Annotated in this window: 55 protein-coding genes and 1 tRNA gene; 14 read left to right on the top strand and 42 right to left on the bottom strand. The window is 37.0% G+C overall.

Annotated elements, in window-relative coordinates:
* Positions 1 to 106: 106 nt before the first annotated feature.
* The 13 genes from ribD to BS85_RS0108775 all read right to left on the bottom strand — a co-directional run bounded on the left by ribD (position 107) and on the right by BS85_RS0108775 (position 11,677).
* Positions 107 to 1,177 (bottom strand): bifunctional diaminohydroxyphosphoribosylaminopyrimidine deaminase/5-amino-6-(5-phosphoribosylamino)uracil reductase RibD, encoded by a 1,071-nt coding sequence (gene ribD, locus BS85_RS0108715; protein WP_026944445.1) that lies wholly within the window; start codon positions 1,175 to 1,177, stop codon positions 107 to 109.
* A 4-nt stretch (positions 1,178 to 1,181) separates the two neighbouring features.
* Entirely contained in the window at positions 1,182 to 1,628 is a 447-nt protein-coding gene (gene rimP / locus BS85_RS0108720; RefSeq protein WP_026944446.1) for a ribosome maturation factor RimP, read from the bottom strand.
* On the bottom strand, positions 1,612 to 1,992 hold the full coding sequence (rbfA, locus tag BS85_RS0108725) for a 30S ribosome-binding factor RbfA (protein WP_026944447.1): 381 nt from the start codon (positions 1,990 to 1,992) through the stop codon (positions 1,612 to 1,614). The genes rimP and rbfA overlap by 17 nt, the downstream gene beginning before the upstream one ends.
* Positions 1,992 to 4,748, bottom strand: a complete 2,757-nt coding sequence (infB, locus tag BS85_RS0108730) for a translation initiation factor IF-2 (RefSeq protein ID WP_026944448.1) — start codon at positions 4,746 to 4,748, stop codon at positions 1,992 to 1,994. The genes rbfA and infB overlap by 1 nt, the downstream gene beginning before the upstream one ends.
* Complete coding sequence (locus BS85_RS0108735; RefSeq protein WP_026944449.1) at positions 4,741 to 4,986, bottom strand: DUF448 domain-containing protein; 246 nt, start codon at positions 4,984 to 4,986, stop codon at positions 4,741 to 4,743. Before BS85_RS0108735 ends, infB begins: the two co-directional genes overlap by 8 nt.
* A 21-nt stretch (positions 4,987 to 5,007) precedes the next feature.
* Positions 5,008 to 5,904, bottom strand: coding sequence for a homoserine kinase (gene thrB, locus BS85_RS0108740; RefSeq protein ID WP_026944450.1), 897 nt, complete (start codon positions 5,902 to 5,904; stop codon positions 5,008 to 5,010).
* Between the two features lie 9 nt (positions 5,905 to 5,913).
* A complete protein-coding gene (locus tag BS85_RS0108745; protein ID WP_245596328.1) occupies positions 5,914 to 6,477 on the bottom strand; it encodes a DUF6115 domain-containing protein in 564 nt (187 codons plus the stop codon).
* Positions 6,464 to 7,012 (bottom strand): hypothetical protein, encoded by a 549-nt coding sequence (locus tag BS85_RS0108750; protein ID WP_026944452.1) that lies wholly within the window; start codon positions 7,010 to 7,012, stop codon positions 6,464 to 6,466. The genes BS85_RS0108745 and BS85_RS0108750 overlap by 14 nt, the downstream gene beginning before the upstream one ends.
* A 2-nt stretch (positions 7,013 to 7,014) precedes the next feature.
* Positions 7,015 to 7,869, bottom strand: a complete 855-nt coding sequence (mqnP, locus tag BS85_RS0108755) for a menaquinone biosynthesis prenyltransferase MqnP (RefSeq protein ID WP_034551557.1) — start codon at positions 7,867 to 7,869, stop codon at positions 7,015 to 7,017.
* Between the two features lie 2 nt (positions 7,870 to 7,871).
* Entirely contained in the window at positions 7,872 to 8,414 is a 543-nt protein-coding gene (locus tag BS85_RS0108760; RefSeq protein ID WP_026944454.1) for a DUF502 domain-containing protein, read from the bottom strand.
* Positions 8,415 to 8,452: 38 nt separating this feature from the next.
* Complete coding sequence (locus tag BS85_RS0108765; RefSeq protein WP_026944455.1) at positions 8,453 to 9,736, bottom strand: ComEC/Rec2 family competence protein; 1,284 nt, start codon at positions 9,734 to 9,736, stop codon at positions 8,453 to 8,455.
* 103 nt (positions 9,737 to 9,839) lie between these two features.
* Positions 9,840 to 10,661, bottom strand: a complete 822-nt coding sequence (locus BS85_RS0108770; RefSeq protein ID WP_026944456.1) for a universal stress protein — start codon at positions 10,659 to 10,661, stop codon at positions 9,840 to 9,842.
* Positions 10,662 to 10,768: 107 nt separating this feature from the next.
* Positions 10,769 to 11,677, bottom strand: a complete 909-nt coding sequence (locus BS85_RS0108775; protein WP_026944457.1) for an AEC family transporter — start codon at positions 11,675 to 11,677, stop codon at positions 10,769 to 10,771.
* 281 nt (positions 11,678 to 11,958) lie between these two features.
* Here BS85_RS0108775 and msrA point away from each other — a divergent pair, with 281 nt between their 5' ends.
* The gene (gene msrA / locus BS85_RS0108780) at positions 11,959 to 12,465 is read left to right on the top strand and encodes a peptide-methionine (S)-S-oxide reductase MsrA (protein WP_026944458.1); all 507 of its coding nucleotides are present in this window, start codon (positions 11,959 to 11,961) and stop codon (positions 12,463 to 12,465) included.
* A gap of 36 nt (positions 12,466 to 12,501) precedes the next feature.
* On the opposite strand, the gene BS85_RS0108785 is transcribed toward msrA, so the two are convergent.
* The 5 genes from BS85_RS0108785 to BS85_RS0108805 all read right to left on the bottom strand — a co-directional run bounded on the left by BS85_RS0108785 (position 12,502) and on the right by BS85_RS0108805 (position 16,362).
* Complete coding sequence (locus BS85_RS0108785) at positions 12,502 to 12,750, bottom strand: hypothetical protein (protein ID WP_026944459.1); 249 nt, start codon at positions 12,748 to 12,750, stop codon at positions 12,502 to 12,504.
* Positions 12,747 to 13,091, bottom strand: coding sequence for a hypothetical protein (locus BS85_RS10935; protein WP_051604765.1), 345 nt, complete (start codon positions 13,089 to 13,091; stop codon positions 12,747 to 12,749). Before BS85_RS10935 ends, BS85_RS0108785 begins: the two co-directional genes overlap by 4 nt.
* 92 nt (positions 13,092 to 13,183) lie before the next feature.
* Positions 13,184 to 14,185, bottom strand: a complete 1,002-nt coding sequence (lpxD, locus tag BS85_RS0108795) for a UDP-3-O-(3-hydroxymyristoyl)glucosamine N-acyltransferase (protein WP_026944460.1) — start codon at positions 14,183 to 14,185, stop codon at positions 13,184 to 13,186.
* A gap of 8 nt (positions 14,186 to 14,193) precedes the next feature.
* Positions 14,194 to 14,667, bottom strand: a complete 474-nt coding sequence (ilvN, locus tag BS85_RS0108800) for an acetolactate synthase small subunit (protein WP_026944461.1) — start codon at positions 14,665 to 14,667, stop codon at positions 14,194 to 14,196.
* A 3-nt stretch (positions 14,668 to 14,670) separates the two neighbouring features.
* Positions 14,671 to 16,362 carry an acetolactate synthase large subunit gene (locus BS85_RS0108805; protein WP_026944462.1) on the bottom strand — a complete coding sequence of 564 codons (1,692 nt, stop codon included), beginning with the start codon at positions 16,360 to 16,362 and terminating at the stop codon, positions 14,671 to 14,673.
* 153 nt (positions 16,363 to 16,515) lie between these two features.
* Between BS85_RS0108805 and BS85_RS0108810 the strand changes: the two genes are divergently transcribed.
* Together BS85_RS0108810 and BS85_RS11115 are read left to right on the top strand one after the other, a co-directional pair.
* The gene (locus BS85_RS0108810; RefSeq protein ID WP_026944463.1) at positions 16,516 to 17,877 is read left to right on the top strand and encodes an NAD(P)/FAD-dependent oxidoreductase; all 1,362 of its coding nucleotides are present in this window, start codon (positions 16,516 to 16,518) and stop codon (positions 17,875 to 17,877) included.
* 10 nt (positions 17,878 to 17,887) lie between these two features.
* Positions 17,888 to 18,046 (top strand): YgaP-like transmembrane domain, encoded by a 159-nt coding sequence (locus tag BS85_RS11115; RefSeq protein WP_084310272.1) that lies wholly within the window; start codon positions 17,888 to 17,890, stop codon positions 18,044 to 18,046.
* 85 nt (positions 18,047 to 18,131) lie between these two features.
* Here the strand turns inward: BS85_RS11115 and BS85_RS0108820 are convergent, their stop codons facing one another.
* Positions 18,132 to 18,959 carry a prephenate dehydrogenase gene (locus BS85_RS0108820; protein ID WP_026944464.1) on the bottom strand — a complete coding sequence of 276 codons (828 nt, stop codon included), beginning with the start codon at positions 18,957 to 18,959 and terminating at the stop codon, positions 18,132 to 18,134.
* 131 nt (positions 18,960 to 19,090) lie between these two features.
* Here BS85_RS0108820 and bamA point away from each other — a divergent pair, with 131 nt between their 5' ends.
* From bamA to BS85_RS0108850, 7 genes are all read left to right on the top strand, one after another.
* On the top strand, positions 19,091 to 21,349 hold the full coding sequence (gene bamA / locus BS85_RS0108825) for an outer membrane protein assembly factor BamA (RefSeq protein WP_034551563.1): 2,259 nt from the start codon (positions 19,091 to 19,093) through the stop codon (positions 21,347 to 21,349).
* A 38-nt stretch (positions 21,350 to 21,387) separates the two neighbouring features.
* Positions 21,388 to 22,491 (top strand): dehypoxanthine futalosine cyclase, encoded by a 1,104-nt coding sequence (locus tag BS85_RS0108830; protein ID WP_051604766.1) that lies wholly within the window; start codon positions 21,388 to 21,390, stop codon positions 22,489 to 22,491.
* A 54-nt stretch (positions 22,492 to 22,545) separates the two neighbouring features.
* Positions 22,546 to 23,790 (top strand): M16 family metallopeptidase, encoded by a 1,245-nt coding sequence (locus tag BS85_RS0108835; RefSeq protein WP_051604767.1) that lies wholly within the window; start codon positions 22,546 to 22,548, stop codon positions 23,788 to 23,790.
* 12 nt (positions 23,791 to 23,802) lie between these two features.
* Positions 23,803 to 25,587, top strand: coding sequence for an ATP-dependent DNA helicase RecG (recG, locus tag BS85_RS0108840; RefSeq protein ID WP_026944468.1), 1,785 nt, complete (start codon positions 23,803 to 23,805; stop codon positions 25,585 to 25,587).
* Between the two features lie 37 nt (positions 25,588 to 25,624).
* Positions 25,625 to 26,389: a radical SAM protein gene (locus BS85_RS10640; RefSeq protein WP_245596329.1), complete on the top strand. Its 765-nt coding sequence runs from the start codon at positions 25,625 to 25,627 to the stop codon at positions 26,387 to 26,389.
* 20 nt (positions 26,390 to 26,409) lie between these two features.
* Positions 26,410 to 26,619, top strand: coding sequence for a hypothetical protein (locus BS85_RS11965; protein ID WP_245596330.1), 210 nt, complete (start codon positions 26,410 to 26,412; stop codon positions 26,617 to 26,619).
* Positions 26,620 to 26,802: 183 nt separating this feature from the next.
* Complete coding sequence (locus tag BS85_RS0108850) at positions 26,803 to 27,381, top strand: Imm42 family immunity protein (protein ID WP_026944469.1); 579 nt, start codon at positions 26,803 to 26,805, stop codon at positions 27,379 to 27,381.
* A gap of 250 nt (positions 27,382 to 27,631) precedes the next feature.
* On the opposite strand, the gene BS85_RS0108855 is transcribed toward BS85_RS0108850, so the two are convergent.
* From BS85_RS0108855 to BS85_RS0108875, 5 genes are read right to left on the bottom strand one after another with little or no spacing between them, the layout of a single operon-like run.
* A complete protein-coding gene (locus tag BS85_RS0108855; protein WP_026944470.1) occupies positions 27,632 to 28,018 on the bottom strand; it encodes a NifB/NifX family molybdenum-iron cluster-binding protein in 387 nt (128 codons plus the stop codon).
* Positions 28,019 to 28,027: 9 nt separating this feature from the next.
* A complete protein-coding gene (locus BS85_RS0108860; RefSeq protein ID WP_026944471.1) occupies positions 28,028 to 29,137 on the bottom strand; it encodes a hypothetical protein in 1,110 nt (369 codons plus the stop codon).
* A 9-nt stretch (positions 29,138 to 29,146) separates the two neighbouring features.
* Positions 29,147 to 31,087, bottom strand: coding sequence for a methionine--tRNA ligase (metG, locus tag BS85_RS0108865; RefSeq protein WP_034551547.1), 1,941 nt, complete (start codon positions 31,085 to 31,087; stop codon positions 29,147 to 29,149).
* Positions 31,065 to 31,427: a hypothetical protein gene (locus BS85_RS10940; protein WP_034551549.1), complete on the bottom strand. Its 363-nt coding sequence runs from the start codon at positions 31,425 to 31,427 to the stop codon at positions 31,065 to 31,067. Before BS85_RS10940 ends, metG begins: the two co-directional genes overlap by 23 nt.
* The gene (locus tag BS85_RS0108875) at positions 31,411 to 32,304 is read right to left on the bottom strand and encodes a class 1 fructose-bisphosphatase (RefSeq protein ID WP_034551551.1); all 894 of its coding nucleotides are present in this window, start codon (positions 32,302 to 32,304) and stop codon (positions 31,411 to 31,413) included. The genes BS85_RS10940 and BS85_RS0108875 overlap by 17 nt, the downstream gene beginning before the upstream one ends.
* Positions 32,305 to 32,440: 136 nt before the next feature.
* On the opposite strand from BS85_RS0108875, the gene rpe reads away from it, so the two are divergent.
* Positions 32,441 to 33,076 carry a ribulose-phosphate 3-epimerase gene (gene rpe, locus BS85_RS0108880; RefSeq protein WP_026944474.1) on the top strand — a complete coding sequence of 212 codons (636 nt, stop codon included), beginning with the start codon at positions 32,441 to 32,443 and terminating at the stop codon, positions 33,074 to 33,076.
* A gap of 50 nt (positions 33,077 to 33,126) precedes the next feature.
* Here rpe and BS85_RS0108885 read toward each other — a convergent pair whose 3' ends face one another.
* The 8 genes from BS85_RS0108885 to BS85_RS10945 form a co-directional block, all read right to left on the bottom strand.
* Positions 33,127 to 33,822 (bottom strand): ABC transporter ATP-binding protein, encoded by a 696-nt coding sequence (locus BS85_RS0108885; RefSeq protein ID WP_026944475.1) that lies wholly within the window; start codon positions 33,820 to 33,822, stop codon positions 33,127 to 33,129.
* Positions 33,809 to 34,585: an ABC transporter ATP-binding protein gene (locus BS85_RS0108890; protein WP_211246911.1), complete on the bottom strand. Its 777-nt coding sequence runs from the start codon at positions 34,583 to 34,585 to the stop codon at positions 33,809 to 33,811. The genes BS85_RS0108885 and BS85_RS0108890 overlap by 14 nt, the downstream gene beginning before the upstream one ends.
* Positions 34,582 to 35,763 carry a branched-chain amino acid ABC transporter permease gene (locus tag BS85_RS0108895; protein WP_026944477.1) on the bottom strand — a complete coding sequence of 394 codons (1,182 nt, stop codon included), beginning with the start codon at positions 35,761 to 35,763 and terminating at the stop codon, positions 34,582 to 34,584. Before BS85_RS0108895 ends, BS85_RS0108890 begins: the two co-directional genes overlap by 4 nt.
* 10 nt (positions 35,764 to 35,773) lie before the next feature.
* A complete protein-coding gene (locus BS85_RS0108900; RefSeq protein ID WP_420537183.1) occupies positions 35,774 to 36,619 on the bottom strand; it encodes a branched-chain amino acid ABC transporter permease in 846 nt (281 codons plus the stop codon).
* Between the two features lie 90 nt (positions 36,620 to 36,709).
* Positions 36,710 to 37,825: an ABC transporter substrate-binding protein gene (locus BS85_RS0108905; protein WP_026944479.1), complete on the bottom strand. Its 1,116-nt coding sequence runs from the start codon at positions 37,823 to 37,825 to the stop codon at positions 36,710 to 36,712.
* 179 nt (positions 37,826 to 38,004) lie between these two features.
* On the bottom strand, positions 38,005 to 38,547 hold the full coding sequence (locus BS85_RS0108910) for a YceI family protein (protein ID WP_026944480.1): 543 nt from the start codon (positions 38,545 to 38,547) through the stop codon (positions 38,005 to 38,007).
* 69 nt (positions 38,548 to 38,616) lie between these two features.
* Positions 38,617 to 38,775 carry a hypothetical protein gene (locus BS85_RS11625; RefSeq protein WP_156938119.1) on the bottom strand — a complete coding sequence of 53 codons (159 nt, stop codon included), beginning with the start codon at positions 38,773 to 38,775 and terminating at the stop codon, positions 38,617 to 38,619.
* Positions 38,772 to 39,299: a hypothetical protein gene (locus BS85_RS10945; protein ID WP_051604768.1), complete on the bottom strand. Its 528-nt coding sequence runs from the start codon at positions 39,297 to 39,299 to the stop codon at positions 38,772 to 38,774. The genes BS85_RS11625 and BS85_RS10945 overlap by 4 nt, the downstream gene beginning before the upstream one ends.
* Positions 39,300 to 39,952: 653 nt before the next feature.
* On the opposite strand from BS85_RS10945, the gene ffh reads away from it, so the two are divergent.
* Both ffh and BS85_RS0108930 read left to right on the top strand, forming a co-directional pair.
* The gene (gene ffh / locus BS85_RS0108925; protein WP_026944482.1) at positions 39,953 to 41,293 is read left to right on the top strand and encodes a signal recognition particle protein; all 1,341 of its coding nucleotides are present in this window, start codon (positions 39,953 to 39,955) and stop codon (positions 41,291 to 41,293) included.
* A gap of 1 nt (position 41,294) precedes the next feature.
* A complete protein-coding gene (locus tag BS85_RS0108930) occupies positions 41,295 to 41,834 on the top strand; it encodes a DUF805 domain-containing protein (protein ID WP_026944483.1) in 540 nt (179 codons plus the stop codon).
* A 102-nt stretch (positions 41,835 to 41,936) separates the two neighbouring features.
* Here BS85_RS0108930 and BS85_RS0108935 read toward each other — a convergent pair whose 3' ends face one another.
* Entirely contained in the window at positions 41,937 to 43,271 is a 1,335-nt protein-coding gene (locus tag BS85_RS0108935; RefSeq protein ID WP_051604770.1) for an aminotransferase class V-fold PLP-dependent enzyme, read from the bottom strand.
* 111 nt (positions 43,272 to 43,382) lie between these two features.
* Here BS85_RS0108935 and BS85_RS0108945 point away from each other — a divergent pair, with 111 nt between their 5' ends.
* On the top strand, positions 43,383 to 44,543 hold the full coding sequence (locus BS85_RS0108945) for a cation:proton antiporter (RefSeq protein ID WP_026944485.1): 1,161 nt from the start codon (positions 43,383 to 43,385) through the stop codon (positions 44,541 to 44,543).
* Positions 44,544 to 44,552: 9 nt separating this feature from the next.
* Here the strand turns inward: BS85_RS0108945 and def are convergent, their stop codons facing one another.
* The 9 genes from def to BS85_RS0108990 all read right to left on the bottom strand — a co-directional run.
* A complete protein-coding gene (gene def / locus BS85_RS0108950) occupies positions 44,553 to 45,059 on the bottom strand; it encodes a peptide deformylase (RefSeq protein WP_026944486.1) in 507 nt (168 codons plus the stop codon).
* A gap of 3 nt (positions 45,060 to 45,062) precedes the next feature.
* Positions 45,063 to 46,175: a GGDEF domain-containing protein gene (locus tag BS85_RS0108955; RefSeq protein ID WP_026944487.1), complete on the bottom strand. Its 1,113-nt coding sequence runs from the start codon at positions 46,173 to 46,175 to the stop codon at positions 45,063 to 45,065.
* Between the two features lie 13 nt (positions 46,176 to 46,188).
* Positions 46,189 to 46,779 (bottom strand): ATP-dependent Clp endopeptidase proteolytic subunit ClpP, encoded by a 591-nt coding sequence (gene clpP, locus BS85_RS0108960; protein ID WP_026944488.1) that lies wholly within the window; start codon positions 46,777 to 46,779, stop codon positions 46,189 to 46,191.
* Positions 46,779 to 48,080 (bottom strand): trigger factor, encoded by a 1,302-nt coding sequence (gene tig / locus BS85_RS0108965; RefSeq protein WP_026944489.1) that lies wholly within the window; start codon positions 48,078 to 48,080, stop codon positions 46,779 to 46,781. Before tig ends, clpP begins: the two co-directional genes overlap by 1 nt.
* A 98-nt stretch (positions 48,081 to 48,178) precedes the next feature.
* Positions 48,179 to 51,892 carry a DNA translocase FtsK gene (locus BS85_RS10655; RefSeq protein WP_425402395.1) on the bottom strand — a complete coding sequence of 1,238 codons (3,714 nt, stop codon included), beginning with the start codon at positions 51,890 to 51,892 and terminating at the stop codon, positions 48,179 to 48,181.
* 55 nt (positions 51,893 to 51,947) lie between these two features.
* Positions 51,948 to 52,046 (bottom strand) — tRNA-Sec (locus BS85_RS11630).
* Positions 52,047 to 52,147: 101 nt separating this feature from the next.
* A complete protein-coding gene (locus BS85_RS0108980; RefSeq protein WP_026944490.1) occupies positions 52,148 to 52,927 on the bottom strand; it encodes a histidinol-phosphatase in 780 nt (259 codons plus the stop codon).
* A gap of 35 nt (positions 52,928 to 52,962) precedes the next feature.
* Positions 52,963 to 53,442, bottom strand: a complete 480-nt coding sequence (locus tag BS85_RS0108985; RefSeq protein WP_026944491.1) for a hypothetical protein — start codon at positions 53,440 to 53,442, stop codon at positions 52,963 to 52,965.
* A gap of 104 nt (positions 53,443 to 53,546) precedes the next feature.
* Positions 53,547 to 54,502, bottom strand: a 956-nt coding sequence (locus tag BS85_RS0108990) for a hypothetical protein (RefSeq protein WP_026944492.1), incomplete at its 5' end; no start/stop codon positions are given.

The following is a 54,502-nucleotide window of genomic DNA, read 5'->3' on the forward strand; positions in this document are numbered from 1 at the left end:
TTACAAGAACAAAGAGGCTAATGGAATCTTTAGAATAGTTGTAAGAGGATTAAACTACTTCTTATCCTCTAAATCTTTGCAAGTTTTTGTGGAGAGGCAATTGATATTATTCTTTTTGCTTTGGCACAAGCCATAGAAACAAATCCTCCCCTATTTGTTCTTGATGAACAAAAGAGAAGGATTGATTGAGCTGCATTGTGAGAGAGAAGTTTGCATTAATGCTAGGGTTTAATATAACAAGAAGAATATCCACAAAGGGGTGCAATGTTGTAAGCAGCCCTGCTCCTCCTTCGCACATTACAAAGCCCTTAAGCCCATTTAGTGTGGAATTTATATCGTGCGCTATTTTAACCTCTCTATCGGGTATATCAAAAAGCGGAGCATTTTTAGCAAGATTTTTATCTGATGTTAAGATGATAATATTGGGAGATTTTTTGGGTTGTAGGGTGGAAAATCTCACATCAAGAGTTGGTTTATCTATTCTTATTGTTTTGCCAGAAGTTAGCAGATAATTAGCTTTTGTGCGATAGTTGTGCATTTGTATTTGGGCGGCTTTAGAGCTGATTTGTCCGCCATTGATGCTTCCATTGAGCCTACACGCATATTTGTAGAGTATAAATTTCCCTTTTGTTTGCAAGGCTTTGAAGGGTAATAGAAGTGTATTTGCCTTTTGATTGATGGAGGTTAAGTTTTCTACTTGCCAAGCCTTAGTTACAGCGATTCCGCTTTGCTCTAATTCTTCCGCTCCACCCTTTGCTGTTTTGTTAATGTCTTGGGCTGCAATCACTACGCGTTTAATTTTTAACAATTTTAAGAGATTTGCACAAGAGGGAGTTTTGCCACATTTTAAACTGCTACAAGGCTCTAAGCTCACATAGATAGTGGAATCGCAAAAGAGGTTCTTGGAGTGCTTTAGTAAATAGTTGTGGATTTGTGTGGAATCTTTTAAAGATAGAATCGCACAATCGCCACTCAAATTTGCATAGGCTTTTTGGAGTGCGAGTATTTCTGCGTGTGGTTTGCCGCATTCTTGGTGGGATTCTAGGCTAAGGATTGCGCCATATTTGTCCAAAATAAGCGCACTAACCGCAGGGTTTGGCAGGGTGATAAGTTGATTTTTCCAAGCATTTTGCAAACAAAGGTTTAGATAAAATTCATCTTTGTGGCTATTTTGCAATCTTTTACCACTCAAAATAAGTCTGTGCTTTTTTAATGGAATCTAGCGGGATTGTCTGATTATTTTCTAACATAAGGGTATTTTCATCAACCTGTAAGAGTTTGCCTCTAAATTCCTTTTTATCTATCGTTTTCACTCTTACAAACTCTCCTATTGCGCTTTGGTAATGGATTGGAGTTTTTAGTGTGCGTTCAATCCCCGGGGAGCTAACTTCTAAAAAGTATTTTTTAGAATCTGGCATTTCAACATCTAACAAGGGTGAAAGGGCAAGGCTAACTTCTTGACAATCCTCAAGAGTAATAGTGTTTCCCTTCTTTGTGTCGGGTTTTGTAATGCAAATACGCAAAATTTGATTTTCATTTTCTTTCACATTGAGAATATCATAGAGCGCAAAGCCTAAACTTTCCACTAATAGTTTAATTTTATTCTCTAAATCAGGAGCAAGTGTCATTGATTTCCCCTTTTTGTTCGCGTTCTTTTTGAATGGTATCAAAGATTTCATCTAACCGGTTTTCTTTTTCTAAAATAGTGTCAAAGTTAAATTCAAAGTCTGGACAGCGAAACCACCCTGTCTCTTCTAGGCAGTATTCCTTAATGATTCTATGCGCTTTTTTGAGTTGTGAGAGAATCTCTAGTTTTTCTTGCTTGGTTGCAAAAGGAGCGTTGAGAAAAACTTTGGCAAAATATTTACCGCGCGAACACTTTACATCTACAACATTTAAGGCATTAAGACGCGTATCGTTGAGATTGGCTAATGCACTTGGCAAAATCTCTTTTAACAAGGATTGTGTGCGAGCAAGCTTAATGTCTTGCATTAAAGTGTCCTTTGCTTTTCCACTTCTTTGTAGGTTTCAAAAACATCGCCTATTTGAATGTCGTTATAATCTTCTAGCATAATTCCGCATTCAAAGCCTTTTGCCACCTCGCGCACATCATCTTTAAACCGCTTTAAAGACGCAATATTGCCATTATGAACAATAACTCCATTGCGAATTAAGCGCACTTTGATTCCCCTTTGAATAACGCCATCTGTTACAAGACACCCTGCAATTGTCCCAACCTTAGCAATATTAAAGGTTTCACGCACTTCGGCTTGTCCTGTATTTTCTTCTTCCAAAACAGGAGAGAGCAAACCGCTTAGAAGTGCTTTAATATCATCAAGCAGTGCATAGATGATAGAATAAGTTTTGATTTGGATTCCTAATTCTTTAGCCTTATTCTTTACGCTCCCTGTTGGTCGGACATTGAATCCTAAAATTACGCAGTTTGCACTTGCCCCTGCTAGAGTTAAATCACTCTCTGTAATTCCTCCAACCCCTTTATGAATGATATTAATTTTTACTTCTTCGTTTTGTAGTTTCTCTAAACTTCCGCGTATAGCTTCTAGGCTACCTTGCGTGTCTGCTTTAATGATTACCGGTAAGTTCTTGAGCTGTCCAAGTGCAACCATATTACTAAGTTCGTCAAAAGAAACTTTGGTGGAATGTGAAAGCTCCTTTTGGCGCAAGTGTGCGGCACGTTTTTGCGCATAATCCCTTGCAATATTGTCGTTTGCTACCGCAAGGAGAATGGAACCAGCAGGGGGCACTTCGTTTAGCCCTGTGATGACCCCAACGCCCGATGGAGGGATACTGCTAATGGATTTACCCATATCATCGCTAATGGCACGGACGCGACCAAATGCGGTATCAGCAATAATGCTATCCCCTATTTTTAAAGTTCCATTTTGAACAATCAATGTTGCTACGGGTCCTTTGCCTTTCTCCAAACTGCTTTCAATCACAACGGCACGAGCAGATTTGTTTGGATTGGCTTTAAGCTCTAAAATTTCCGCTTGCAATAAAATCGTCTCCAATAAATCGTCAATGCCCTCACCTGTTTTTGCTGAAATATGCACAAACTCATACTCCCCACCCCATTCTAGTGGCGTAAATCCAAGCTCTGCTGCCTCTGCTTTGAGTTTATCGGGATTTGCATCGGGTTTGTCAATTTTATTTACTGCAATGATAATGGGAGCATTGGCGGCTTTAGCGTGGTTTAGTGCTTCAATGGTTTGAGGCTTGACACCATCATCTGCTGCAATGACAATAATGGCAATATCGGTTACTTGCGCCCCTCTTGCGCGCATTTCGCTAAATGCCTCGTGTCCGGGCGTATCAATAAAGGTGATTTGTTTGCCATTTTTATTGATTGTGTAAGCTCCAATGTGTTGAGTAATTCCTCCTGCCTCACCCGATGCAATTTTGGTATTTCTAATGTAATCTAGCAAGGAGGTTTTTCCGTGATCTACATGCCCCATAATTGTAACTACGGGAGCTCTTGTGATGGAGTTGCTTTCATTGTCCTCTTTGTCCTCTAATTGCGTGTAGTCTAATTCTTCTGCATTGCTGATGAGTTGGATTTGGATTCCAAATTCTTCAGCTAAGATTTCAATGGCATCTTTTTCTAAGAAATCATTTTTGGTTATCATCATTCCAAGAGAAAAGAGAACTTTAATAACTTCTCCTGTGCTTCTGCCAATTTTTTCTGCAAACTCATAAGCTCGGATTTCTTCAGGAATTTTGACGATGCCACTAATAGTTTCCTGCACCTTTTGCGCTTTAGGGGCTTTTTTGCGATTAGATCTACGTGTGCTACCTTGCTCCATAAAAGGATTATGCCTTTGAGTCTTAATGCGTTCAGTTGTGGCTTTGCGTTCGTTATCTTCTTCTTCTATGTCATGTTCGTCTTGCACACTTAGATCAAACAAAATAATATCTTCTTCTTCGTCATCATGTGAGCTGTAAAATTCTCGGTTGTCTAGCAAATCTATTTTTTGCTGCCCCAAATTTTTGCTTGTGTGCGCACTAGGTTTTTTCTTTTCTTTTTTCTTTTCCTTGTTGTAAGCGGGAGTTTCTTCCAAATTGCCTAGCAAGTCTTGTAATGTACGTGGGGATTCTTTGCGATTTTCTGCTTTAGGTGCTTCCTCGTTCTTTTCGCGCACATCACGTTTTTTGATGATTCTTAATCCTGTTCGTTTGATTGGTAGGTTTTCTTGTGGGATTTGAGGGTGCGCTTTAGACTCATCTATTTTGGTGGATTCTATTTGTTGGCTTTCTGCAATGAATTCTTGAAAGGAATCACTGCTAGGTAAAGTGTCTTGAAATTCTTGAAGGACTTTTTGGACATCTTCTTGTATTGGCAAATCTGATTCTTGGTTGTTTTTAGCAGAATCTTTTTTTATTCTTGATGTTTCTTTGTGGGTTTTTTTTGCTTCTTTGTCTATTGTCTTGGGGGCAGGGGCTTTCTCTTTTTCTTTTGCCTTTTCTTTTTTGGGTGTTTTGTTCTTTGTTTCTTCGGAAGCCTTTTTTGCTTTTGTGCTTTTTTTGCCTTCTTTTAAATTTGTCGTTACAGATTCTACAATGGGATTAACACCAGATACAATATAATCATATAAAATAGCCGCTTGTTCTGTTGTAACGCTGCTTGAAGCGGTTTTGGATTCAAAACCTAATTCTTGGGCTTTTTGTAACACTTCTTTGCTGGTTTTGCCTAGCTCTTTAGCAATCTCACTGATACGGATTTTATCCATATAGAAAAATCTCCTTTAATACAAACTTAATCGTTTCTTTGTGTTTCTTATCCAATTTACAAACTCTTGCTATGCATTCATTTGTTTTTGGTGTCTCTTTGCAACGAGGACAAAGATAAAAGCTCCTGCCTGTGCCACTAAACTTCATCAGCGTAGAATCCTTGTATTGCAAACGGATTAATTGCGCTTGTGGAAAGCGACCCCGACATACGATACACATTCTAATTGGATTAGACATAAAAACTTTAATTATAGCAATCTAAAGCTTAAATTCATCATCAAAAACAACGCCAAGATTGTCAAAATTAAGCGTTAGAATTTTGAGTTTTGGAAACTTTTGACTTAGACTTTTTTGGATTCGCTCACTATCTTCTTTGTAACATAGATTAAAGAAAGTAGAGCCACTTCCAGAGAGTGTGCTCATTAATGCACCACAAGAAAGAGCGCATTTTTGGACTTCAAAGAGCAATGGAATTTGCTTCATACGATAATATTGATGGAATCTATCCATACTTGCTTCTCGCAATAATTCAAAACGTTGCGTGATAAACGCACTCGCTAAGACACTAGCATGAGAGAGGTTAAAGACTGCGTCTTTTTGATGATATTTTTTGGGCAAAGTCTGACGCGATAGATGAGTAGAGATAGATTGATTGGGAATCACAACAATCGCTTGAATAGAATCTGGCAAAGAGGTTTGCACAAAGCGCACTTCGTGCCGATTTGTGAGCATACAAACATTAAAACCCCCCATACAAGCGGGAGTAATGTTGTCTGGGTGTGGCTCATAATGTAGGGCTAGATTTAAAATCTTTTGTTTATCCAATGGAATCCTAGCCACTTTAAAAGCTGCGCTAATTGCTCCAATGATCACTGCAGAGCTGCTTCCTAATCCACGCGAAATCGGAATTGAATTATTAAAAGTGAATTTGAAATGTAAAGTCTCGCCCGTTAGCCTTTTTAATTGCTCATTAAAGATTCTAACAAATACATTGTCTATGCGCAATTTTGGATTTTTTGCCCCCTCTCCGTGAATCTGAATGGAAGTAAGTTTGGAGGGTTTTAAGCTAAAATGGTTATAAAGCCCCAATGCAAGTCCTAAGCTATCAAAACCCGGTCCCAAGTTTGCGCTTGTTGCAGGAACGCGAAACTCCATTGCCACTCCTTATTTTAAGTTGGCAAATTTAAGCGTAAATTCTACTTCGCCTTTGCCAACGCGTAATTCTTTTGCAATGGAATCTATGCTCCAACCATCTTTAAACATTGCAATAATGCGTCCCTCGTCTATATTTGTAGGATTGCTTGGAGTATAGGCAAACTCTTTCAATCTTTCTTCAAGTTGAAATATTTTGTTTTCTAACTCTTCTACATTGGAGAGATTATTTTTGCAATCATTCCATTGCGTTTTTAGGGATTCCATTTCTACTTTAATGGGCATTACTTGTGTATGCAAATTGGAATCTAGTAGATTTTTTATCTCCAAACGCACATCTTGGTAGATTTGCGCCTTAATACTAGTTTTGAAATGTTCTAGCTCGTTTTCTTGTTCTTTGATTCTTTTTTGTAAGCGATACACTTCTTTGTTTAACTCTTCAATGGATTTCTCATAACGTCTTGAGCGTTTGGCATTTTCCCCTTCTTTTAAATACAAATATACAATGAGTAAGATAAAAACTATCGCGATTCCGATTCCACTCCAAAGCAGTAGGTTTGCGTCATTGATCATCATTTACCTTTTTGTTAAGTTTAAGTGAGCGAATTAGCGCACGTTCTTTTCCAGCTACATACCCGTCCCATTCAATTTCATCTCTTGTGTGGATTTGTTCAATCCAAGCTAGTTCTGAATGATAGATAAAGTATATAGGCACAATCCGAGTAGGAAAAGTTGGAAGCTCTATTCTGCCATAGTAGAGAGTATTTTCTGAAAGATTTGCGTTCAAAAGTGCAAAACAGCCGTGCCCAATCGTTTGTACAATAGATTGATTTCCCAATGGCACATAAACTTTGGCAGTTCTCTCCATACGATTTTCTAATGCCTCTATTTTACGATAAATTTCTACTAAAAGCTCCAAAATAATCGCATTTTCGCCCTCTAAATTTCCCTTTTTTGCACGCATTAGGCGTAACCATTCTCCAATGGGGTCTTCATCGTTTTGTGTGAGCTTGTTAAATTCTAGTGCGTAAGATTCTGCATTGGTATGGACTTTATCAAATTCAATTTTTAAGGCAGTGCTAATCAGACGACTTTTAACGAAGTTTTCCATATTTAAGCCATTAAATCTAAAATACAAAATCCTAAAAACGCAATTCCTAGATAGGCATTAATCGTAAAAAATGCACGCGGAATATGGTGAAAATTTTTAGAGACTAAATATTGTTCAAAAGATAGTGCGATGGCTGAAATTGTAAGTCCAACCCACAACCAAAAGCCACGTTCTGATTCCACAATAAACAACGCCCAAAACACGAGCGTTAGCAAATGAAAGGAGCGTGAAATCCACAATGTTTTTGCAATGCCAAATACACTAGGAATGGAATGCAGCCCTTCTCTTTTGTCGTGTTCAATATCTTGTAGAGCATAAAGCAAGTCAAATCCTGCAACCCAAAAAAGCACACCAAGACAGAGATAAATGCTCCATAGTGGAATCTCACCGCTTGCTGCCGCGACACCCGCAATGGGAGCAAGCCCTAAAGAAAGCCCTAAGACAAGGTGCGCTAGACTTGTAAAACGTTTCATCAAGGAATAGCTTGCAAGAATAATTAAAATGGGAATGGAGAGATAAAAACATAAATCATTGATAAGGTATCCCATAAAGATAAAGATTATGGCATTGATAAAAATAAATAATAAAATTGTTTTTGGAGAGATTCTACCATCTACGCTCGGGCGATTCTTAGTGCGGGGATTTGTACTATCAAATTTGCGATCCACATAGCGGTTAAATGCCATAGCAAAATTTCTTGCGCTAACGCTTGCAATAATGCCAAAAATCAACAATTTCCAGCCAAACCAACCATTAGTTGCTACAAGAATAGCAATAAAAATAAAGGGCATAGAAAAAATACTATGCTGAAACATTACAAGTTCGCTTAAATCTTTTAATTTTTGTTGGAATCGCATCACTATTTTACGCCCAAAGAGATAATTTTTTTGAACCCATCACTAACGGATAAATCAGAAAGTTTGATTTGATTTTTTGGCAGCTTTAAGAGGAATCCTGAAGTTGGATTGGGGGTTGTTGGCACAAATACCCAAAAATCATCATTTTCTTCTTTGGTGATGAATCCTATTAACTCCATATTGCCAACATTGACATAAGCGACACCCAAATAACCCTCTTTGTTTTTACCAAGAAAAATACTTAAAACTTCTTTGATTCCGGAATAAACGCTTTTAACCAGTGGAATCTTGCCAATAATCATTTCTGTGATTTTAATAAGTAGAACTTCTTTGTTTCTTTCTACTAGCAATCCGATATAATAAAGCAAAGCAAGGCTTAGAATAAAGATTAAAATTGTGATAAAAAGATTAGCGTTGGTGATTCCAAAAATAGAATAAAATATTTTAGCGCAAAATGTATAAACAAAAGAAAAAATCCAAAAAAGCAACAAAAAAGGTAGAATCGCAAGGAGACCTTTGCTGATTTTTGAGACAATGTTATTCACAATCCAAACCTTAAATTAAATAATCTTTGCATTTTAACCTAAAATCCATAAAAATACAAATAGATTCCATATCCATAATAGACTAGATTAATAAAAAGAAGAATCCAAAACGCGCGAAAGTAAAAAATGGCTAGAAATGTCAGCGCATTGCATAGGATAAACCATAGAATGTTGGGCTTTAATAAAATGGTGCGGGTTTCTAAACTTACCCATTCTAGCAAGACAGAATCCAAGATTCCACCTAAACCAAGCAAGTGGAGTAATAGTTCCAAAGGATAATAAACCACAAAAAGTGGAGTGATGAGAAGAGAAAAAAGCGATAAAGGCGAGAAATAAGGGAAAAAATAATAAATAATAATTCCCATTAGAAAAAAGGTAGAAGCACCCAAAAGCACACCATAAATCAATCGTTTAAAGAAAGTTTGAGGAATCTTAAAATATTTGAAAAACAAAAAAATATACAAAACACCCAAACAGGAAAAATAGAATCCCACAGAAAAAATAAGTTGAGGAAAAAATGCTAGTAATGTCAGGGCGCACCACATTAGAGATTCTATTCGCAAGACATCTAACCCGCGCCATAATAGGAAGAATGTTACGCCGCTCATTGTTACAGCACGCAAGTAAGAGGGTGATTGCGTGAGTAAAAAATAATAAGCAATCAATCCCAAAACAACTAAAAATCCCAAATCAAAAAAAGCATTACGATAAGGGAAAAATCGCTTATGCAATGGCTTATAAAGGAATCCTAAAGCAAAAAACCCCACAGCACTTAGGATTCCGGTATGGAATCCAGAAATGGCAAAAAGATGCGAGATTCCATAACTTTGAGCTAAGTTTCTCCAATCTTTAGGCAAACTATCAGACAAAAAAAGCGTTAAATAATATTCACCCATCAGTTTTGTGTCGTGTTGCTTTAAAATAGCTTCCCTTAAGGGTTTTTTAAAGTCTTGATTTGGCAGCAAAACAAGATGAAAGCTTGGAGCATAGAATCCTCCTAGAAACTCGGTAAAAGAAATTTTGTTTAAGACAACGCGCAGGGATAGAAAGCGATATTTTAAATCTCTCAAATCTTCTTTTGAAGTTGTATAAAAAATTCCAAAATCACTCTTTAATTTCAATACAAAATACTCTTTATTGTTTTTGTTTTTTGTGTATTGTAGCAATACTTGTGCTGTGATTTGTGGGTTGTTTTGGGATTTTAAAGTGTGGAATTGATAGAATTTAAAGCCAAGTGTGCAGCATAAAACTAAGCATAAAAATCCAAGAAAAATAAAACGCTCTTTGAGATTAAAAAACAAAGGCGGAGAGAGGTTTTGCATAGATTGCCTTTGTTTAGCTTGATTCAAGAAAGAAAGACAGAATCGCCCTAGCGCAAAATCAAATTTTGCGACTTTGCAACTCTAAAATAATCAAAAGATCCGATTAAAATTTCCAAATCAACACATCTACATTGGAGTGTTGTAAGACATCTAATGCAAAGAAGCTAACCTTTCCGCTTGTTGGCAATGCAATAAGGGAGACATTTTTGGATTCTGCTACGCTTAAAAGTCTTGTATAAGAGAGGATTCCGCTATCAAGCACCATTTCATTTTTGCCTGATAAGTTGCTTAAAAATTCTTTAGAACATTCTCTTGCGTCCTCTTCTGCGCTTTTATTGAATTTGGAGATTTGCTCATCGTCTGCTCCATAACGACCTAAACGCAACTCAAATGGGCGTGAAATCATATGATAAAACACCAAATTGGCTTCCGGGAAAAACTTTCTTGTTGTCTTGGCAAGTTTTAGGGAGCTATCCGAAAAGTCAGTGGGTGAAAAAATATTGATATAATCCGGAAGTGCTTCATTTTTGGTTATAAGAACAGGAATTTCAGATTTACGAATAATTTTTTTAGTTACTGAACCTAGCAAGACTTCTGTTAAATATTGCGTTTCTCCTGTTGCCCCTACAAGTAATAAGCGGCATTCACGATCTTTAGAGTGTTTATTGATTTCTTTGTGGATTGTGCCTACATAGCAAAATTGTGAGATTTCTACTTCTGGCTTTGGAAAATTATCAGCAATAAACTTAGCAAGTGCTTCTTTGCCTACTTTTTTGTCTTTTTTGGGGTCGTGGAAAATGGAATATTCTACAACATGCACAACATCAAGCGTATATTTATGCTTTTTGGCTAAAAACATTGCTTTTGTAAGTGCAGCTAAACTGCTTTGTGAAAAATCTGTTGCTACGACAATTCTATTTTTCATAATCTGAACCTTTATTTTGTGAGATTGCTTAATATACTGCAATCTTGCTTAAAAAATGATTTAAAGTTGGCTTGGATTCTATTCGCGTCAGTTAAGATTCTATGCTTTTAGAGTAAAATCAAGCATAAAAGTGGAATAGAAACAAAGGAAAATACAATCCCAAAGGCTATTGAGCTTACTGCAAGATTAGAATCTAATTTTGCTTTAATTACCATTGCTCCTGCAAGAGCCATTGTGGGCATTGAGGATTCTATAATTGCGAGAATGCTATTGGGGTTAAATTCTGTATTGAAGAGTTTGAGGATTCCAATAAATAGTAAAGGCGTAACGAGTGTTTTACACAAAATAACAATGGTTGCAGATTTATAGGAGCTTTTGATTGCACCAAAGCCAAGTCCAAGCCCGATGGCAAATAAGGCTACTGCGGTGGTTGCGTTGCCTAATGTGCGGATAGGTCCAAAGATAAAATCGGGCAGCTCAATGACTTTGCATAAAAATCCGAGCGTTAGCGCGATAAAGGGAGGAAAAACTATGATGCGCTTGAGGTTTTGCGAGAAACTTATGGGCTGATTGCCTCCAAAAGATAGAATAAAGGGCGCAAGAAGCGAAAAGGGCAAAGCAGTGGCAAAAGCATCATAAAAAACAACTTTTCCCACAAAACTTGCATCATAGATTCCAACAATTACAGGAATCCCGATAAAAAGCGTGTTACCAAAAGAAGAGAGCAAAAACATACTAAGGAGTGTAGGGCGAGAAAAAGAAGCAAAATATCCAATTAAAACCGCAATTACTCCAGCAGATAAACTACATAAAAGCCCCGTGAGGATTAATAAAGTGAAAGTGAAATCAAGCCTAAGATGATAAATGCCATCAAAAATCAAACAAGGAATTGCAAAGGTAATAGCAAAATCCAAAAGGGTGTGGGATTGCTTTTGTTTCAAAATTCCGACAAGTTTTGCAAAATAGCCACCCATAAGCAAAGCAAAAATTGTCCAAAGTGGATTGAAAACAAACATCGGAATCCTTTAAGGCTTAAAAATTTAAAAATAAAATTATAATTTGCAAAGATTAAGTTTGCATTAATAATTTTATTATTGCAAGAAGCAAATGCAGTGAAAAACGAAGCAACTTTTAATCTTGTAAAAAGTGGATTCCACAATGGAATCGCAAAAACAACTTCACGGGTGAGATTTCATATTATAGATTGCTTCACTTGGTTGCAATGACAAAGTGATTTTATTTTGTATTAATCTTTATTCCGACAATATTATAAGAATGAATACAGCAAAGGAGAGTAATGCAGCAAACAATTTATTTAGCAGGTGGCTGTTTTTGGGGAATGCAGGGCTATTTTGATAGATTGAAGGGTGTAATAGAATCGCAGGTGGGTTATGCAAACTCTCAAGTAGAATCCCCGACTTATGAACAAGTTTGCAGTGGCGCAACAAACGCGACAGAAACGCTCAAGCTTACATTTGATGAGAAAATATTAAGTTTAGAGGAAGTCTTGGCGCGATTCTTTAGTGTGATTGATCCTTTTGCGCTCAATTATCAAGGGAATGATGTTGGCACACAATACCGTAGCGGCATTTATACGCAGGATTCTAAAATGTTAGAGACGATTCAAAAGTTTGTGGAATCTTATCAAAAAAAGTTATCCCAAAGGATTGTTACAGAGGTGGGAGAGTTAAACAACTTCTATGTAGCAGAATCCTATCATCAAAAATATCTTATGAAAAATCCGCAAGGGTATTGCCATATTGACTTGAGTGCTGCATTGCGCCCTTTGTCTTTGGAATTTTAGGGATTTTTAGAGGCGGGGCGATAAAAAGTCTGCAAATTACTTGCAGACTTTTTTAAGGGCTTTGCGAAGCTCTTTGGCTTGCTTTCTAGGAATAACAACCTTCCATTGTGTTGGGGTGGAATCTTGATCTTCTCCCCCTTCTAATTCCACTGCAATAGAGATAGCTTGATATTTTTTATCTTTTTTGCTTGGAATATCAAAGGATTCTACAATGATACTACCATCTTTTGCCAACTCTCCACGCAATGGAATCGTATAGGCTACTTTTTTGATTTTTTGTTTCATTGTGGTTGCTTTTTTGTGCTTTTCGCTTCTTTTTTTGGTGCGCTTGTTTCTTTTGTTGCCTTAGCTTCTTTTGATTTTTTTGTCTCTTTATTTTTGGGTTTTTTAGCAGTTTTTTGCTTTTTGCGCGCTTTTCTTGCATCTTTTAATGCTTGGCGAACCTCTTTAATTTGAGAAAAGGGAATATGAACCTTCCAGCTTTCTTTGCCTTCTCCTAAAGACGCACAGATGCTAATAACCGCTTTGCTTCCCTCTCCATAAGGCTCTTCAATGATGGCAAAATTTAATGTCCCGCCCTCACTCTCTTTTAGTGGAATTGTTTTGTAAATCTCTGTCTCTTTCATCTGAAACCTCCTACACTTAGAATTAATATTTTAGAGATGTTAAATGCTAACCAATAGTAACTAAGAATACACTTAAACATTTTAACTCAAGTTTATTTTTTGAGCATTCTTTTAAGTAAAGCTTGGAGTTTCAGCCAATCTTGAATGGGCAAAAGTGGGTGTCCCGAAAATTTGCCAAATGCGGGTAAGCTCTTACTAATCGCCCCTCTTGCTCCTATTTGTGTAAAATCACCAATATGTAAATGCCCAGCACTGCCGCTTTGCCCACCTAACACAACATTGCGTCCTGTTGTTGTAGAACCAGAGATTCCAGCTTGTGCAACAATGATGGAATATTCTCCAATGTTACAATTATGCCCAATTTGCACCAAATTATCTATTTTTGTCCCTTGTTTGATTCTTGTTTGCCCAAATACTGCGCGATCAATCGTTGTGTTTGCTCCTATTTCTACATCATTTTCAAGCACAACTTTGCCATTATGATGGATTTTAATATGTTTTCCGTCTTTGGTGTGTGCATAGCCAAATCCATCACTGCCAACAACACTATTGGCGTGGATTCGGACATTATTTCCTATTTCGCAATCATTATAAACACACACTCCCGGAAACAACACGCAATTTGCGCCGATTCTAACATTTTCTCCTATGGTTACACCTGACATAATGACGCAATTTGCTCCAATTTTACTGCCATTCCCGATTATTGCATTGGGGGCAATGTTTGAGGATTCATCAATGCTTGGTGATTCTTTGGAGCTAAAAAGTGGCTTAGCAAAGCGTTCCGTGAGATACGCCATAGCAAGATAAGGATTTTCACAAAGGAGTGCAAAGGCTGAATGTGGAATCTTATGTAAATGCGCTTTGCGCACCAAGACGGCTTTTGCTTTGGTTTGTGCAATCTGTTCAAAGTATTGCTCTTTTTCCAAAAATGTAATGGAATCGCATTTTGCATCTTGGGGTGATTCTAAGTTATCAATAGGCACAGAATCAAAGAAGTCTGAGTGCTTTGTCCATTCCGCGCCATTATATTGCATTACGCATTCTAGTGCCTCATTTTTTTTTAGAGTCTCAATGATATTTTTAAGTTCCATATTGAACCTTAATTGCTAGTTTCAATGGCAAAAATTCCGCTACGCGTAATGTCTTTTGGCTTGTGTATTTTAATAGCATTCAAGAGCGTATTAATGCGTGTATGCGTATCGCAAGCGACAAAGATTGCGCATTTATCATTAACTTCTAAAAGCATTCCGTTAAAGGCGTTAAAAATCGTGCTAATTTCGCTTAAATTGCTTTCTAAGCTAAATTTTACAAGCAAAGATTCTTGTTCAATCATTTGTTCATTTTCTAAGACCTTCAAGACGGGAATGAGCTTGTGCAACTGCTTGATGATTTGTTCTAACACCTTGTTGTCGCCTTTGGTGGAAATTGTAATGCGCGAGAGATTGGAATCTAAAATCGGTGCAACGGTAAGGGATTCTATATTGTATCCTCTGCCTGAAAACAATCCACTAATACGAGATAATACGCCGTGTTCATTTAAAACGGTAACTGCAATCGTGCGTCTAATTTCCATTGCCTACTCCTTATAATCCAACATCATATTAAATAGTGCGCCACCCGTTGGCACCATAGGTAAAACATTCTCCATTCTGTCAATGCGGACATCTAAAAGGGCTGGTTTTTGGGAATTGATTGCGTTGTTTAATGCCGCAATAAATTCTTCTTTGGTTTGGCACACATAGCCTACCCCGCCAAAAGATTCTACCAACTTTACAAAGTCTGGTTGTTTTTCCAAATCTGTTTCTGAATAATGTTTGTCGTAAAAAAAGGTTTGCCACTGGCGCACCATACCCAAGTAATTGTTGTTCAAGACAATGTTAATCACAGGGATTCCATAAGCTGCGCAAGTCATTAGTTCTTGAATATTCATTAAAATAGAGCCATCTCCGCTGATATTAATGGAGATTTTTTCTGGGAATGCACATTTTGCTCCCATAGCAGCAGGCAAACCAAACCCCATTGTTCCCAAGCCTCCACTGCTGATGAATTGACGAGGAAAGCTAAAGGGGTAAAATTGTGCTGCCCACATTTGGTGTTGTCCAACATCTGTGCTTATCAAAGCGTTTTCCCCTACGATATCTCCCAATTTTTCAATTACCCATTGGGGTTTGAGCTGTGCAGTGGAATCTTGATAATTGAGAGGGTGTAATTTGTTGTATTGCGCTAAACGTTCCCGCCAAGCTAGGATATTTTGTGTCGTATAATCTTCGCGCAAAAGCGGTAAAAGCTCCTCTAACACACTGCTTATATCGCCTACAATAGGGAAATTTGCATCCACAATTTTGCTAATACTGCTTGGGTCAATGTCTATATGGATAATTTGTGCATATTTGCCAAATTCGCTTAGCTTTCCTGTTACTCTGTCATCAAAACGCGCCCCAAGAGCAATAATAAGGTCAGCTTCACTCATCGCCATATTTGCAACATAGCTACCGTGCATACCCACCATACCTAAGGAATCTGGATTGTTTGAGCTTAAGATTCCAAAAGCCATAAAAGTATTCACGGCAGGAATATGTGTAATTTCACAAATCTCACGCACAAGTTTAGCGGATTTGGACGCAATACAGCCACCTCCCAAATACAATAAAGGCTTTTTAGCCTCTTTTATTGCAAGGGCTATTTTCTTGATTTGTCTCGGGTTACCTTTGTAAGTAGGCTTATAGGTTTGTAGTTTAATTTCTCTAGGATAATTAAACTCGCCAATAGTTGCAGTAATATCTTTTGGAATATCAATATGCACTGGTCCGGGTCGTCCGCTACTTGCGATATAGAATGCTTCTTTTAGGATTCGTGGAAGCTCCTCAATACTTTTGACTAAAAAATTATGCTTTGTGCAAGGGCGTGAAATGCCCACCGCATCAATTTCTTGAAATGCATCTGTTCCAATCAAACTTGTTGGTACTTGTCCGCTAATTACCACGAGAGGTATGGAATCCATATATGCCGTTGCAATACCTGTGATAGTGTTTGTAAAACCCGGTCCGCTTGTAACAATGGCAACCCCTACTTTTCCACTCGCCCTTGCATAGCCATCTGCGGCATGCACCGCAGCTTGTTCGTGTCGCACTAAAATATGTTTAAAAAAATCCTGCTTATAAATTTCATCATAAAGATTCAATGCCGCCCCACCCGGATAACCAAAGACAACTTCTACGCCCTCATTTTTGAGTGCGTGCATTACCATTTCAGAACCATTTAATTGCATAAAAAATCCTAAATTTTAATATTTTTTATTATTTTAGATTTAAAAATCTTTAATAATGCTTTATTTAACAAAATGAATCTTGTAACTTTATCACAGATTGCTAGAGGAGGTTTGCATTATAATTTGCGTCTGTAATGATAAAAGGAGTAAATTATGCAGAAAAATAAAGAGAATTTCAGCAGAAGAGATTTGTTAAAAGTTCTGGGCGTAAGCAGTGTCTCTCTTGGTGGTATTGGATTGACAATGCCGACAAAAGCTCAATCAAAATCTGATAAATCTCCAACGATTGCAATTATTGGAGCGGGTCTTGGAGGTATTTCTTTATCTGCAAAATTGGTAAGTGAATTGCCAAATGCTAAAATTAAGCTTTTTGACGCAGAGGAGATTTTGTATTATCAGCCGGGATTCACGCTGATTGCCGCTGGGCTTTATAGTAAGCAAGATACGCAATACAACAAAAAAGACTTGATTAATGATAAGGTAGAGTGGATTAAAGAAAATGTAAGTGCAGTAGAGCCAAATGCCAATAGGCTAACAACCACAAGCGGACAAGTTTATGTATATGATTATTTGGTGATTGGCACAGGAACAATTAATCAGTTTGAGAAGTATCAAGGATTAACAGAGGAGTTTGTCAATGATCCTAATACGAACGTTACAAGTATTTATACTGCCGATGGTTCTGTAAAAGCGCAAAGTATGATGCAAGAGATTGCCAAAAAGGGGGGAAAAGTTATTTTTGCAGAGCCAAATACACCCTTTAAATGTGGTGGAGCAAATAAGAAAGTTAATTTTCTATTAGAGGATTTGAGTGTAACAAATCGCACAAAAGAAAAGATAGAGATGTGTTTATACACGGGTGGAGGGGCAATGCTTTCAAGTCCAACACACGCAAAAATGATTGAGCAGTTTTTTATTGAACGCAAAATGCCATATTTAATGCGGCATCAACTTGTGGAAGTGGATACGACACGCAATATTGCAATTTTTGAAAAACTGATGCCTTATACAGAAAATGGTGAGCAGAGGGTTGCAAAGGAGCGCATTGAAAAGCCTTATGATTATTTGTTTGTGATTCCACAGATGAAAACTGCTGATTTTATAACAGAAGCAGGTCTTGCAATCACAAAAGGGCATATTGCTGGGAATTGGGTAGATGTAGATTCTTATACTCTGCAACATAAAAAATACCCCAATATTTTTGCAATTGGGGATTGCGCTGGAGTCCCAAAAGGTAAGACAGGTGCAAGTATTCGCAAACAATATCCCGTGATTGCGGAAAATTTGATTGCGCATTTAAACAATCAACCGCTTAAAGCGAAGTTTAGTGGCTATACCGCTTGTCCTTTGCTTACGCGTTATGGTAAGGCGGTAATGGTAGAATTTGATTATGAAGGCACAGCACCAAGTATGCCTTGTTTTGGGGCGACAAGAGAGAGTTGGTTGAATTGGTTTGTAAAAGTGTATTTGATGAAACCAATGGTAATGAGTGGAATGATTAACGCAAGAGCATAAGGAGAAAAAAATGAGTAATTTAGATAAAACAATCCGATTAATCATCGCAATGTTGTTGTATTTTGTGTTTGGCTTTGTATGTCAAAGTTGGTGGTGGCTTCTCTCATTGTTGCCATTGCTTAGTGCGGTATATGGCTATTGCCCGCTTTATAAGTTTCTAAAAAAATAATTTGGATTCTTTAAATTAAAGAATCCAAAATGTAGAAGTGATTGATTTTTAGCTTTCTCATTGATTGCATTAATTTCAATAGATTCTACAAAATCTCATATAACGAATTTGCCTTAGCCATCCATTGCTCTAGCTCGTCCCATTTTTCCTCTTGAATGAGAGACTTTGCAAAGCGCATTTCTTGCTCAAACACATCAATGGATTTGAGCAATTCCTCGCGATTCTGCTTAGAAACATCACTCCACATTCTAGGGGAGCTTTTTGCGATTCTTACCATACTTTTGAAGCCTCCACCAGCAAGAGCTAAAATATCGGTTGGATTCTGTTGGGATAGCACGGTGTTTGCGATGGCGTAGCTAATGATATGCGGTAAATGGCTAATAAATGCTGCGTGGTTGTCGTGGGCTTTGGAATCCATTTTGATAATATTCATATTAAGGGCAATAAAAATCTCTTTTGCCATAGCCACTTGGAGTTCCCCGCTTTGTTCTAAATCTGTTAAAACAACGATATGGTGGGGTAATAATTCCTTAAACGCAGCCTTAGGACCAAAATTTTCTGTCCCACTCATTGGGTGTGCGCAAACGAAGTTTTTGCGGATTTCTTGCGGCACACTTTTAGAAATTAAATGCTTTGTGCTGCCTAAATCAATAATCGTGCAGTGGGGTGCAATGCCAATGAGGCTAGGTAGAATCTGCACGATTGCTTCTACGGGAGTTGCGAGAAAGATTACATCGCAAAGTTTGATTTCCTCTAATGTTACACTCTCATCTACAAGCCCTAAAGAAAGTGCTTGTTGGAGATGTAGAGCGTTATTATCCAATCCTACAATGCGTTTAAACATTCCAATTTCCTTGAGCGCAAGTCCCAATGAGCCACCAATTAAACCAAGTCCGATAATTCCTGCTTGCATAATCTGTCCATTTTTGTAAATTTTTGCAAAATTATATATTTTTTTAGCTTTAGTTGTGTTATTTAATCTACTAAAAGGTATAATCACAAATTTTAATGATACAACAAATTATTCTTGAAGGTTTTTTGATAATGCGTTATTTTTCTAAATCATCTTTACTTGTGGCAGTTTTGCTGACTTCGGTAACAAATATTTTTGCTGCAGATTTGCCAACCATCAAAGAAGTGCGTTATGAGGGGTTGAATTATATTTCGCCTTTAATTGCTAATGAAATTGCTAAAATCCGTTTGAATGAACCGCTTAATGTAAGTGCAATAGATTTGTCTATCCATAACTTTTATGCGCAAGGCTATTTTAAAGATATTTGGGTAACAGAAGAAAATGGAATCTTAACTTATCATTTTGTGGAAAAACCTGTCATTGCAAGTTTGGTTGTCAGTGGTTATGGCGCAGGGAAAGAGCAAAGCGTCCTTGATAAAGAGATTGGGCTTAAAAAGGGTGATGTTTATGATGAGAATAAAATTGCCAATGTGCGCAAAAAAATTGCTGATTTGTTGGAGACACAAGGATATTACGATACGATTGTTGAGGTAAAAACAGAGGAAATTTCTGCTAATGCTTTGAAGGTTACATTGGAGATTAACAAGGGAGAAGAAATTATTATCCAAAAAGCAAATTATTATGGTAGAGAGAATTTAAAAGTTTCGCGTATTGAAGCTGCAACTGCCAATAAAGAAAGAGAGTTTTTGGGTTGGATGTGGGGATTTAATAGTGGTAAATTGCGCGTGAATGAAATTGAAACTGATGGACACAGGATACGCGATTTATATATGCAAAAAGGCTTTTTGGACGCCGAAGTAAGCACTCCTTTTTTGAGGACAGATTTCACCACTTACAAAGCAGATCTTGACTTTTATATTAACGAGGGAGAACTTTATAGAATTTCAGAAATAGAAATAGTGCTAGAAGATGATGTGATAGACATAAAAGAATTGTATGATGCAATTAAAGCAAAAAAAGGCAAAAAGTTTAACATTGAAACAATGCGCAAAGATTCGGAGGCTATTCGCTATAAGGTGGGAGATTTGGGTTATGCTTTTGCAAGGGTAACTCCAGATTTAGACAAAGATAAAGAAAATAGCGAAGTTAGAATCGTATATTATGTGCAACCGGGTAAAAAAGTCTATGTCAATGATGTGTTGATTTCAGGAAACAATAGAACACTTGACCGCGTGATTCGCCGTAATGTCTTATTGGCACCCGGAGATGAGTATGAAATGAGTAAGATTTCTCTTTCTAAAAATGCCATTATGCGGACAGGTGGCTTTGATAGCGTGGAAATTGAAGAAGAGCGTATAGACGAGGAACATATTAATCTGTTGGTAAATGTTAAAGAAGGCAAGACAGGAGAATTTGCCTTTGGAATCGGATATGGAAGCTACGATGGATTAATGGGGAGTGCGTCTATCAAAGATAGAAATATCTTTGGGACAGGATTAACTGCGGGAATTTATTTAGACAAAAGTGAAGTATCCAATTCTTATCGTGTAAATCTTTACAATCCTGCAGTGCTAGATAGTGATTATTCTCTAGCTACGGAAGTTTATCAAATGGAATACGACGATTATGACTATACAGAGATGATGACAGGTTTTAATATCGTGGGTGGGCGTAGAATCTGGGATCAATTGGATTTAACTCTAGGTTATACTTATCAAGAAACAAAGCTTTCCAACTTTGATTCTTATGAATTAGAGCAACTTTATCGCCGTTACTATTATAAAGAGGATAAGTATGTGAAATCTGCAATTATCCCGGGTCTTAGTTACGATAGCACCGACGCTTATTTCTTCCCAAAAAGTGGGGTAAAAGTTACAGGAAGCACAGAGTTTGCGGGTGTTGGAGGAGATGCGGATTTTATCAAATATTATGGAAGCTTTAATCTCTATCAATCCATTGAGGATTGGACGGATTTAGATTTGATTTTTCGTTATCGTGCGCGTGCTGGATATGTGCAAGATGAGGGGTATTTGCCAATCAATGAGAAATTTTATTTAGGTGGTGTCAATAGTGTGCGTGGATTCCAAAGTCGCTCTATTACGCCGCGCGATAAAAATGGGCTTAGAATTGGGGGCAAACAAATGTTTTACAATACCGCAGAGCTTAGCTATGGTATGTTTGAAACCGTGCAAATGCGATTCTTGATGTTTTATGATTATGGAATGATTGGGCAAAAAAACATTAATGATATTAAACGCAGTTCTGTGGGCGTTGGGATTGAGTGGATTTCTCCTATTGGCGCAATCAACTTCCTCTTCCCACGCGCATTAGATGATAAGCCCGGAGACGATACTTCCTCCTTTGAATTTACAATGGGACAGAGATTTTAAGTATGGAATCACACCAAAATTTATCGTCTAATCATACAATGCAAGAAGTCTTTGCTAAAAACTCACAGGAAAGCAGGGCGGTTGTCCAAACGAGACTGCCGCGCGTAAGCGCAGAGGAGATTTTGGATTTAATGCAAAATGCTTCCCTTAAAGAGTTGGGGGAACGCGCCTTTAAAATCAAAAAACAATTACACCCCGATAATATCACAACTTTTGTTGTGGATAGAAATATTAATTACACCAATATTTGTTGGGTGGATTGTAAGTTCTGTGCGTTTAAGCGCAGAATCAATGAGAGCGAGACTTATATTTTAAGCTTTGAGGAGATTGATAAAAAAATTGAGGAATTGCTAGAAATTGGTGGCACACAGATTCTTTTTCAAGGCGGTGTGCATCCAAGCTTAAAAGTGGAGTGGTATGAGGATTTGGTGCGACATATCGCGCAAAAATATCCGCAAATCACGATTCACGGCTTCTCTGCAATTGAGATTCAATACATTGCAAAACTCTCTAAAATCTCCATTGCTGAAGTCTTAGCGCGTCTGCAAAAATGCGGTTTATCCTCCATACCGGGCGCGGGTGCAGAGATTCTAAGCGATAAAGTGCGTGATGTGATTGCGCCTAAGAAATTGGATTCTGATGAGTGGATAGATGTGCATAGAGAAGCGCATAAATTAGGAATCAAAAGCACGGCGACAATGATGTTTGGGAGCGTGGAGAGTGATTGGGATATTATAGAGCATTGGGAGAGAATCCGTAATTTGCAGGATTCAACCAATGGCTTTAGGGCGTTTATTTTGTGGAGTTTTCAACCCGCTTTCACGCCCTTACAAAAGGAATTTCCTAATCTGCATAAAGCTTCCTCAAACCGCTATTTGCGCCTACTTGCGTGTAGTAGAATCTTTTTGGATAATTTTCAAAATATTCAAAGCAGTTGGGTTACGCAAGGTTCGTATATCGGGCAACTTGCGCTACTCTTTGGGGCAAATGATTTAGGTAGCACGATGATGGAAGAAAATGTTGTCGCTGCTGCGGGGGCTAGAAACTCTATGAATCAAGCCGAGATGATTTCTTTAATCCGCGATATTGGCGAGATTCCGGCGAAACGCAATACAGCTTATAGCATTTTGGAGCAATTTTAATTGAGAATTTTTTATCTACTTTTTTGGTTTTTTTGGATTGTGAAAGGAAGTTTAATGGCAATTGAAATGAAAAGTTTGCAAGTGAATGGCGTAGAGATTCCTGTAATTTATGAGAAAAGTGCGCAGTTGCCTTTATTTTATACACAGCTTGTGTTTAAGGGTGCGGGGGGCATTAGCAATGGTAAAGCTCTGGGACTATCGGATATTGTTAGCTCCTTACTCAATGAGGGGACAAAGACGCTAGGCGTTACAAAATTTTCACAAAAGCTAGAGGAAAAAGCCTTAAGTTTAAGCGCAGGAAGTGGCGTTGAGACGCTTAGTTTCACATTAAGCGGAATGAGCGCAATGCAAAAAGAAGGAATTAGGCTTTTAAAAGAGTTGTTAAAGAATCCAAATTTTACACAAAAGGCATTAGACAAAGTAAAAGAAAATTCACTTGTGGCAATTTTAGAAAAAGAAAGCAATTATGATTACCAAGCCAATCGCTTACTTAAATCAATGCTTTTTAAAGGCTCTCCGCTAGAATTTCCGCTAAGTGGGACGCAAGAATCCATCGCAAAAATCACATTACAAGAAGTAGAAAAATTTTATAATGAATTTGTTAATTTAAATTCTTTAATTCTTATTGTGGGAGGAGATGTAGAGTTTGAAGAAGTCGCTAAGGAGCTAAAAGAAGCATTGAAAATCTTACCAAAGGGCAAGAAAATTTCTCTAAAGCCCATTGAGGCAAAAGATACCAAGCAGATAAAGCATTTAAACAAAGAAACACAACAAGCTTATATTTATTTTGGTGCACCTTTGAATGTTAGCAATTTGCAAAAAGAACTCGCGCTTATTAAAGTGGCTTCCTTTGTGCTTGGTGGGGGCGGATTTGGTAGCCGAATGATGGAGGAAGTGCGTGTGAAGCGCGGGTTAGCGTATTCTGCTGTAATGCGCCTAAGTGCAACAAAGACACAAGCCCTAGCGCAAGGCTATTTACAAACAAGTCTTAAAAATGAAAAAGACGCTCAAAAACTCGTGCAAGAAGTTGTGGAAGAGTTTGTTAAAAACGGAATCACAAAGAAAGAACTGCAAGAGGCAAAGCAATATTTACTAGGTAGTGAGCCTTTGCGTAATGAGACGCTTTCCCAACGCTTAAGCACAGCGTTTAGCAATTATTATAATGATTTACCATTGAATTTTAATCAACAGGTTTTAGGGGAAATTTCAAAATTAACTTTGGAGGAAGTGAATTCCTATATTAAAGCGCACAAAGAGATTGCAAAGCTTAGTTTTGCCATTATCACTGTAAAAGATTAACTAGAGTTAAGATTGGATTTTAATAAACTAGGCAAAACTCCTTTTGATGCGATTCTATCTTGTTTGCCAAAGGGCTATACAAATACCTTTTTAAGCGAATCTTTGGAAGTAGAAAATGCAGTTTTAGAAGTTGAGGTAAAAAGTTATAAGCACCTTAAAGCTGCACATATTTTGTGCTTTGTGCCAAAATTTGATTGCGAAATTGAAATGCTTGTCTTTAACGCCAAAAATTATCATAAGAGCATTTTTAAGCCCAATTCCACCTTGATTGTGAGTGGAAAACTGCAAAAAAGTGCGCTGGGGCTTTATACGCTGATTCAGCCAAAGGTTTTGCAAAATACAGGGGAAATTGTATTAAATTTCGGATTTAAAGGGGCAAAAGAAAAGAATTTGCGGGATTTTGGCGCGAGTATTTCTCTAGGATTCTTGCGGGAATTTTATCCCAAAGTGCCTTTGTGGGTTTTGGAATCGCTTGTAGAAATTTATCGCCCTGATATTTCTTTTGTGCAGGAATTTACCAAAAATCACGGGTTTTTTGGTGCATTTTTGGATTCCATTAAATTTATAGAAATTTATGAATATATGCGTCTTTTGCGTCTTAAAAAACTCATTTTCCCAAGCCTCACGCCTTTAAATAGCCCCATAGAATCGTGGATTGCCACCTTGCCTTTTCAATTAACACAGGGGCAAAGTAAGGCGATTGCAGAGATTCAAGAATCCCTAAGGAGTAATCAAGCAACAAGGCGCGTGGTTGTCGGCGATGTGGGCTGTGGCAAAACAATAGTAATTCTTGCAAGTGTGATGATGGCTTATCCTCATCGCAGTGTCCTAATGGCTCCGACTTCTATCCTAGCAAAGCAGCTCTTTAGCGAGGCGCAGAAGTATTTGCCCAAAAGTCTAAAAATCGCACTTTTTACGCAAAACGATAAAAGCGGTGATTTAATACAAAGTAATTTTCTCATCGGCACACACGCACTTTTGTATCAAAATCTAAGCAATTGTGCGCTTGTAATGATTGATGAGCAACACCGCTTTGGCACAGCGCAAAGAAGTGCGCTAGAAAAAATGTTTGTCAAAGATTCTCAAAGGGCGCATATTTTGCAGTTTTCTGCAACCCCGATTCCGCGCACACAGGCGATGATAGAATCCAACTTTTTGGATTTTAGTTTTATTAGGGATTTGCCTTTTAAAAAGGACATCACGACAAAAATCATTGGTAAGAATGACTTTAAGTCTTTGTTAGAGCATATCCGAGTAGAGATTCAACACTGCCGACAAATCCTTATTGTTTATCCTCTGGTGGAGGAGAGTGAAAACTTTAATTACACTTCACTCAAAGAGGGAGAGGAGTTTTGGCAGAAAAATTTTGAGGGCGTATATAGCACACACGGCAAAGATAAGAACAAAGAGCAGGTTTTGGAGGAGTTTCGGGATAGGGGCAATATTCTTCTTGCAACCACGGTGATTGAAGTTGGAATCTCTTTGCCGAGTTTAAGCACGATTGTGATTGTGGGAGCGGAGCGGTTGGGATTGGCGACTTTGCACCAATTACGCGGGAGAGTGAGTCGCAATGGGTTAAAAGGATATTGCTTTTTATTTACTAAACAACAGCAAACCGAGCGACTAATAAGATTCTCCCAAACACAAAATGGTTTTGAAATCGCACAAATGGATTTAGAATATCGCAATAGTGGAGATTTGCTAAGCGGAGAAATGCAAAGTGGTAGGCAATTTGCTTGGGTGGATTTGAGTAAAGATGAGGGAATCATAAAAGAAGCGAAAAATGCACTCCCTTAAAAATATTGTATAATATTATTTTGATTTAGGAGAAGTTATGGAAAAATTAAGTTACCAGCAATTATTGGAAAATCCTTTATTTATCTCGCGCTATATTGAACCAAATATAAATTGGAGACATTCTTATCTAAATGGAAAAAGAGGAATCAAAAGACTATTTACCTATCCTTACGCAGGTTTAATGCGTAAGTTTTTCTTAAGAAGTTATTTTCAAAAGCGTGTGTTGCGCGGAATTGTGGATATTCCTTATGTGGAGATTGTTTTGACGACTAAATGCACTTTGCGTTGTGAGCATTGCTGTAATTTAATGCAATATTTTACTCCAAAGGCACAATATGTAGGCACTTTGGAAAATATTATTGAAAGTTTAGAGCAATTGTGTTCTAAAGTTTCTAGCATTAACCGCCTAAGATTGATTGGGGGAGAACCTTTTTTATTTAAAGATTTGCCACAATTATTAGATTATATAGAATCTCAAAAGAAAATTTTAACCTACGATATTCTAAGCAACGGTAGCATTGACATAAAAGAGCCTATCTTGCAAAGAATGCAAAAATCCAAAAAGATTCGCAAGGTTTCTATTTCAGATTATTCACATGTTCCAAATGTTCGCCTCAAACAAGAAAGTATTTTTAAAAATCTTAAAAAATATCACATTCCTTTTTCTCTTTTAAAAGGAGGCACTTGGCATAAGCTAGAAAGAATCCATAAAAGAGGCAGAAGCAAGGAGCAAATCATTGCAAATTATTTATCTTGCAGGGCTTCTTGTGTTTCTCTCATCGGCGGGGGGGGGGCAAAATAGCTCCTAAAGGGGCAATGTTTGTGTGTGCGGCAGCAAGTTCCCTCTCTGTCTTGAAAGGTTTAGAGGAATTTGAGGGGGATTATATTGATTTAATGGACAAGACGGATAGATTTTTGGAATTTTATGCGCAAGATTTTTACAAATCCTGTGATTATTGTCAGGATTATTCTAAGCCTAGCGAGAAAATCCTTGCAGCAATCCAAACAAGAGAAGTGTTACGAATAGACTAAAGATAAGATCAAAAGAGCATTTGTTTTTTTATCTATCAAATTAAAATAATTTTACTTTTTATAATAAAAGAATCTTAAATCATAACAAGAAAGCGACAAATGAAAAATTGTTTTTAGGAAGTTTATTTGCAGTTGGAAATAACAAATGGTAGCGCATTCAGGTGTTTGTAATTTGATTGATTTTTGGTTCAATATAAAGAAAATATTTTAATCAAAAAAAAGAAAGGTTGGCAACAATTAATTATGATGTTTGGAGAGCCTCATAAATTTGCGATTTTTATAAAAGTTGTGGAAGAGTGGAATGACAAACAATGTATAGCAAATTTTTATAATGGAATTTTATTTTATAGTGTAAATGGAAAACTTTTTCCAAATGAAATTATTACAATGCCTTTAGGACACGAGATTGCCTCTTTAAAATTAAAATTAAACAATATACTTATTGATACGGAATTATTTAATATGGAATTAAAGTCTTTAGTTGAAAAATTAATTTATATTAGATTGATAGAATCTGAAGACACTTATAATAAATATTTTTTTGATATAACACCAAATAGCTCCAATGAATGTGAAAATGATTTTAAAATATTTGCAGTTAGTAATGGCTATCAAGTGAGACTAATAGGAGTAAATAATTATAATTATTGTGATGTTATTAACAATAATTGCAATATTGACAATATAGGAATATATGAGGCATTTATCAGTAAAACTGAATTAGATGATTTGATTTTAAAATTAGATTTAGCAAAGCTTTAAAAAATATATTAAATAGCAATAATTGTCGGCTACTTGAAATGCAAGAAAAACTTGCAGAAAAATAAAAAACAAAATAGGAGAATCGGTAAAGGAACAAAGATCTCTGAAGCTAAGCCGAAGGGAGCCTGAAAAATCCAAAAAAAGTAGAATCCCAATAAAGCCCTTTCGCGCAAGTTTTGGTTTGGCGGTATAGTGCTTTGTGTATAGAATATCAAAGCGGTGAGATTCTATGTGGATTTTTGTTGTTAAGTTAGAGTTTAATGAATTTAAAGGAATCTTGAGCGTTTTGGCAGGTTGAATCCATTTTGCAAATCTTGATTCCCTTTTCATTAAAAACACGCGCAGTATTGGGACAGGCTTTTTTAACAAGCACTACTGCACAATCTTTGATGATTTCACCTAGTATATTGTGTTCTTGTTTGTGCGCAATTTGTTCCTCTGCACTCATTTCCTCATCTTTATGTGAGCAACCCTCGCTTGCATTGGTGTTGCCTCGTGGATTTTCGCGTAACTCTAGTAAATCCATCTTTTTAAACATTCCAGCTCCTTTTTGCTCAAAGACTGCAAAAAGGGGTGTATGTCCTGTGTTGCCAAAGATTTTTAAACTCTCATCATATACGGGGACTGCTATTTTCATTGGATTCCTTTATTTGTTTGTATCTTTTGATTCTATTTCTAAATGTGCGTATTCAAACAAGCTTTGTTCTTGGGCGTTGTTGATGAATCTTTCCTCAAATATTTCCGTCTTTACTCCCAAGATTAATGCAAAATTGTATTTTTCGTGGATTAGCTGCTCAAATAATTCTTGATGAGTTTCAAAGCAGCGCACTTCTGCATAAGGAGCGTAAATTTCTTGATAAATTCGCGGGACAAAGAGCATTAAACGCGCCCATTTGGCATACATTGTAAAATAGGCTAAATATTGTTCGTAAAGTTTTGTGTCCATACAGGCTAGTAAAACCCTATTTGTAGTTCCGGGTTTAGAAATGAAACCTCGCTCGTCTAAATAGAGAGGTTTAAAGCTTGAGATTCCCACTAGATTCTCCATAGCAACTGCCGATGAATACTCCTCGCAGAATCTCAATACGCGTGCAAGGGGTTGAATAAAAAGTTTTGGCAATGGAATCTCATAGTCAAGAGTTTTATAAAATATTTTGATTCCAAAGAGTGAATAGGAATTAATCGCAAAAGGCAAATCCTCGTCATTAAGCCTTTCTTGTGGCAAGAGTTTAATCTCTTGTTGGTTTTTGGGTAAAGCACCTAAGTTGATTTGCGTGTTACAATATAAAATGTAGGCGACATCGCAAGTGAGAATATAATGAATGAGTTTTACAAGTGAGCCACAATAGCAACCTAGATTTTTCTTTGGGATAATGATTTGCGAGGCAATTTGGTATTCATCAGAGTTAAGTAAAAATAAAATTTTATTCCCAACGATTAAATAGTGCCGCATAATTCGGACTAAGGATTGCTCTAAATCCTCTACACTAATCCAAGCTACTTCAGAATCGCTCATTGCAATATTGCCACTAAAAAGAATCCCGAATGCACCTTTTTGCACTGCTTCCACAATTTCTTTTTCGGATTCTTCTGTGGATTTTTTGGAAGTATGCGCTACAAACAAACTTCCCTTTTTGACTTCGCTTACTTCATCGCAGATTTGATTAAAAAAAGAAATACTTGGTTGATTCAACAAAGTTCCAAATGCAATTTCTACTATCTCATTGACGCTAATTTGGATTTCCTTTTTTTTCATAGATTCTCCTTAGCTAATTGGACTTCCATTGTCTTTGAAGTCTTGCGGTGAAATGAGAGCTAATCCTTTGCTGTCTTTTGCCGCTAGAATCATACCTTCGCTTAATTCCCCCATAAGCTTGGCGGGTTTGAGGTTAGCAACGACACAAACCTGTTTGCCTATTAGGCTTTGTGGATTGTAATAGGCTTTGATTCCGGCTAAGATTTGTCGCGTTCTTTTCTCTCCTAAATCTACTTGGAGCTTTAAAAGCTTTTCACTTTTGGGTAACCATTCTGCATTCACAATCGTGCCGATTTTAATTTGTATCTTTTGAAAATCCTCTTTACTAATTGGGTTTGCGATTTCTATCTCTGCTTTGGATTCTTGAGTGTTGTTTTCAAGCAAAACATTTTCTACTTTTGGAAATAATGCCGAAATTGTTTCGCATTGTATTTGTGTGAGTAATTCACCCGCAAGGATAAATTTTTGATAGTTCTGTGATTCTGCTTTTAAGCCAAATACATTGAGGATAGATTCTGCACTTTTAGGCATACAAGGAGAGAGACAAAGGGCAGATTTAATAAGTAGATTTGCAATAAACACAAGCAACTCCGCAACTTCTTCATTTTTGCCCTCTTTAGCCAGTCTCCAAGGCTCTTTTTTGGCTATGATTCCATTTCCCAAACCAAAAAGCGTCCAAAGCTCCTCTAAATAACGATGGATTTGAACTGCGTCCATATAGCCCTCTAGGCTTTTTAAGACCTTATCTACTTGTGAAAGCTCTAAATGATAATGCTCCTTAAAGTGAGTTGAATCTACTTTTAAATGGTTGTTGAAATATTTGGCACTCATACCCAAAAAGCGATTCAACAAGTTACCTAAATCATTGCTTAAATCAGAGTTAATCCTTTCGATGAGGGCTTTTTGTGAAAAATCCCCGTCTTGTCCAAAAGGTACTTCACGCAAAACGAAATATCGGAAGCAATCCAATCCATAAGAATCCACGACTTCTTTTGGATTGACAACATTGCCAATACTCTTGCTCATTTTTTTACCCTCTTTTGTCCACCAGCCGTGTGCTGCAATATGGTGCGGCAAGGGTAAATCCAAACTCATCAAAAATGCAGGCCAATAAATTGCGTGGAATCGCAAAATATCTTTTCCTACGATGTGATAATCTGCCGCCCAAAAATCCATTTTATTTTCTAAAGTATTGCAGAATCCCAATGCGCTAAGATAATTTATCAAAGCATCTAGCCAAACATACATTACATGTTTTGCGTTGTTTGGGTCTTTGTCTATTAAGGCTTGAGGTAATTTAATCCCCCAATCAAAGGTGGTGCGCGTGATAGATAAATCCTCTAGTCCCATTTTGATAAAATTAATAACTTCGTTGCGGCGGAATGTTGGTAAGATAAAATCGGGGTGTTCCTCATAGAATCGCAATAGTCTTTCACTATAAGCACTAAGCCTGAAGAAATAGCTTTCCTCTTTTAGTAAAATAATCTCCTTGCCACAATCGGGGCAACATTTTTCGTTGATAAGTTGGAATTTTGTAAAGAAAGATTCGCAAGAAACACAATAATTTCCCTCATATTCACCTTTGTAAATATCGCCTTTTTCAAACATCTTTAAAAATGCAACTTGGGCAGTTTGAATATGGTAATCGTCTGTTGTGCGGATAAAATGATTGTAGCTGATTCCAAATTCGTCCCAAAGATTTTTGAATTTTTGTGCGATTTCATTGACATATTCTTGGGGATTCTTTCCATTTTTTTTAGCGGATTGTTCAATCTTTTGTCCGTGCTCGTCTGTGCCGGTTAGACAAAAGACATCTTTGCCTTTTAGTCTCGCAAATCGTGCAAGGGTATCCACGATAATGGTCGTATAGGCGTGTCCGATATGCGGAATATCATTTACATAATAAATGGGAGATGTGATATAAAATTTAGAATTCAAAACTGCCTCCATTGCCTTTGTTCATACTCAAATAAACCGCCTTCACATAGGCATTACGCTCTTCACATTCCAAGATTTCTGCACATTTTAGGCAACTTAAAATCCCTTTTTTGTTTTGACAAGCTTGAAGTTCGTTTTGCCTCTGTTTTAAGTTTTCTTGTGTTATCTGTTCAAACCTCTCTTTTTTGGCGCACCCTAGCACATTTTTGCAAAACATACAACTTGCAGTTTGGTTTTGGGTTTGACAATCTTTAATTTCTTTTAATGCAATGTCTATTTCTCCTACTTTAAGTGTTGGAATGCCTATTGGTTGTGGGCTATTTTGTAAATGATTTTCAAGATTTGCTGACAAATTCTATTTCCTCCGTGCTACCAAAAAAGCAAGGTGTAGTATCATGTAAATGTTGTGGTGTAAGCTCCAAAAGACGTTTAGCTTTCTCTTGTGGTTGTGCATTTTCGTTGATACAAATTGCCTTACCCCCTGCTTTTTCAAAAATGAAAGCAAAAGGGAATACCTCAAAAAGCATTCTAAGTTTGCCTTTGGGTGCATCACTCGTGCTAGGATAAGAGAAAATCCCTCCCCCTTTTGCTAAGATATGATGCAAATCTGGCACCATTCCGCCACTATATCTTAAGCGATACCCCTTGTTAAATAAGGATTCCACTTTTTCCTTGTGGGATTTGCTCCAATTCTTTTGTGTGCCACCTGTGGCATTTATTTTGCCTTTAGAGGAGAGCTTTAGGGTTTTTTGTGGTTGAAATTTCTCTCCATTATAGACAAAATACTCTACACCTTCTTTAAAGATAGAAGCAAATCCGATTCCAATTACCATACCATAGAGAATATATGCGCTTGCGATGAGGTTTTGCGGTAAAAATTCCCCTTGATAAATTCCAAAAATACTTCCCACACTAAGGTTTGCGCCCATTAAAGAAGAGCCGTCTAAAGGGTCATAGGCAATGCTATAAATACCCTTTTCGTGTAATTGAATTGCATTTTCTTGCTCTTCGCTACAAATTTGTTTGATAATTTGTAAGTCTTTAAAGCAGTTTTGCAAAATTTCATCTGCTTTAATATCGGCTTCTAGTTGCGTGTCCCCCGTGGTATTTGTGCTTTGTGCGTATTCCCCTAAGCTTTGTTTGAGAGTTTCATAAATGGGCAAACTAGCAGATTGGATTTGTGTTAAAATTAACTCTAAATCACTTATTGAATCTGCATTTGTATTCATTTGTTGCTCCCTTCTTGTCTCAAAAATAACAAAATTTTTGTATTATAGCTTAATTTTGTGGATTTCGTGGCTATTTTAGGGCAATATTTATAGTTTTTTGCTACAATTTTGGCTGATTTTGCTTCAAGGGGATTTGATGCTCGTTGCGCCAAGTATTCTTTCTGCAGATTTTGGAAAGTTGGAATCTGAAATAAAAGCCATTTGTGATGCGGGTTGTGATTTTGTGCATATTGATGTAATGGACGGACATTTTGTGCCAAACCTTACACTAGGACCTGTTGTAGTTCAATCTGTTGCAAAAGTTGCAAATAAACCACTAGATATTCACTTAATGGTGCAAAATAATAGTTTTTTTGTGGAGCTTTTTGCGCCCTTTAAGCCCGAATTTATTTCTTTTCATATTGAAGAAGAAAAACACGCCAATTCTTTAGCGCAAAAAATTCGTGGGCTTGGTATAAAACCCGCAATTGTGTTAAATCCTCATACAAGCTTGGATTCCATAGAATATTTGTTGGAATTTATAGATATGGTGTTGTTAATGAGCGTGAATCCGGGATTTGGTGGGCAGAAATTTATCCCTAATGTGTTGGACAAAATTAAAGCCTTAAAAGACAAGATAGAATTACGCAATCCAAATTGTCTCATTGAAGTAGATGGCGGTGTGTGTGATAAAAATATAGAATCTCTAAAAAACGCTGGTGCAGATATTGTTGTAGCGGGTAGTTATGTCTTTAGCGGAGATTATAAAGAGCGCATAGAGAGTTTGAGATAATTGCAAGATTTATTTCTTGTAAGGGATTAATGGGGTAGATAATGACATTTTTATCCCCCTAAATAAAGTTTTTTGATTTCTTTATCTTCTAAAAGATTTTGTGCGGAATCCTCCCTTACAATTTTGCCATTTTCTAGCACATACGCGCGATTAGCAACTTTAAGTGCAGCAAAGGCGTTTTGCTCTACTAGCAGAATCGTGATTCCATTTTCTCTTAAATTTAAAAGAATCTCAAAAAGCTCTCCCACAACTTTGGGTGCAAGTCCCAAGCTTGGTTCATCAAGCATTAAAAGCTTTGGTTCGCTCATTAAAGCCCTAGCAATAGCTAACATTTGTTGTTCGCCACCACTCATCGTTCCCGCCATTTGCTTCTCGCGTTCTTTTAATCGTGGAAAAAGTTTATACATTTTTTCGCGCATTACTTCAAAGTTCTCATCGTTGTGGTAAGCACCCATTCGGAGATTTTCATCTACACTAAGATTTGTAAAAATTTTTCTCCCTTCTGGCACAAGTGCGATTCCACGCTGAATAATCTTATGTGTAGGGATTGAGGAAATATTTGCCCCAAAGAATCGGACTTTACCCTTTGTTTTGACGCTATGCACGATGCCATTAAGAGTAGAGGTTTTGCCTGCGCCATTGCTTCCAATAAGAGTAATGATTTCGTGCTCTTCAATATGAAAATTAATACCTTTTAATCCGACAATTAAGCCATAATTCACTTGTAAATTTTCAATTTGTAACATAGAAATCCCCCAAATAAGCAGCAATGACTTCTTCGTCGTTGATAGCCTCCTTAGGTGTGCCACTAAAGAGTTTTTTGCCATAATCTAGCACCAAAACCTGTTCGCAAAGTTGATTAACAAAAGGCATATCGTGTTCAATAAGCAATACACTCAAATCAAAATCCTTTTGCATTTTTAGGATAAGCTCACATAATTCCTGCGTCTCCTTAGGATTCATACCGGCAGCAGGTTCATCTAGCAATAACAGCTTTGGGCTGGTTGCTAAGGCTCTTGCAATTTCTACTTTGCGACTATCGCCATAACTCAAAGCATTCGCATTGAGATTCCGCTTATCTGCTATTCCCATATAATCTAAAATCCATTCCGCGTATTCTTTGATTCGTTTTTCCTCTCTAAAATATCTTCCTACACGAAATGCCGCTTCAAAAAAGCCATATTTTGCATTATTATGCAAACCAATTAGCACATTATCTAGCACACTCATAGAAGTAAAAAGTCGGATATTTTGAAAAGTGCGCGCAATCCCTAGATTTACAATTGTATTTGGTTTGTATTTAGAGATATTTTTGCCTAGAAAATGCACTTTTCCACTACTAGGCTTGTAATTTGCGGTGATAATGTTAAACATTGTTGTTTTGCCTGCTCCATTTGGACCAATCAACCCAAAAATTTGCTTGGATTCCACTTGAAAGCTTACATTGTCAATCGCCTTTAAACCGCCAAAGGCAATGCTGACATTCTCAAGCTCTAAAATAGCCATCATTGCCTCCTTTTAAACCATCTCATCTTTGTAGGATTCAAGTCCCAAAGCTCGTTTTTGCCCATAATGCCTTCTCTTGCAAAAAGCATAATAGTAAGCAAAATAAGAGAGAAAAACACCATTCTAAGTCCGGGATATGAACCAAAATCGTTCCCAAAAAATACCAAAGGCTGGTCAAGGAATCTAAGCCACTCACCTCCGCCAATGACTAAAATTGCCCCTAGAATCGCACCTGTGGTGCTTCCCAATCCGCCAAGCACAATAATGATCAAGAGTTGAAATGTTAGCTCAAAGCCAAAGATTTTTGGATCAATTGTTGTGAGCCAAACCGCCATTAATCCACCCCCAATTCCCTCTAAAAATGCGCTTGTGCTAAAGGCGAATGTTTTGATTTTAAAAGTATTCACTCCCATTGCAATCGCCGCATCTTCATCATCACGCACCGCTTTCATTGCGCGTCCATATTTAGAATACACGATTTGTAAAATTAAAATCACAGAAGCAGTAGCAAAAATCCCGCTCCAAAAAAACACTGTGATGTTTGCGCCATTGCTAAAGGCGTGGCTGTAAAGAAAACCAAAAAAATCTTTAAAAGGTAAATCGCTTATGCTAAGATTTAAAAGCAATTTCTCAATTGCGCCAACGATAGAATCGTGATTGTTTGGAATCTCATTTAAACCAATCGCGCCGTTTGTCCATTCTGGATTATTGATAGCTAAGATTTTGATAATAAAGCCAAAACCAAGCGTAACAATGGCTAAATAATCCCCGCGCACACGAAATACAGGAAAAGAAAGCAGAATCGCAATAATAGCTGCTACGATTCCGCTACAAAACAAAGCGGGAAGTAACTCGCTATACATACTTAAGACAAAAGGGTGAGGGTCTGCTAGCTGAAACATACTCCATTTTAAGTCGGAATCCAAGAGCATTAATGCGGTGATATATGCTCCAATTGCAACAAATCCATTGGGTTCTAATGAAAGTTGTCCCGTAACGCCATTGATGAGATTATAGCTTACTGCTAGAATAACAAAAATCAAAATATTGTTAAAGATTCTAAGTGCGTAATCTCCAAGCAAACATTGTGCTGTAAAAATCACACAAATCGCAAAGAAATAAATGATAAAATGGAATCCTAAAGTCGCTGTTGTCGGATTATTTGCATAAAATTTTAACATCTCTTAATCCTTAAAAGCGACTTTTTTCTAAACGCCAATCGCCCATAATGCCAACAGGGCGAAACAATAAAACAAGGATTAAAAACAAAAAGGCAAAAGCATCTTTGTAGCCGCCAAGTTCCGGGAAAAGTGCTATTGCCATTACTTCAGTAAAACCTAAAATAAACCCTCCAAGCACTGCTCCTCCTACACTTCCGATTCCGCCTAATACTGCCGCTGCAAAGGCTTTTAACCCTATGAGAACGCCCATTAAAGGCTCAATGGTAGGATAAGAAATGGCATAAAAGATTCCACCGATTCCGGCTAAAGTGCTACCAATAGCGAAAACAAGCGCAATGATACGATTTACATTAATCCCCATTAGTCGCACCGTGTTAATATCAAACGCACTTGCGCGAATCGCCATTCCTTGTTTTGTGCGATAAAGGAATCGCAACAGCCAACCCAAGAGTAAAAGGGTAACAACGGGAATAACAAGCGTGATGAGTGTGAGACTTGCACCAAAAACATTTAAAGTCTGCGAAAAAAACTCTGGTGCGTTAAAGAATCTAGGTGTTGAACCAAAAAGGACATTAAAGAGATTTTCCAAAAAGAAACTCACTCCAATTGCGGTGATGAGCATAGAGATTCTAGGAGCATTTCTTAAAGGCGTATAGGCTATTTTATCAATCATAATGCCTAAGATTCCACATAAAGCAATCGCAAGAATGGCAGACGCATAAAAAGGCAACTCAAAAGAGCTAGTAGCAAAAAACACCAAAAATGCGCCCACCATCATAATGTCTGCGTGTGCGAAGTTAATGAGTCGCAAACAACCATAAACCATTGTATAGCCAATGGCGATGAGCGCATACATGCTACCCAAGCTCAAACCATTGATACATTGCTGAAAAAAAGTCAAAAAATCCAAGCTTAAACCTTAGGACACATAAAAGATAAATTGCATTTAAGGTTCAATTGTGGTTTTATAAACCAAATTGCCATTTTGCACTTGGTTAATCACAGCACTTCGTATGGATTCTCCATTTTGCAAAGAAAATTTACCGCTTACGCCATTAAAATCTTTAGCATTGCGGATTTTGTCATTAATGCACTCACGATTCTCTGCGCCGCATTCTTCAATCGCAGCAACTGCTAATCCATACGCATCTGCAAGCATAATACTAAAGGAGCTTACAGGTTCATTGTAAGCTTTTTTATAATCTTTGATAAACTGCTCCCCTTTGGGTGTTTGTTTGGAATTTGTGGAATAATAATCTGTTACCATATAGCCTTCACCTGCTTCTTTTGCCACATCAAAGAATATTTTGTTGGATACCAAGCCATCTCCACCGATTGTTGGCACATTTAGCCCAAGTTGTTTTGCTTGGACGGCAATTAGTGCGCCTTCATTATAGTAGATTGGCAAATACAAGACATCGGGATTTTTCGCTTTAATGCTTGAGATTTGTGCTTTAAAGTCTTTTGTTCCTGCCTGTGCATTGGCTTCAATAATGACTTCACCGCCGAGCATTTTGAATTGGTTTCTAAAGGCGCGGGTAAGTCCAATAGAGTAATCGCTACTATTATCAAACAAAATCGCTGCTTTTTTCGCTCCTAAATCTCTAAAGGCTAGGTTTGCTGCAATCAATCCTTGAAAACTATCTGCAAAAGAGACGCGCGAAACAAACTTTTTGCCTTTAGTTACGCGATCATTAGTTGCAACGGGGGCAATGAGTGGCGTTTTGCTATCGTCTGCAATTTTTGTCATTGCTAGAGCATTCGTAGAAATCATTGGTCCTATGACGACACTTACTTTATCGCTAGAAACTAATCTTTGCATAGCATTTGCAGATTCTATCTTATCGCTTTTGTTGTCAATAAAGACAATTTTAATTGTATCGCCATTTTTGGTTTTGCTTTGCGCTTTGTGTGCTAAATCAATCCCTCGTTTGCCTAATTCACCAAAACCGCCAACTGCCCCGCTTACAGGCAAAACTACACCGATTTTTACTTCCCCAGCAAAAAGACTGCTACTTAAGATTCCACACGCTAATGATAAAGCTAAAAATGCCTTGTTCATCAAAGTTCCTTAATGATTAAAATAGAATCTAATCTTGACAATTTTTTGCTTAAAAACGCATTACATTTGACTTTGGGAATATCATTGCCTTTAGATTAGCATTGTTTGGGCGGTTAATGAATGGTTTGTGGGTGTAGTTTGTGTGAGTTTAAGCCCCAAAGGGCTTGAAGTTGAGGAAGTTATTGTGCGTTAGCTTTAAGGCTTAAAGTAATTTTTACTTCATCGCCAACAGAATTGTCTTTAAAAATATTACCCCAAGTAATATCAAAATCACTTCTTAAAATTTTTGTAGTAGCATTAATATCTAAAGCTTTGCCATTTGGTTGGATTGTGGCATCAAGCACGATAGGTTTTGTTGTGGAACGAATCGTTAAATCCCCATAAATTTTGCCTGCTTCAAATTTTGTCATTTTAAAAGTCATATTGGGGTATTTTTTTGCATCAAACATATCCTCTGCTTGTAAATGCGCGTCTCTTTTAGCGTTTGCTGTATCTACTGAAGCAATATCTACAACGCCCTCTAGCACTTTTAGGGATTGAGAAGCAGAATCGTAATCAATCGTTGCGCTAAACTTATTGAATTTACCATCTACTTGTGTGAGTTTGAGATGAGAAACGGAAAAATCTACTTTAGAGTTTGCTGAATCTAGTGCATAAGGAGCTGCAAGTGCTGGGAAACTAAGAGCTGCTACCAAACCAGAAATGAAGAGAAACTTTTTCATCATAAAATCCTTTTATATTGTTGAAATTCACCTTGAAATAATAACCAAAAAAAGTAAATAAAAAATTAATCAATAGCAAATAGTTTGCGCAAATTCTCTTCGCAAAATCCTCATAAAAATTTCACATAAATTTGACATTTTCTCTATAAATACTGCACAAGCAATAGGCAGAATTTCAGCACAATCTGCATAGTCTTTAGCTTGCTCTATGAAGTCTTTGGGAGTCATTCTTGTGCTCCTTTGTTTTTTTCATCACTTTTTATAAATTTATCATTTTCTAAGTAAAAGATATTACCACCTGCTATACCAACCGAATGAGTATCTGTAAGCCTAAACCCTGCTCCCTCATCACCATAGAGTCCATAAGTGGTTATGGTATCATAGATGTAGGTATAGAATGTTATAGGTATTACTTTATTATTTTTATCAATATAATAGCTTGTTACAAATAAACCTTTATGAAGTATGTTATACGCTTCTTCCCCCATATATTCTTTGATTTTTTCCCTATAAGGACTTAAATCTGTTCTTTCATATTCTTGCTTTGAAAGCCCTTTAGCAAAATATTTGCAACCATTGGAAAGGATTTGGGGGTGGGTTTTATCAATAGCTTCCATTTGTTCCCAAAAAGTATCTCCTGTTGTTACCTTCTGCCTCATTTCCTCCCTTTCTTTTTCTCTTTGTTTTATCTCATCTCTTAGTTTTTTATCAAAAACATAGATTCCGCTATATTCCCTTGAAAGCTTAGACACCTCTTTATCTATTTTAGTCGTTAAACTTGTATTATGTAGGAAGGACAACCTACAATAGAGCTATAGAGTAAATCAGTTTCTAATATAAAAGGAATATTCTTATCTTGAATACTTTTACCTAGATTAGATTTTAATTGCACTACTCCTCCGTGCATACACTTTATCTCATTATCTTCTAGTATAGGGTGAAGCATTGCAATGCTTAAAGGTTTTAATTGTTCTTTGTGTTGTTTTTGCTCTCTTTGTATGATAGCTTTATCTTGTTTTTCTTGAGATTCTTTGTTTGTGAGTTCTAGTTTAATATTGAGACTAGAATCTAAGAGAGAATAATTTAAAAGAGTAAGAGTAGAAGCATTTAAAAAGATAAGGAGTGTGCCTAGATTATTTTCTTCATCTTTGGGGGAGAAGTGATAAGTTGGTGTATCTTGTTTAATAGTGTTGTCTTTGTCTAATTCTCCAAAGTAAAGAGGATTGTTTGGAATCTTGAGTGCTTACTAAGTCTTTAGGATTTATTTTATCTAGTTATCTATTTCTTGAGAATCTATCTTTGCGATTCCACAATGTGTTTGTGTCGCGTAAAAGGGCGCAATAAACTTTTAAGCAAATCTAAGATAGAATCGCAGATTTTATCTTTTTAATGCGAGGTTGCGAAGTTGTTTGGTGTTATTACAGAGGGTTTTCAAAGTGCCATTAGCAAAATCCGATTCCAAGACGATGAAAAGGCGTTAAAACGCGCTTTAGAGGAGTTAAAAAAATCACTTTTAAAATCCGATGTGCATTATAAGGTTTTAAAAGAATTGTTAAGCGATGTGGAGCTTAAAACGAAGCAAAGCGGAATCGGAAAGGAAAATTTTTTAAGCGCATTAAAAGAATCGCTCCATACGATTCTAACTGCGCCCGGAAATTATGGATTTATTTTTGCGCCCAAGCCCCCGACAATCGTTTTAATGGCGGGTTTGCAGGGAAGTGGTAAAACAACGACAACAGCAAAACTTGCTCATTATCTCAAAGGCAAACAAAAGAAAGTTTTGCTTGCGGCGTGCGATTTGCAAAGACTAGCTGCAGTGGAGCAGTTGCGACAATTAGCCTTGCAAGTGGAAGTAGATTTTTTTCACTTAGAAGGGAAAACTCCCGTAGAAATTGCGCTAGAAGCCAAAAATAAAGCAATACAAGGGCTTTATGATGTGTTGCTTGTGGATACTGCTGGACGATTAGCGATTGATGAAGCTTTAATGCAGGAATTGCAGGGCATTAAGAATGCGATTACTCCTAATGAAGTCTTTTATGTGGTGGATAGTTTAAGCGGACAAGATGGCGTCAAGAGTGCGGCAACATTCCACGAGCGTATGGATTTAAGTGGCGTGATTCTAAGCAAGTTTGATGGGGATAGCAAGGGCGGAATCGCGCTAAGTATCGCGCATCAGCTTGGGATTCCATTGCGCTTTATCGGTGTGGGGGAGAAAATAGCAGATTTAGAAGTTTTTATTCCTGAACGCATTGTTGGGCGGTTAATGGGCGCGGGAGATATTCACTCTTTAGCCGAAAAAACCGCTGCGGTCATTAGCGAAAAAGAAGCAAAAGATATTTCTAAAAAAATCAAAAAAGGCAAATTTAATTTTAACGACTTCATTGCGCAATTAGACAATATCAAAAAAATCGGTTCTATGCAGTCCATTCTCTCAATGTTGCCGGGCTTGGGGAATATGGCAAGTGCGCTTAAAGATGTGGATTTGGACAATTCTAAAGAGATGAAACAAATCCGCGCAATGGTTTTTTCAATGACGCCAAAGGAGCGTGAGAATCCGGATTTGCTCAATGGTAGCCGCAAGAAGCGCATTGCAATGGGCGCAGGGATTGATGTGAGTGATGTGAATCGCTTTTTGAAACAATTTGAAAATGCCGCAAAAATGGCAAAGAAATTCTCCAATAAAGGTGGAATGGGCGATCTTATGAGCTTGATGAAAGACGCAAGAATGGGACAGCTTAGGAGGTAATTTGGTTTCATTTACGCAAGCGGTTAAGAGCGGGATTTATAATGTTTTTAATATCAAGGGTAGGGCTTCTCGCTCCGAATTTTGGTGGTTTAGTTTATTTTTAGGAATTATTGGTTTTTGCTTAGGTTTTATCTTGGGGTTTATCTCTGGATTTTTTGGATTTTTTGGTATTGATACGCATAATGACATTATGCTTAGTGTATTATGTGTTGTGCTTTGGATTGCAGGTATTTCTATTACCATTAGACGCTTACACGATGTGAATAAATCTGCTTGGTGGGCAATTTTATACTTTATTTGCTATATACTCTTTGAAATTGTTGCATTTATTTGTGTTGATTTTGATAGTATTGACCCTAATAATCCTGATGCGCGGTTGTGGTTCTTGATTCTTTGTAAGTTTGCATTGATAATTTGGGTAATTGTGCTGTTGGTTTTCTGTGTCCTAAGAGGCACACAAGGCGATAATCGTTTCGGAGCTGACCCGCTTGATTTATCGGCGCAAGAGAGCGAAATAAACGAAGCGCACATTACAAAGTAGTTTGCCTATATTTGCAAATCCATACTCTTGCATACTTAAGAGATTCCATCTTGTCATTGCGAGATTCCGTGTTAGCAGAATCTTGGTAATCCATAGAATTGCTTAAAAGGTTCTACCCTTAAGAATTTCTTGCAATGCCACGATTAATTGATTGATTTCCTCTTTTGTGTGCGTGTAATGCACATTTAACCGCACCCAACCCGGTTTTTGAATAAAAAATGTTTCATCTTCTAAACCTAACAAATCGTGTCCATAAGGTCCAGCACAAGCGCAACCTGCACGAGTAAGAATCCCATATTCCTTGGATAATTTCAACGAAACCTCAAAAGATGAGATTCCACAAATATTGAAAGAAAAAATACCCAAAGCGTTATGTGATAAATTACCATAGGTTATTATCTTGGGTTCATTTTCTAAAAATTCTTGTAATGTGCGAATATGAGGAGACTTTACCGCATTAATCCATTCCTGTCCTATTTCCTCTCGTAGCATATAACCAAAACAACTACGCAAAAACTCTAAAATTCCGGGTGTTCCAGCTTCTTCACGCATTTCCTCCTGCGCATAATATTGCGCACTTTTGCGCGAAACATAACCCACAACACCTCCTCCACAAAAAGTTGGTGGCAAAGTTTTATCAATCAAAGCACGAGAGATAATTAGGATTCCACTCCCGCCTACACCACCTAAAAGTTTATGAGGGGAGAGAAAAGCCACATCATAAAAGCTTGGTGGAATATCTAAATAAGGCGAAGTGGTCGCACAATCAAAGCATACGATTCCACCAAAAGAGCGAATGAGATGAGAAATTTCTGCAAAAGGAGCTAAGATTCCGCTTACATTAGAACCCAAAGCAAAAGAACCGATGATTTTACGCCCGATATTTGCGCTTAAAACCTCCTTCAAAGCCTCCAAATCCACCAATCCTTGCGCATTTAATCCTATACGCACAACTTCGCACAAGCCTTCTCTAAAGCTCAACTCGTTGCTATGATGTTCATAAGGTCCGATAATAACAAGCGGGAGGGAAGATTTCTCTTGCAAAGTTTTCAAACCCAAAGCCTGTTTTGTTTTGGGTGGAATATAAATGCCCAATAGTTCTTGAAATTTTTTAATTGCTGCGCTTGAGCCAAAACCGCAAGAGATAAGTGCAAAACTAGAATCTAATCCAAAGATTTGCTTTAACCTCTCTCTTGCTCCCTCGTATAAGGAGCTAATCAACTGCGAATGGGAATTGCTCTGCGAATGCGTGTTGGCATAAAAAGGTAGAATCTCCTGCAATCGCGATTCCACAGACTTTGCAGCTAATCCGCTTGCAGTCCAATCAAAATGATGGAATCCTGTTTGCAAAATACATTCTTTGCGTAAAATATTGCGCTTAAGCTCCCAATCATTTGGCAACTCTCCTAAAAGTGGCGTTAAAAAATCTTGAATCATCGTTTAGGATTCCTAAAATAAATTGTTTTTGCGCTACATTTTACCACAGATTTAGGGCAAATTGCTCTAAAGTAAGCTATACTTTTAACTTTTAATTTTGGAGTTTTTAAAGTGGAAAACATCATCACCTTTGGCATTATTGCAATTTTGATTGTCATTGCACCCTTTCTTAGCTCACTTTTACGCTTACCTCTTGTGGTTACAGAGATTCTGCTTGGCGCATTGGCTTTTCACTTTGGATTATTTTCTCACTCCGAATCCTTAAGCTTTATTGCGCACATTGGATTTTTGTTTTTAATGTTTCTATGTGGCTTGGAAGTGGATTTAAAAACTTTTACAAGACTTGGATTGGATTTTTTGAAATCAGCCTTTCTCTATTTTTCTATTCTTTATGGTGTAGCTTGTATCTATGTATTCAACGCAGGTTTATCTAAATTCTATATTGCGGCTTTGCCTGTGATGAGTTTGGGTATGATTATGGCATTGCTAAAAGAATATCCTAAAAACACGCCTTGGCTACTACTTGCGCTTAATGTCGGAATCTTGGGTGAATTGATTAGTATTATTGTGCTTGTAATCTTGAATGGCGCATATTCTTATGGATTAAATTGGGAGTTATATAAAACGCTACTGGTTTTATTTATTTTTTTGAGTGCTATTGTTGGAATCTTCAAGATAGCAGACATTATGTTTTGGTGGTTTCCAACACTCAAATTTTTTCTCATTCCCAAAAATACGAGCAAAAATCAAGATATTCGCTTTAGCTCTATGCTGTTTTTGATTCTTATTGGTATCACACAAATTTTGGGATTAGAACGTGTGCTAGGAGCTTTTTTAGCCGGAATGATTCTAGCAACTTATTTTCATCACCATAAAGGGTTAGCGGAAAAACTCAATGATTTTGGATTTGGATTTTTCATTCCATTGTTTTTTATTTTCGTTGGTTCTACATTGGATTTGAACCTTATTCTGCAAAATCACCAATTACTTTCGCTTACATTTACGATTATTTTTGCAATGGTTATATTACGTCTGCTTGGAGCTTTTATCGCATATAGAAAATACTTTGGCAATATAAAACGCACTATTTTATTTGCCTTTAGCCATTCTATGCCTTTAACCTTTCTTGTTGCCACCGCCCAACTTGGCTTACAATTTAACGCTATTAATACGCACGAGTATTACGCCTTTATCCTCGCCGCGCTTTTAGAAGGGATATTCTTGACAATTTGCATTAAGCTACTAAACAATTATCAACCTGAATCTGCTTAATCTCTCTTTTTAAAATTTATGCTTTTGCTTCAAGCCTTTTTCGAATTTTTTACGCTTGATAATGGATAGTTTGTCAATAAACAAAACCCCATTTAAATGGTCAATTTCGTGCTGAAAGGCAACTGCTAAATAATCTTTGGCGACAATTTCTTGCTTTTTTCCGAAGCGGTTTTGGTAGGCAACCCTAATCGTGTTAGAGCGTTTAATGTCTTCATAAAACTCTGGAACACTTAAACAGCCCTCACTAAAAACAATTTCTCCATCTTTTTCTATAATTTCTGGATTGATAATCTCTAGCAAATCCTCTTTGTGTTGATTCCCCTCCTCGTCTGGAATGCAAATCAGTAATGCGCGGATAGGCTTAGCCACTTGAATCGCGGAAATACCTACGCCATTTTTAGCTAACATAATTTCATACATTTCATCTAAAAGAGCGTGAAGTTCCGCGTCAAAGGATTCTACCGGCTGCGAAATCTGACGCAAAATAGGATTAGGATAAGTAATAACCTCAAGCATGGATTACTTTTTCTCCTTTCCTTCTCCTGATACAACAAAGGAAACATTCCCATTAGATGCTTTTTTCAAAGCTTCAAGCGCATTCTTAAAGACTTCTTTATTTTTAGAATTTGCATCAATTTCAACGATTCCTGTACAAACGCTAAGAGAGACTTCCTCCTCACCTAAAAAGATATTGCTCATTGCAACCTTTTCAATCAAGCGATTAGCGAATCTTTTTGCAGAATCCCTATCGCTATGGCTAAGTAAAACTCCAAAAATCTCTGAACCACAATAAGCTAGAACATCACTTTTATTGACGACTTTTTGTAAAATTTTGGAAATTGCACGATTGGCAAGCATAATATTCTTTTCTGAATTGATTTGACGCGCAAGACTTTTAGTTATTTGAACTAAAATAAGAGAGGATTTATAATTATCTCTATGGATAGCTTCCAATTCGGATGAGATTCTAATATCCAAAAAATTACGATTATAAAACCCATACTTGCTATCGCAAATGATATTATTTCCTATGCTTTCAATTGCCTGAATGCTTCTATCGTAAGAAGTTTTGATATTCTGAAGTTGTGTTTTAGTGGTTTCGCTTAATTTGTTTAATTCTTTTTCAAAAACTGCAATAATATTTTGTAAGGTAATAGCATTATTAACTGCAGTGATTTCAAGTTCGTGCTTTTTAAGAATATTTTGTAGAATCTGGAGATTATTGTAGGTTGCACCCACTTGTTGCAGGGTATTGCTCATATGATTTTTAGCTTTTAATACCTTGTCTTCCAACAAAGCTTGTCTTTCTGTTGGAGTGAGGTCAGAATCAATCAGTCGCGTTGCATTGTCTTTAAATTCTTGGTTTTTATTCTCAAGTAATTTATCAAAATAAATTCTATAATTGTAAGGAGTAGGTAAGACTCCATCGGCATTCAACGCGTGAATAATTTGTGTGCCATAGTCTTCCAATGTGTTTGCTTCTGTAGCACTTGTATCCACCGAAGTTCCGGGTGTTGAACTAGAATCCAATCCAAACGAGGAAAAAGAAGATGAATTATTTGAGGAAGATTCTTCTATTCCATCTGTTTCAAAACTTTGTAATCCCTCAAACGAATCAAAATCGCTTTGCATTGCTAACCTCCTTTCACTTTAGGCTCTTGCTTAAGACATTATCAATCAGTCCATATTCTTGCGCTTCATAGGCACTTAAATAAAAGTCTCTATCAGTATCTTTGGCAATCTTTTCTAGTGGCTGATTTGTATTTGCTGCTAAAATCTCATTTAAACTAGCCTTTAAGCGCAAAATTTCTTTTGCTTGAATCTCAATCTCGGTAGCTTGTCCCTGCGCTCCCCCTAATGGCTGATGAATCATTATCCGAGAATTAGGTAAAGAATAACGCTTACCCTTTGCTCCACAACTCAATAAGAATGCTCCCATACTTGCTGCTTGTCCAATGCAAATTGTGCTAATATCAGGCTTAACATAATTCATTGTATCATAAATGCTTAATCCGCTCGTAACAACTCCGCCGGGTGAATTAATATATAAATAAATATCTTTTTCTGGATCTTCAGCTTCCAAAAATAAAAGTTGAGCCACGATAGAGGAAGCTACGCCATCATCAATTTGTCCGCTTAATAAAATAATTCTATCTTTCAAGAGCCTAGAGTAAATATCATACGCGCGTTCCCCGCGTCCTGATTTTTCTATAACCGTTGGAACATAATAGCTCATTACGCCCTCTTATCCAACAGCATAGTCAATACTCTATCCTCTAACATAGCCATTTTAACTGCTGGAATCAAGTTATTATTCTTATAGTATTCAAAGACAGCCTTAGGATCTTGGCGCATAGCCATTGCCTCATAATAAATTGTATTAACCACTTCGCTATCTGGAATCTCTACTTTGTTTTGTTTCGCTATGGCGTCAATAATAAAAGTTACACGCACACTTTTTTCTGCGTTTTCTCTTTGCTCTTCGCGTTTGGATTTAAGCTCTTCTGGTTCTTTGGCAAGTTTTTCTTGTTCCTCTTGAGACAAAGACATTAAACTATTTCTAAAGAGTAAATCCATTTCTTGATGGACAATAGACCGAGGTAAATCAAATGAAATATTCTTATTGAGATTTTCAATCAAGATTTCTTTTAGTTCGTTATTGTAAATCTCCTGCTTTTTCTCGCTTTGAAGTTGTGCTTTGATTTTTTCTTTTAATGTTTCTACATTCACATCTTTTTCATCTGGCAAAAGAGTTTTTGCAAAATTATCATCAATCTCAATTTTACCCTTTGTTTGAATCTCTAGCAACTTTACCTTAAATACTGCTGGTTTTCCCGCCAAATGCTTTGCCTGATAATTTTCTGGAAAAGTTACATTAATCTCTTTTTCTTCGCCTTTTTTCATACCAATGAGTTGTTCTTCAAAACCTTCAATAAAAGACTTACTGCCAATTTTCAACAAATAATTTTCCGCTTTCCCTCCCTCAAAAGCTTCACCCTCTATAAAACCTTCAAAATTGATTTTTGCATATTCCCCATCTTTTAGCTTTCGTCTGCCATCTTCAATGCCTACAAGCGGTGCTCTCGCACTTGCAATCTCTTCAAGACGCTTCGCAATATCCTCTTGTGTAACTTCTGGAATCTTAACCTCTGGAATGCAATCCTCAAGATTATCCAATGGGATTGTTGGGGTTAAACTCACCTCTATTTCAATTTCAATTCCCTCGTCCTTTTTGTCAAATTTTGTAATGCGTGGATCTCCAATTAACGCTTGAGGCTCAACCTTTAGTTCTTTTAAAATATCTTTTAAAATATCCTGTACACATTCCCTTTGCGCATCTTCCTCTAATTGTTTGCCATAACGTTGTTTTATCGCACTAGCAGGCACATGTCCCTTGCGAAATCCATCAATTTTTAAATTCTTACTCGCCGCCTTTGTTACCTTGTCTAATTTTTGGTTTAGTGTATCTGCGGGAATAACAGCTTGTGCAGTAGCGTTTGCACTATCAATATTTGTAACTTTTAGACTTGATTTCATTCTTTTTATGCTCCAACTTAAATATTGTGTAATTTTTTATTCTATCAAAACTTGTCTTAAACTACAACCTTAAAAGCAATAAACTCTCAATTAATTACTTAATTACCCAAAATCTCGCGCACACCTTTGGAATTAGGTTCACTTAAAAATCCTCTTACTTGCATTTGCTCTATAATGTTTGCCGCTTTATTGTATCCAATCCCTAGTCTGCGCTGAATATAACTAATGGAAGTTTTACCATCACTTAAAATAATGCGTTTGGCTTCCTCATAAAGTTCATCGGTTTCGCCCTCTACACGCAAACCCAACACTTCATCTTCGCTTGGCATAAAGTTTTCATCATATTGTGGCGGACGCTGCGCCTTAATGAATTCTACAATTTTTTCAATCTCTGTTTCTGTGCTCCAAGGAGCGTGTAAGCGCACAATTCCGCCACCGGGTGGCGTGAAAAGCATATCTCCTCTTCCAAGCAAAGATTCCGCTCCAAAACTATCCAAAATAACTTTAGAATCAATTTTCTGTCCTACTTTATAGCTAATGCGGGAGGGCAGATTGGCTTTGATAAGTCCTGTTACAACATCTACGCTTGGACGTTGCGTAGCAACAATAAGGTGGATTCCGCTTGCGCGAGCCATCTGCGCAAGACGCGAAATAGAAACTTCTGCTTCTTTGCCTCCACTCATCATTAAATCTGCTAATTCATCAATAATGACAACAATATAAGGAAAAGGCTCAAACCCCTCTATCTCTGCTTTTTGGTTATAACCCTCAATATTTTTAATCCTTGCCTCACTCATTAGCGCATATCTTCTTTCCATTTCTTTTACGGTGTTATCTAGTGCGATAATTGCCTTTTTTGGTTGTGTAATTACAGGTGTTAATAAATGTGGAATCTCATTGTAAATGCTAAACTCTAGCATTTTAGGATCAATCATTAATAATTTTAATTGATCCGGAGAGTTTTTGTAAAGCAAAGAAAGAATCATTGCGTTAATCCCCACACTTTTACCGCTACCCGTTGTTCCTGCAATCAGTAAATGTGGGAGTTTCTTGAGGTCTGTTACAAAAGGATTTCCTACAATATCTTTACCAAGTGCAAGGGTTAAAGGTGAAGCGGAATTTAAAAATAAAGAGTGCTCTAAAATTTCTCGTAAATAAATGGTTTCAATTTGATTATTTGGAATCTCAATCCCCACAACATCTTTGCCCGGCACGGGAGCTTGGATACGAATGGTTTTAGCTCGTAATGCCATAGCCAAATCATCTTGTAAAGTTAAAATGCGTGAAACTTTAACATTTGGGCTTGGACGAAATTCAAAAGTCGTAACAATGGGACCAGAATAAGTCCTCACTATATCACCCTCAATCTTAAACATTCGCAACTTGCCCAATAAATCGTTAATCTTTCGGTCAATCTCTCCCTCATCTATCTCTACACGTTCTTCTTGCGGTGCTTGTAAAAACTCCAATTTGGGCAAAATAAAATCTTGTGATTCCAAATTTTGTGAATCTTTATCAATCTCCAATGCATTCAAAAGGCTTTCATTCTCGGGGATAGACTTTACTAATGTGTTGCGCTCTTTGGAATCCAACGATAAAGCAATATTCTCTTGTGTTGCGTGAGGGATTTGCGATTCCATTGCTTTATCATTAGGGATAGAAAGCTGCTTGGTCTCTTCTTGCTTTAATTTAGCAGTATGGGATGCTTCCTTATTCTCTTGCTTGATAAAAGGCACACAGGATTCTACGGCAGTTTGCGGTAGAGAATCGCCTTCTTTGCTGGGCGATTGTGTGCTATGGGCGACTACACTCGCTTTAACTTCTTTAAATAAACTAATCGTTTCTGTGTTAGGAGATTGCGCATCTAGGGAATTTTTTGGAGGAATTGCCTTGCTTAGTGGCAAATCCATTTGCGCTTTATTGACTTCTTTTTTCAAATTGTCATCAAAACTATAACCATAGCTAGGAATTTTATTTGTTGCAAATGGTGGAGGCGTATAATTTAATGGAGTTTGTGTAGTTGGAATCTCTGTAACCACCTCATCAATTTTTTGTGGATTTTCTAATCTTACTACAGATTCTGTTTTCTCTGCTGTTTGCGTGGAATCCGATTCAGCCTCTTTAAAATTTTGCGCTTGTGGCTTTTCGTCCTCCACATTCTTTTGATTGCATTCTTCCCAACTCTCATTAGGAATTTGTTTTTGCACGGCTTGGGATTCCATAAATTCTTGAATAACTTGTTTGACAATCTGATTGATTGTTGCAGGTTCATTCACATTGGATTCCTCTTTGGGGTTGTTTTGGGCAATCTCTTGTGAAATTTGCTGAATTTCTTGGGCTTGAATTGGTCGTGTGCTTTTGATATTGCCATAATAAAAAATCGTGCTAGGCGCATTGTCTTTAGCGCAAGAGGAATCTTGAAGATTGTCTCTATTGATAGAATGTTCTTGCACTAGACAATCGTGAGTGCCAACAGGCTCTTTATCATAATATGCACTAAAAGGCGTGGCAGCATAGAGATTTTTGGGATAAGCTTTAATGGGTTTTGGCTTTGCAGACTCCACCAATGTGGAATCTTGAGAAATGGGGCTATCTTGTGTTGAGGATACATTTTGAGATTCTGCAATAGAATCCCGCAAAGTCATTTCAGGGCTTTGCGGATATGCAATGTGTGCGTTTTTGCACTCCTCTTTTTTGATAAGCTTAATGACTTCTTCTTTGGATTCTTGCTTTTGATAGAGAGGATTTTGTTCAAAATGTTTAAAGGTTTCCAAGTTTGCCATTGATTTCAACTGAAATTGTGTTGCGTCAAAATTTTCTCCCCCTTGCTTCGCTTCTTGTGGGCTTACAATGCGAATCTGTGGCACATTTTGTTCTATGGAAACATTTTCTAGCGGATTATCTTCTCTTGTTGGCAATTCAACATCTTGTCTTAATGCGTCTATTTCGGATTCAAAAGGTTGTTTATCATCGAACCTTTCTTCTTTTTCGTCCCTTAAATCCTCTGCTTCCTCCAACTCTTCCTCTTTATTGTTTTTGAAAGAAAATTGAGTGGGAGGAGGATTGTTTTTGCTTTGCTCAATCAATTCTTCTAGCGTCAAAGCGCGTGGTGCATTAGGAGTTTTTGCAAAAGAAAAGGTGGAAGCATTGGATTCTTGTGTTTCATTTTTACGCACATTCTGCGCTTCTTTCTTTTGCGGAGATTCTTTATTTGTTGTGTCTTGAGAAGATTTTTTTTGAACTTGGCTTGGTGGCGTGAAAAATGCTTTAATTTGCAAACCAAATCTTTTTAATTTTTCTTTGTCTTTGATTATTTTTTCTTTTGGAACTTGACTTTGTTTCCAATCCTCTTTTAAATCCTTCAAGAATATTTTAACTAATTCTTTAGGAGATTTTCCGCTATAAAGAATAATACTAAAAGCAAAGCTCAATAAAACCAAAATAAAAATACCCAAATGGGTAATAAGAGGCGAAAGCACACTATTAAATGCGATTCCTAAAATACCCGCTTGTTTAAAAAATAAACCTTGCAATACAAGAAGCGCAAAAACTCCTATCACAATACCAAGTGCTTTTTCTAAGAATCGGCTACTTTTGAAATCTAATGATAATTTTGTTTTGTAAATAAAAAATGCAGCAATAAAAAGCCAAATATATCCCAAATACCCAAAAAGCCACGATTGGACTTGGGCTAGAGGCTTCAAAAATGAAAAAATATCTACAAGACCTAGAATGGTTAGGATTCCAAAAGTTAGAAGTATAGAAACTATACGCACTTTCATAGAGGTTTTGTTTTTTGAAAATTGTGTCAATAGAGTTTTTAAAAAATTTGTTTTAATAATAATTCCTTAAAAATATCTTAAAAATTGGCGAGAGGGTGAGAGAATCGAACTCCCCAGCAAATAGACACCTATCCGCTCAAATGGGTTTGAAGCCCACGATGCCCACCAGTGACACATACCCTCCACAAGCTCCCCAATTAAAAAGTGGCTATAAAGCAAAAAGAGATGAGAATTTAGCGCAATTTTACTTAATTTTTATTGAGTTTGCTTAAATTTCTGATAAAACTAAAATTCCACCATCTCTCGCTCTCTACTCCGATAAACTGCGCACTTGGTATAGCCTATTTCTTTGGCAAGTGATTCCAACTCTACCCGCTTGAAATTGATTTGTTCCACTGCGTGTGCATCACTTCCAAAACAAATTGGAATCTCCAACGCATACGCCATTTGCAAAATCTCTCTGCTTGGATATTGTTCTTGAACTTGCTTACGAAATCCAGCAGCATTAAGCTCTATGCACATATTTGCTTTTTTTACCTCTTTGAGTGCGGATTCTATTTGTGAGCGTAAATCTTTTGTTGGGCGATAATTAAAGATTTTTAACAAATCCATATGGGCTAAAATATCAAATTTTCCACTTTTTGCCAACATTTCGGTGGCTTTGAAATATTGGCTCCAGCAATCATTAATATCGCGTTTAGAATATTCTCGAATAAACTCGGGGTTGTCAAAACCCCAATCGCCTAGAAAATGTACCGCCCCGATTCTATAATCTAAGGGCAGAGAAAATAATTTTTCATCAAGAAAAGAGGGCAAAAAATCAATCTCAAGCGCAGTTAGAATCTCAATTTGCTCACTATATTTTTCCCTAAGTCGTGCAATCTCATTAAGATAAAAGGGTAAATCTTTAAAATCCATACGATATTGCATATCAAAATCCATAGGATTATGACACGAAAATCCAAAGACATCAATCCCTTCTTTAATGGCTTGCAAGACATATTCTTCCATTGTGCCTGTTGCGTGATTGCAAAGGCTTGTGTGATTATGTAAATCCACTCTCATTCCATTTCCTTAAATTTGCGATTCTTTGTTTGGGGTTATCCCATTTTCTTTTCCATTTCTTTTGTAATATGCAAACTTAAAACATGTTTATCAAACACCGCAATATAAAACATTGCATCAAAGATTTTAATATCCAGCACAAAGCCCTCTACCTTAACTTCTCGCTTCTTTGTATCCTCTTGCAAAGTTTCTGCGCGGAATAAGACTTCATTACCTAGTTCAATGGGGGCTAAAAACTTCACTTCTGCACCAATGACGATTCCATTGGGATTATTAACCGCCAATAACGCACTATATGCGGCACTTGAGAATAAATTTCCGGAGTGGATTAATCCTTGTTTATCCACTACCATTTTGCTGCTTGTTTCTAAAAGAACGGCAGATTTACCATATTTTTGCTCTTTAATTGTGCCATTGTTTAAATCAATATTCAAACACGCCTTTTGCAAGACTGCATCAGCGTCTGGTTTGCTTAAAAAATCCTCTTCTTCAGGCTTGATAATGTCCTCGTCCATTGCACTCTCCTTAAAAATTCTCAAATTATAACATATCTAAGCGTAATCAAGACGATTCAGCCATAAAGGCTTTTCACTTCTTGATTGTGGAGCTCTTGGAGAGATTAAATATTTTTATAGATTGTATCCTTATTCTCCTTAGATTCCTTAAGCAGTGTTTGCATTATGGAATCACTTGTGGAATTTGTTTCTAACTTTTCTTTGTTTTCTAATACTTCTAGCACAGATTCAAAGGCGAGGTTGGAATATCTTAAGATTAGAGATTCTGCATTCAAAGACTTGTTTATAAGTGATGAATACTCCCATTGCCCTGTTTCTTGGTTCTTTTTCAAAAGAACATTATAGATTTGTGCGCCATTTTTCTCTTCATACGCTTGCACTTTTGCTATGGCTTCTATAATCTCTTCTCTCTGTTTTGGTGAAAGTTTATCAGCAATATGAGAGAAAAACACACTATAATCTTCCTCAGGCAAACTATGATTTAAAGCCATCTCCTTTGCCTCATTTTCTGTGTATGTTCTAGCAGATGGATTCTCTCTAAGTTCTCTTACTGAATATGCGTCCATAATATATAACAGCTTGGCATATCCTTCTGTCCCCCTATCGTCCATCAAATCTTTTTCTTCTTGTGTGTATTCTCGTGTTTCTCCCGGGACAAACTCAACTTTTTCAATCTGCTTTGCGAGTTGAATTAAGTCATAATTTTCTCTTGCAACCTCTGCCATTATTTTATCCATTTGTTGCTCTAAAAACCTCAAAGATTGTTCATATTCACTCTTTGTAGGTATCCCTACATTTGCAGATTTTGTTGCGATTTCTTGCTTCCAAGCATAAGTGCTTGGCTCTGATACTAAGAAAATCATTCTCTCATTATTTAGCACAGGATAATTGTAATATTCCCGCACTTGCTTCAAAAGTTCCTCATTAGAAATTTCTGCCTTTTGCTCTTTATTGTCTTTTATTGCCAAATTTGTATTGACATTTCTGTTTAACAAAGCATTAGAATTCCCATAATTAGCATAAGCATTTGTTTGATGATTAACACGCATTAATATCCCCA

Origin of the sequence: Helicobacter rodentium ATCC 700285 (assembly GCF_000687535.1) — a bacterium.
Lineage (GTDB): Bacteria > Campylobacterota > Campylobacteria > Campylobacterales > Helicobacteraceae > Helicobacter_D > Helicobacter_D rodentium.

Excerpts from the sequence above, each read along its gene's own strand:
- rimP (WP_026944446.1), bottom strand. The coding sequence starts at position 1,628 with ATGACACTTGCTCCTGATTTAGAGAATAAAATTAAACTATTAGTGGAA.
- rbfA (WP_026944447.1), bottom strand. The coding sequence starts at position 1,992 with ATGCAAGACATTAAGCTTGCTCGCACACAATCCTTGTTAAAAGAGATT.
- infB (WP_026944448.1), bottom strand. The coding sequence starts at position 4,748 with ATGGATAAAATCCGTATCAGTGAGATTGCTAAAGAGCTAGGCAAAACC.
- BS85_RS0108735 (WP_026944449.1), bottom strand. The coding sequence starts at position 4,986 with ATGTCTAATCCAATTAGAATGTGTATCGTATGTCGGGGTCGCTTTCCA.
- thrB (WP_026944450.1), bottom strand. The coding sequence starts at position 5,904 with ATGGAGTTTCGCGTTCCTGCAACAAGCGCAAACTTGGGACCGGGTTTT.
- BS85_RS0108745 (WP_245596328.1), bottom strand. The coding sequence starts at position 6,477 with ATGATGATCAATGACGCAAACCTACTGCTTTGGAGTGGAATCGGAATC.
- BS85_RS0108750 (WP_026944452.1), bottom strand. The coding sequence starts at position 7,012 with ATGGAAAACTTCGTTAAAAGTCGTCTGATTAGCACTGCCTTAAAAATT.
- mqnP (WP_034551557.1), bottom strand. The coding sequence starts at position 7,869 with ATGCGATTCCAACAAAAATTAAAAGATTTAAGCGAACTTGTAATGTTT.
- BS85_RS0108765 (WP_026944455.1), bottom strand. The coding sequence starts at position 9,736 with ATGCAAAACCTCTCTCCGCCTTTGTTTTTTAATCTCAAAGAGCGTTTT.
- BS85_RS0108770 (WP_026944456.1), bottom strand. The coding sequence starts at position 10,661 with ATGAAAAATAGAATTGTCGTAGCAACAGATTTTTCACAAAGCAGTTTA.
- BS85_RS0108775 (WP_026944457.1), bottom strand. The coding sequence starts at position 11,677 with ATGTTTGTTTTCAATCCACTTTGGACAATTTTTGCTTTGCTTATGGGT.
- msrA (WP_026944458.1), top strand. The coding sequence starts at position 11,959 with ATGCAGCAAACAATTTATTTAGCAGGTGGCTGTTTTTGGGGAATGCAG.
- BS85_RS0108785 (WP_026944459.1), bottom strand. The coding sequence starts at position 12,750 with ATGAAACAAAAAATCAAAAAAGTAGCCTATACGATTCCATTGCGTGGA.
- BS85_RS10935 (WP_051604765.1), bottom strand. The coding sequence starts at position 13,091 with ATGAAAGAGACAGAGATTTACAAAACAATTCCACTAAAAGAGAGTGAG.
- lpxD (WP_026944460.1), bottom strand. The coding sequence starts at position 14,185 with ATGGAACTTAAAAATATCATTGAGACTCTAAAAAAAAATGAGGCACTA.
- ilvN (WP_026944461.1), bottom strand. The coding sequence starts at position 14,667 with ATGGAAATTAGACGCACGATTGCAGTTACCGTTTTAAATGAACACGGC.
- BS85_RS0108805 (WP_026944462.1), bottom strand. The coding sequence starts at position 16,362 with ATGCAATTAAATGGTTCTGAAATGGTAATGCACGCACTCAAAAATGAG.
- BS85_RS0108810 (WP_026944463.1), top strand. The coding sequence starts at position 16,516 with ATGCAGAAAAATAAAGAGAATTTCAGCAGAAGAGATTTGTTAAAAGTT.
- BS85_RS11115 (WP_084310272.1), top strand. The coding sequence starts at position 17,888 with ATGAGTAATTTAGATAAAACAATCCGATTAATCATCGCAATGTTGTTG.
- BS85_RS0108820 (WP_026944464.1), bottom strand. The coding sequence starts at position 18,959 with ATGCAAGCAGGAATTATCGGACTTGGTTTAATTGGTGGCTCATTGGGA.
- bamA (WP_034551563.1), top strand. The coding sequence starts at position 19,091 with ATGCGTTATTTTTCTAAATCATCTTTACTTGTGGCAGTTTTGCTGACT.
- BS85_RS0108830 (WP_051604766.1), top strand. The coding sequence starts at position 21,388 with ATGCAAGAAGTCTTTGCTAAAAACTCACAGGAAAGCAGGGCGGTTGTC.
- BS85_RS0108835 (WP_051604767.1), top strand. The coding sequence starts at position 22,546 with ATGGCAATTGAAATGAAAAGTTTGCAAGTGAATGGCGTAGAGATTCCT.
- BS85_RS10640 (WP_245596329.1), top strand. The coding sequence starts at position 25,625 with ATGGAAAAATTAAGTTACCAGCAATTATTGGAAAATCCTTTATTTATC.
- BS85_RS0108855 (WP_026944470.1), bottom strand. The coding sequence starts at position 28,018 with ATGAAAATAGCAGTCCCCGTATATGATGAGAGTTTAAAAATCTTTGGC.
- BS85_RS0108860 (WP_026944471.1), bottom strand. The coding sequence starts at position 29,137 with ATGAAAAAAAAGGAAATCCAAATTAGCGTCAATGAGATAGTAGAAATT.
- metG (WP_034551547.1), bottom strand. The coding sequence starts at position 31,087 with ATGGAGGCAGTTTTGAATTCTAAATTTTATATCACATCTCCCATTTAT.
- BS85_RS0108875 (WP_034551551.1), bottom strand. The coding sequence starts at position 32,304 with ATGAATACAAATGCAGATTCAATAAGTGATTTAGAGTTAATTTTAACA.
- rpe (WP_026944474.1), top strand. The coding sequence starts at position 32,441 with ATGCTCGTTGCGCCAAGTATTCTTTCTGCAGATTTTGGAAAGTTGGAA.
- BS85_RS0108885 (WP_026944475.1), bottom strand. The coding sequence starts at position 33,822 with ATGTTACAAATTGAAAATTTACAAGTGAATTATGGCTTAATTGTCGGA.
- BS85_RS0108890 (WP_211246911.1), bottom strand. The coding sequence starts at position 34,585 with ATGATGGCTATTTTAGAGCTTGAGAATGTCAGCATTGCCTTTGGCGGT.
- BS85_RS0108895 (WP_026944477.1), bottom strand. The coding sequence starts at position 35,763 with ATGTTAAAATTTTATGCAAATAATCCGACAACAGCGACTTTAGGATTC.
- BS85_RS0108900 (WP_420537183.1), bottom strand. The coding sequence starts at position 36,619 with ATGTATGCGCTCATCGCCATTGGCTATACAATGGTTTATGGTTGTTTG.
- BS85_RS0108905 (WP_026944479.1), bottom strand. The coding sequence starts at position 37,825 with ATGAACAAGGCATTTTTAGCTTTATCATTAGCGTGTGGAATCTTAAGT.
- BS85_RS0108910 (WP_026944480.1), bottom strand. The coding sequence starts at position 38,547 with ATGAAAAAGTTTCTCTTCATTTCTGGTTTGGTAGCAGCTCTTAGTTTC.
- BS85_RS11625 (WP_156938119.1), bottom strand. The coding sequence starts at position 38,775 with ATGACTCCCAAAGACTTCATAGAGCAAGCTAAAGACTATGCAGATTGT.
- BS85_RS0108935 (WP_051604770.1), bottom strand. The coding sequence starts at position 43,271 with ATGATTCAAGATTTTTTAACGCCACTTTTAGGAGAGTTGCCAAATGAT.
- def (WP_026944486.1), bottom strand. The coding sequence starts at position 45,059 with ATGCTTGAGGTTATTACTTATCCTAATCCTATTTTGCGTCAGATTTCG.
- BS85_RS0108955 (WP_026944487.1), bottom strand. The coding sequence starts at position 46,175 with ATGCAAAGCGATTTTGATTCGTTTGAGGGATTACAAAGTTTTGAAACA.
- clpP (WP_026944488.1), bottom strand. The coding sequence starts at position 46,779 with ATGAGCTATTATGTTCCAACGGTTATAGAAAAATCAGGACGCGGGGAA.
- tig (WP_026944489.1), bottom strand. The coding sequence starts at position 48,080 with ATGAAATCAAGTCTAAAAGTTACAAATATTGATAGTGCAAACGCTACT.
- BS85_RS0108980 (WP_026944490.1), bottom strand. The coding sequence starts at position 52,927 with ATGAGAGTGGATTTACATAATCACACAAGCCTTTGCAATCACGCAACA.
- BS85_RS0108985 (WP_026944491.1), bottom strand. The coding sequence starts at position 53,442 with ATGGACGAGGACATTATCAAGCCTGAAGAAGAGGATTTTTTAAGCAAA.